Genomic DNA, 55,123 nt, shown 5'->3' with positions numbered 1-55,123 from the left:
TGTGCCATGGCCGAGACGATCTCCTTTTCCGCCGACACCCCTTCCGGGCCGCGCACGGTGGAGGTGGTGTACGAGCGGATCGGCGGCGGCGAGCCGCTGGTGCTGCTGCACGGCATCGGCCACCATCTGCAGGTGTGGGACCCGGTCGTCGGCATCCTCGCCGCCGAACGCGACGTGATCGCCGTCGACCTGCCGGGCTACGGCCTCTCCCCCGGCCTGCCCGACGGCATCTCCTACGACCTGCGGGGCGTCGTCCCCGTGCTGGGCGCGCTCTTCGACGCCCTGGGCCTGGACCGCCCGCACGTCGCGGGCAACTCCCTCGGCGGTCTGCTCGCCCTGCAGCTCGGCCACGAGAAGCGCGTGCGCAGCGTCACCGCCCTGTCCCCCGGCGGGTTCTGGAGCGAGGCCGAGCGCCGCTACGCCTTCGGGATGCTCCTGGCGATGCGGCACGGCGCGCTGCGGCTGCCGGACCACACGGTGACGCGACTGGCCCGCACCTCCGTGGGCAGGGCCGCCCTGACCGGCACCATCTACGCCCGGCCGGGCCGCCGTTCCCCGGACGCCGTCGTCGCCGAGACCCGGGCGCTGCGCGAGGCGACCGGCTTCGAGGCCACGCTCGCGGCCGGTCGCCGGCTCCGTTTCACCCACGACGTGCCGGACGTTCCGGTCACCATCGGCTGGGGCACCTCAGACCGGCTGCTGGTGCGCGGCCAGGGCGTCCGGGCCAAGAAGGTGATCCCTTCCGCCCGGCTCGTCCGGCTGCCCGGGTGCGGGCACGTTCCCATGAACGACGACCCGGCGCTGGTGGCCCGCGTCATCCTCGACGGCTCGCGCTGAGGGGAGTTCACGTCCCGTTCGGCTGCCGGGCACACGGGCCCGGTAGGAACGGTCCCGCAGACGACGAGAACGACGGTGACGGCCGGGGGCCGGGTACAGGAGGTCGGCCGATGGGCTACGGGACCGGACCGGTGGTCGGCCGGCGGGCGGTGCTGCGCGGCTCGGCGGCCGTCGCGGGAGCGGCGGCCCTGCCGCCCCTGGCCGCGGCGCCCGCCCAGGCGCTGTCGGGACGGCCGGGCGCCGGCTGGGGCGTACAGGCCGGGGACGTCACCTCGTCCTCGGGGCTGATCTGGGTGCGCTCGGACCGCAGGGCCCGGATGATCGTGGAGACCTCGGCGACCGGGTCGTTCCGCTCGGCCCGCCGGTGGCACGGGCCGCTGGTCGGGCCGGACACGGACTTCACCGGCCGGACGGCCCTGCACGGCCTGCCGCCCGGCGAACAGATCCACTACCGGGTGCTGCTCGCCGACCCGGACGACCCCCGGCGCACCGGCCGGCCGGTGCACGGCACGTTCCGCACGGCCCCGGCCGGGCGCCGGGACGTGCGCTTCGTCTGGTCGGGCGACCTCGCCGGCCAGGGCTGGGGCATCAACCCGGACCTCGGCGGCTACCGCATCTTCGAGCACATGCGCCGGCTGGACCCGGACTTCTTCCTCTGCAGCGGCGACACCGTCTACGCCGACGGCCCGATCCCCGCGAGCATCGCCCTGCCCGGCGGCGGCACCTGGCGGAACATCACCACCGAGGAGAAGTCGAAGGTCGCCGAGACGCTCGCGGAGTTCCGCGGGGCGTTCCGCTACAACCTGCTCGACGACCACCTGCGGCGCTTCAACGCCCAGGTGCCGACCGTCGTGCAGTGGGACGACCACGAGGTGCGCAACAACTGGTACCCCGGCCAGATCCTCGACGACCCGCGGTACACGGAGAAGAACGTCGACGTGCTGGCGGCGCGCTCGCGGCGGGCCTTCTCCGAGTACTTCCCGCTGTCCACGCAGCGCCCCGACGGGGACGGCCGCGTCTACCGGGTGCTGCACCACGGCCCCCTGCTCGACCTCTTCGTCCTGGACATGCGCACCTACCGCAACGCCAACTCCCCCGGCAGACGCCCCGACGACACCCAGGGCATCCTGGGCGAGGCCCAGCTCCGGTGGCTCAAGCGGGAGCTGGCGCGCTCGCGCGCGGTGTGGAAGGTGATCGCCTCCGACATGCCGCTGGGGCTGGTGGTCCCCGACGGGCCGGCGGACTTCGAGGCGGTCGCCCAGGGCGACCCGGGGGCTCCGCTCGGCCGCGAGCTGCAGATCGCCGAGCTGCTGCGGCACATCAAGCACCGGCGGATCACCGGCACGGTGTGGCTGACGGCCGACGTCCACTACACCTCGGCCCAGCATTACGACCCCGCGCGGGCCGCGTTCGGGGACTTCGCCCCGTTCTGGGAGTTCGTGACGGGCCCGCTGAACGCCGGCGGCTTCCCGGCGGCGAAGCTGGACGGCACGTTCGGGCCGGAGCAGCCCTTCGTCAAGGCGCCGGCCGTCGCGAACGTGCCGCCCGGGCAGGACAGCCAGTTCTTCGGCGAGGTCGCCATCGACGGCGAGGGCGGTGAGCTGACGGTGCGGCTGCGCGACGAACGGGGGGCGGTGCTGTTCACCAAGGTGCTGCAGCCGGGGCGCGTCGGACAGTGACGCCTCCCCGGCGCGGTGGGAAGGTGGTGGACACCCGAAGCCGGCGCGAGGAAGGTGCGGTGCTGTGGCCGAAGAGGTGGACGTCGTCGTCATCGGCATGGGTCCGGGCGGCGAGCACGTGGCCGGGGAGCTCGCCGGAGCCGGGCTCGCGGTGGTGGGCGTCGAGGCGGAGCTGGTGGGCGGCGAGTGCCCTTACTGGGGGTGCGTGCCCAGCAAGATGATGATCCGCGCCGGGAATCTGCTCGCGGAGGGGCGGCGGGTGCCCGGCATGGCCGGTTCCTCCCGCGTCGGTGCCGACTGGGCGCCGGTGGCCGACCGGATCCGCGACGAGGCGACCGACGACTGGAACGACCGGGCGGCCGCCGATCGCTTCACCGGCAAGGGCGGCCGCCTGGTGCGCGGCCACGGCAGGCTGGCCGGGCCGGGGCGCGTCGAGGTGAACGGCGAGGTGTTCCGGGCGCGGCACGGCATCGTCCTCGCGACGGGCAGCCGGCCGCAGATCCCGCCGGTGCCCGGGCTGGACGGGGTCCCCTACTGGACGAACCGGGACGCGATCGCCGCGAAGGAACCGCCGGGCACGCTGCTGGTGCTCGGCGGCGGTGCGATCGGCCTGGAACTGGCCCAGGTCTACGCCCGTTTCGGCACCGGCGTCACGGTCGTGGAGGCCCTCGACGGCCTGATCCCGGCCGAGGAGCCGGAGGCGGGCGAACTGCTGGCCGGGGTGCTGCGCGAGGAGGGGCTGACCGTGCGGACGGGCGCGCGGGCGGCCGAGGTGCGGCACAGCGGCGACGCGTTCACCCTGGTGCTGGCGGACGGCACGGAGCTGACGGGCGATCAGCTGCTGGTGGCCACGGGACGCCGCGTGGACCTCGCGGCCGTGGGCGTGGACAGCGTGGGCCTGGACCCGGCCGCGCGCGCCCTGCGGACGGACGGGCAGATGCTGGCGGCACCCGGCCTGTGGGGCGTCGGCGACGTGACCGGGCACGGCGCGTTCACGCATGTGGCGATGTACGAGGCGGACATCGTGATCCGGGCCGTGCTCGGCGAGCCGGGCCCGGACGCCGACTACCGCGCCCTGCCGCGCGTGACGTTCACCGACCCGGAGGTGGGGGCGGTGGGCCTGACCGAGAAGCAGGCCCGCGAGAAGGGCCTGCGGGTACGGACGGGGCTGGCGCGGGTGCCGTCCTCGACCCGCGGCTGGATCCACAAGGCGGGCAACGAGGGCCTGGTCAAGCTCGTCGAGGACGCCGACCGCGGCGTGCTGGTCGGCGCGACCACGGCGGGCCCGATGGGCGGCGAGGTGATGTACGGCCTGGCCGTGGCGGTCCAGGCCGGGGTACCGGTCGAGTCCCTGCGCCACATGATCTACGCCTACCCCACCTTCCACCGCGGCGTGGAGGAGGCCCTGCGGGACCTGCGGGCCTGAGGGCGGCCGCGCGCCGGCCGGGTGACCGGGCGGCGGCCCCTCCGGCGTGCCCGCGCCGCGTCCGCGGGTCCCGGGCGCGGCGGGGCGCAACGGCCCACCGAGCCGGGGCCGCAGGACCATGCGGACGTCAGGGACCGTGGGGGCATCCGGGGCGGCCCCTCCCCCGTTCCCCCGCTCGGCCGTACGGCGTGAATCGTTCGAGATGCGGGCACAAGGGTCCTTTACCCGCAGGACACAGGACGTTCGTGATCACGCAACACCGCTCGGCCAGGGTGGGGGCATGACCGACGAGACCTTCGCGAAGAGCTCCGCCCGGCACCGCCACCACTGGCGCCGGGACCTGGTGGAACTGGCCGCCCTGTTCACGGCGGTCGCCACGGCGGACGCCGTCGCCGACACGGTGGTGCACGGGCCCGACGGCCCCGTGCTGCTCATCTCCTCCGCCGGCGCGCTGCTCGCCACGGCCGCGTTCCACACCTGGTGGTCCCGGCGCCGCGGGCACGCCCCGCCCCCGGCCGCCGCGGACCCCGCACCCGGCGCCGCCGCACGGCCGGCACCGGCCGGGGGCGGCACGGCCCTGTGGCGGATGCGGACGACCGTGCGCGACGAGCCGGGCAGCCTCGCCGCCCTGTGCCTGTCCCTGGCCGACCGCCGCGTCGACATACTCGCCCTGCAGACCCACCCCCTGGCCGACGGCACCGTCGACGAGCTGCTGCTGCGCGCACCCGCCGCGCTGGCCCCGGCCGAGCTGGCCCTGGCCGCCGCGGGCGGCGGCGGCCGGGAGACCTGGCTGGAGCGGGCCGACGCCCACGACCTCGTGGACGCCCCCACCCGGATCCTGGGCCTGGCCACCCGCACCGCGCTCGACGCCGCCGAACTGCCGCTCGCCCTGCGCCAGCTGCTCGGCCGCTGCACCATCCGCTCCATACCGGCCCGCTCCCCCCTCACCGGCGCCCCGGCCGAGTCCGTGCCGGAGGACGGCGTGTGGGAGGAGACCGTGCTGCGGCTGCGCGACCCCAGCGGCGGGTCGATCACCATCGAGCGCCCCTACCTGCCCTTCACCCCCACCGAGTTCGCCCGCGCCCGGGCGCTGGTCGAGCTCGACGCACGGCTGGGCCCGCGCGTACCGCCGCGCAGCGACGTCCTCACGCTCCCCGAGGGCAACGCGATCACGGTCCGCCGGGCCGGCGCCGACGACGTCGACGCCGCACGGCAGATGCACGAGCGCTGCTCCCCGGCGACGCTCAACCGCCGCTACCACGGCCCGGTCGGCGACGCCGACCGCTACCTCCGCCACCTGCTCGGCCCCCGCTTCGGCCGCACCCTGGCGGCGCACACCGCCTCCGGCCGGCTCGTCGCCCTGGGCCACCTGCTGTGGGACGGCAACGAGACCGAGGTCGCGCTGCTCGTCGAGGACGAGTGGCAGCGGCGCGGCGTCGGCGGCGAGCTGCTCCGCCGGCTGATCGCCATGGCCGGTGAGGCCGGCTGCGAGAGCGTCTACGCCGTCACGACGGCTTCCAACACCGGCATGGTCGCCGCCATGCGCGCCCTGGACCTGCCGCTGGACTACCAGATAGAGGAGGGCACGCTCGTCATCACCGCCCGCCTCGCCCCCGTGGCCTCGCGCACCGCCCCGCAGGCGGCGTCCCGCAGGGCGGACGGCTGACGGGAAAAACCCGCTGACGCGGCCGTCTCCGGCATACGAGGATGGGCGGATGCCGAACACCACGAACACGCCGCTCCCCCGTCAGGTCGCCGACTCCTACGTCGAGGCGTTCACCCGGCTCGACCCCATCACCGGCACGTATCTGGGGATCCCCGAGTGCGGGCCGAAGCTGCCGGACTTCTCCCCCGCCGGGCAACGGGCCCTGGCCGACCTGGCCCGTACGACGCTGGAGGAGCTGGCCGAGGCCGAGGCCCGGCCCGGCGCGGACGGCGAGGCCGAGCGGCGCTGCGCCCGGCTGCTGCGCGAGCGGCTGACCGCCGAGCTCGCCGTCCACGACGCGGGCGAACACCTGCGCACCGTGAGCAACATCCACTCGCCGCTGCACTCGGTGCGCGAGGTGTTCGCCCTGATGCCCGTGGAGACCGGGGACGACTGGTCGGTGATCGCGCAGCGGCTGCGCGCGGTGCCCGCGGCCCTCGACGGCTACCGCGCCTCCCTCGCCGAGGGCATGGACCGCGGGCTGCCGGGCGGCCCGCGTCAGGTGGCCACCGTGCTCGGGCAGTTGGAGCAGTGGATCGGCACGGACGGGGGCTGGTTCGGCGAGTTCACGGCCGCCGGGCCGAAGGAGCTGCAGGAGGAGCTGACCGAGGCCGCCGCCGTGGCGACGGGCGCCCTCGCCGTGCTGCGCGACTGGCTGCGCGACGTCTACGCCCCGGCCGTCGAGGGCGCACCGGAGGTGGTGGGGCGGGAGCGGTACGCCCGCTGGTCGCGCTACTGGAACGGCACCGACCTCGACCTGGACGAGGCGTACGCGTACGGCTGGGCCGAATACCACCGCCTCCTCGGTGAGATGCGGAAGGAGGCGGAGAAGATCCTGCCCGGCGCGAGGACGCCCTGGGAGGCGCTGGCCCACCTCGATGTGCACGGTGCGCACATCGAGGGCGTCGAGGAGACGCGGGTCTGGCTGCAGGAGCTGATGGACGAGGCCATCGAAGCGCTGGACGGCACGCACTTCGAGCTGGCCGAGCGCGTCCGGCGCGTCGAGTCCCGCATCGCTCCGCCCGGCGGGGCGGCGGCCCCGTACTACAGCCAGCCCTCGGAGGACTTCTCCCGGCCCGGCCGCACCTGGCTGCCCACCATGGGCGAGACCCGCTTCCCCGTCTACGACCTGGTGTCGACCTGGTACCACGAGGGCGTCCCCGGCCACCACCTGCAGCTCGCGCAGTGGGTGCACGTGGCGGACCGGCTCTCGCGCTACCAGGCCACGATCGGCATCGTCAGCGCCAACTGCGAGGGCTGGGCGCTGTACGCGGAGCGCCTCATGGACGAGCTGGGCTTCCTCACCGACCCCGAGCGCCGGCTGGGCTATCTGGACGCCCAGATGATGCGCGCCACGCGCGTGATCATCGACATCGGCATGCACCTGGAGCTGGAGATCCCGGAGCACTCCCCGTTCCACCCGGGCGAGCGCTGGACGCCGGAGCTGGCGCAGGAGTTCTTCGGCCTGCACAGCGGCCGCCCGGCGGACTTCGTGGAGAGCGAGCTGGTCCGCTACCTCGGCATGCCGGCCCAGGCCATCGGCTACAAGCTCGGCGAACGTGCCTGGCTGAAGGGCCGCGAGGCCGCCCGCGCGGCGCACGGCGAGGCGTTCGACGCGAAGTCCTGGCACATGGCCGCCCTCTCCCAGGGCTCTCTGGGCCTGGACGACCTGGTGGCGGAGCTGTCGGCGCTGTGAGGTCCGCCGGGCCGGGGGCCTGAGCCCCCCGGTCCGGCGTCCCCGGCCCCCGGTCCCCTGCGCGGGGAGCGTGGCCGTCAGCAGCCGCAGTCGGAGCCGTCGACGGGTGCGGTCAGCGGGTCCGGGGGAAGCTGCCGGGTGCCTTCCCAGGTCTCGACCTCGTAGCCCTCGCGGATCCAGTACTCGATGCCGCCGAGCATCTCCTTGACGCGGTAGCCGAGACGGGCCAGGGCCAGGGCGGCACGGGTGGCACCGTCGCAGCCGGGCCCCCAGCAGTAGACGACCACGGGGACGGCCGGGTCCAGGAACTCGGCCGCCAGCTGCGGGATCTGCGCGGTCGGGAGGTGGACGGCGCCGGGGACGTGGCCCTGGTCCCAGGACTGGGTGGAACGGGAGTCGACCACCGCGAAGTCCGCGCGGCCGGCCGCCAGCGCGGCGTGGACGTCGGCCACGTCGGTGTGGAAGGCGAGCCGGGAGGCGAAGTAGGCCGCCGCCTCGGCGGGCGCGGCGGGCGGAACGGCGAGGACGGAGCTGGGGGCCTGCGGAGCGGCGGTTGCTGTCATGCCGGAAAATCTACGCCTCTTGATCATCCGCCAGAATGGGAGATCCCCGGGAAAACTATTGATCGACCGGGGATTCCCCTGCTAGACATCGCCCATGACCGGCTATTCCCCCGACGCCACCGACTGGCGCATACTCGACGCCCTGCAGAGCAACGGACGTCTCGGCTACGCCGAGCTGGCGCGCCTCGTGAACATGTCCTCCAGCGCCGTGACCGAGCGCGTCCGGCGGCTGGAGGAGGCCGGCGTCATCGGCGGGTACACCGCCGTGCTCGACCCCGAGCGCCTGGGCATGCCGGTGCTCGCCTTCGTGCGGCTGCGGTACCCGAACGGCAACTACAAGCCCTTCCACGACCTGCTGGCCGCGACGCCCGAGATCCTCGAAGCGCACCACGTCACGGGCGACGACTGCTTCGTCATCAAGGTCACCGCCCGTTCCATGCGCCACCTGGAGGAGGTCGCGGGCCGGATCGGGGCGCTCGGCTCGGTGACCACCAGCGTGGTCTACTCCTCCCCGCTGCCCCGTCGCGCCCTCAGCCCGCACTCCCCGCCGTCCGGTGCCGGACCGCGGACCCCGAGCGCTCCTTGACGACCTGCAGCTGAGCCGGGATGCGCTGCCGCAGGTCGGCGACGTGGCTGACGATGCCGACGGTGCGGTCGCGCTCGCGCAGCGAGTCCAGCACGTCGAGGACCTCGTCGAGGGTCTGCTCGTCGAGGCTGCCGAAGCCCTCGTCGATGAAGAGGGTGTCGAGCCGGGTGCCGCCCGCCTCCTCGGTGACCACGTCGGCCAGGCCGAGGGCCAGGGACAGCGAGGCGAAGAACGTCTCGCCGCCGGAGAGGGTCGCGGTGTCCCGCTCGCTGCCCGTCCAGGCGTCGACGACGTGCAGGCCCAGGCCCGAGCGGGCCCGCCCTCCGCTCCTGGCGTCGGAGTGGACGAGGGTGTAGCGCCCGGCCGACATGCGCTGCAGGCGGGCGGTGGCGGCGGCGGCCACCTGTTCGAGCCGGGCGGCCAGGACGTACGACTCCAGGCGCATCTTCCGCTCGTTGCGGGCCGAGGTCCCGGCCGCCAGCGAAGCGAGCTCCGCCACCCGGTGGTACTCCTCGCGCAGCGGCGCGAGCCGGCGGGCATCGGCCTGGGCCTCGGCGGAGAGCCGGGCGAGGTCCTCGCAGCGGGTGCGGGCCGTGGCCTCCCCGGTGGAGGCCCGGCGCAGTGCCGCCGTCGCGGCGTCGACGGCCGCCTGTGCGGCCTGCGGGTCGGCGGGCGGCCGCGCGGCGGCGTCCGCCACGGCCCGGTCGGCGAGCTCGGCGGCGACCGCCGCCGCCTCGCTGCGCCACCGGTCGAGCCGCTCCTGCAGCTCCCGCTGCGCGGCGGCGCTCAGCAGGGCCCCGGCGGCCAGCGCGGGGGTGTCGAACCCGGCGCGGTAGGCCGCGTCGTCGAGCTGCGCGTCGGCTTCCTTGAGCCGGTCCGCCGCCCGCCCGGCCTCCCGTGCGGCCTCGGCCGCGTCGGCGAGGAGCACGAGCTGTTCCTCCAGCAGGGCGGCCCTGCGGGCGACGCTCTCCTCTCCGCCGCGGGCCTGCTCCAGTTCCTCCTGCAGCGTGCGCAGTTCGCGGTCGAGCTGGTCCCGGCGGGAGGAGCGGGCCGCGATGCGCAGCCGGGCCTCCTCCTGTGCGGCCCGGCGGCGCTCGCACTCGCCCTCGGCGGCGGCGAGCGCCTGCCGGGCCCCGTGCAGACCGGCCGCGGCCTTCCGGGCCGCGGCCAGGGAGTGCTCCAGCTCGCGGGCGGCGCGGGCCAGTTCGTCCGCGGCCGCCGGTCCCGCCTCGGCCGTCGCCACGTCGAGGTCCTGCCCGAGGGACTGCAGGCGGCCTGCCGCCTTCTCGCGGAGGGCGTCGGCCTGCTGGTACGCCTGCAGGGCGGCTTCCTCGGCCGCCGGGTCGACGTGGCCGGCGCCGGGGCGGGCGGGGGCGGGGTGCTCGGCCGAACCGCAGACCGTGCACGGCTCGCCGGCCGTCAGCTCCGCCGCGAGCTCCGCGGCCATGCCGCGCAGCCGGCGTTCCTTGAGGTCGAGCCAGTGCTCACGGGCGTCGCCCGCCCCCTTGCCGGCGGCCAGCAGCCGGGCCTCGGCGCCGGCGATCTCCCGCGCGAGCCCGTCGCGGCGGCGGGCGGCCGCGAGGCGGCGCCGGGCCGGTTCGAGCTGCCCGGCGAGGCGCTCGGCGAGCCCCACCGCTTCCTGGGCGGCGTCGATGCGCTGCTCGTGGTCGCGGCGGGTGGTCTCCCAGGAGTCGAGCCACTCGCCGGCCTCGGCCAGCACCTCCTCGTCGGCGCCGGCCGCGCGGACGGTCTCCGTGAGCTCGCGGGCGATGCCGGCGGCGCGTGCCTCGGCCCGGCGTGCGGCGGAGAGCGCGCCGAGTTCCTCGCGCAGGCCGTGCTCGGCGGCGGCCAGGTGTCCGGCGCTGCCGTCGCGGTGCGCGCCGGGGAGCGCCGCGCGGGTCCGCCGCTCCGCGTCGGCGGCGGCCAGCCGTCCGGCCTCGGCCTTCTCGCGCAGGTCCAGCGCGGGGGCGACGGCCTCGGCGGCCCGGGCCCGCTCCAGGCGCCGCAGGACGTCGTCGTGCTCGGCGCGCCGCTCCTGCAGTGCCCGGGCGCGGGCGTCCGCCTCGGCGTGCCGGCGCTGCAGTGCGGCCAGTTCCCGCACCTCGGCGGCGTGGTCCTGTGCGGCGCGGTGGGCCCGCTCGGCGGCGACGACTGCGGCCTCGGCCACGGTCTGCCGCTCGCGTGCGTTCGTACGGGCCAGGGCGGCCCACTCCAGCACCGCTTCGGCCAGCCCGGCATCGCCCGGCGCGAGCGGCGGCTCGGCGGCGCGGGGTCCGGGCACGGCCGCCCGGCCGCGGGCGGTCCGCGGACCGCTCCCGGCCGTGGTGCCGCCCCCGTTGCCCGCCTCCGGCACGGTCGCGGTCGCCGGGGCCGGCACCCCGGCCTCCGGCAGCGAGGGGTCGGCGGCGGCCTGGCGCATGCGGTGGGCGAGGGCGAGGAGGCGTTCGTCGCCGGTGCGCACCTGGGCGTCGGCCGCGCGGCGCAGCTCCGCGAGGCGGTCCTCGACCGCGGCGAAGCGGCCGGTGTCGAAGAGCTTGCCGAGGAGCTTGCCGCGGGCGGCGTCCTCGGCGCGCAGGAAGCGGGCGAAGTCGCCCTGCGGCAGGAGGACGACCTGGCAGAACTGCTCGCGGCTCATGCCGAGCAGCTGGGTGACCTCCTCCCCTATCTCCTGGTGCGAGCGGCTGAGCGGCTGCCACGGGCCGCCGTCGGCGGGGCGCTCGCGCAGGGCGCTGAAGGTCTTCTCGCGGGTGAACCCGGTGCCGCGCTTCTTGGGGCGGAGCTGTTCGGGGCGCCGGGTGACCTCCAGGCGGCGGCCGGCGACGCTGAATTCGAGGACGACCTCGGTGGGCGTGCCGGGGTCGGCGTGGTCGCTGCGCAGGCTCAGGCCGCTGCCCTGGCGGCTGCCGGGGACACCGTTGTAGAGGGCGAAGCAGACCGCGTCGAGGACGGAGGTCTTGCCGGCGCCGGTGGGGCCGTGCAGCAGGAAGAGCCCGGCGGCGGACAGCTCGTCGAAGTCGATGTGCTGGGTGCCGCCGAAGGGCCCGAACGCGGTGATCGCAAGCCGGTGCAGCCTCATCGGGCCACCTCGCCGACGGTGTCGTCGAGCCGCACGGCGTCGAGGGCGGCGGTCAGGACGGCGCTCTCGGCGGCGTCGGGCCCGTGCCCGCCGCGTACGTGGGCCACGAAGTCCTCGGCGATCTGCCGGTCGGTGCGGCCCCTGAGCCGCTGGGCGTAGGAGGAGAGGGGGTCCTCGGGGGCCCGGTCGGGCTCGAAGACGAGGCTCAGGGTGTGCGGGAAGCGCCGGGCGAGGCGGGCCATGGGTTCCTCGGGGCGCACCGGGTCGGTGAGGGTGGCCTCGACCCACGCGTCCTCGTGGCGGTCGAGGCCGGGGTCGGCCAGGAGGTCGTCGAGGCGGCCGCGGATGCGGGCGAGCGGGCGCGGGACGGGGCAGTCGACGCGTTCGGCGCTCACCGTGCCCCGCTCGTCGAGGTCGACGAGCCACATGGTCTTGCGGTGGGTGGCCTCGGAGAAGGAGTAGGCGAGGGGCGAGCCGGAGTAGCGGATGCGGTCGGTGATGGTCTGGCTGCCGTGCAGGTGTCCGAGGGCGGTGTAGTCGACGCCGCGGAAGACGTCGGCGGGGACGGAGGCCACGCCGCCGACGGTGATGTCGCGCTCGCTGTCGCTGGTGGCGCCGCCGGTGACGAAGGCGTGGGCGAGGACGACGGACCGCGTCCCGGCGGGCCGGGCGGCGAGGTCGGCCCGCACCCGCTCCATGGCGGCCTCCAGTACGGCGGTGTGGCCGGCCCCGTCGGCGCCCAGCCGCTCGCGGACCAGGGCCGGCTCCAGGTAGGGCAGTCCGTAGAAGGCGACGTCGCCGTGGTCGTCGCTCAGGAGGACGGGCGTGCCGCAGCCGTCCGGGTCGGTGCGCAGGTGGATGCCGGCCCGGTCGATGAGGCCGGCGCCGACGCCCAGGCGGCGGGGCGAGTCGTGGTTGCCGGAGATCATGACGGTGGGCACGCCGAGGCCGGCGAGGCGGTGCAGGGCCTCGTCGAAGAGCTCGACGGCGGCGAGCGGCGGGACGGCGCGGTCGTAGACGTCACCGGCGACGAGCACGGCGTCGACGGCCTGCTCGCGCACGGTGTGCAGGAGGTGGTCGAGGACGTCGCGCTGGGCCGCGAGGAGGCTCACGCGGTGGAAGGAGCGTCCCAGGTGCCAGTCCGAGGTGTGCAGAAGTCTCACAGGACGGCTCCGACCCGCATGTTCTTTGTGCCTCCACTGTCGTTCCCGCCCGGTCCGGCGCGGGCCGCGGTCGTCCCGCCTGCCTCACCCGCTCCGGACGGCTCACCGTCCATCGGTCACCACAGTTTCGCACCCGGACCGGGGGCCGGGGGCACGGTTGGCATCATGCCGTGCGCCCCGGCCGGGTGCGCCGCGGGTCAGGCGCACCGCCTGCGCTCGTCCCGCCGGTCCTCGTCCCGGGGCAGGCTGCGGGGCGGGGCGAAGGTCAGGGCGGGTGGTGTGGCGTAGGACTCGGCGAGGCGGAGGAGGAAGGTCCGCTCGTCGTCCAGGCTGCCGTTGCCGAGGCCGGTCCCCAGCGGCTCGGGCGGGTGGGGGCCGGCCGGCGGGAGGCCGGCGAGCCGGGCCCGCCGGGCCTCGCGCAGGACGCAGGCGAGCAGCGTGGCCTCGGCGCGCTCGTCCGGGAGGGCCGCGGCGGCGACGGTGTCGCGGGCGGCCGCGGTGACGGCCGGGCCGGCGTGGCCGTGCAGGACGAGGATGGCGTCGCGGGTCTCGACGACCTTGCGGTAGGCGAGCAGTTTCCAGGGGGCCCGGGGCCAGAGGATCTCGTGCAGGCGGGGGCGGGGGCGGCCGAGGGCGACGTGCGGGACGGCGTCCACGAGCTCGCGCCACAGGGGCCAGAGCCGCCAGATGGTCCGGACGTCGGCGGCGGCCCGGCGGACGGCGACGGCCGTCGGGACGAGCACGGCCGCCGCCCGGAGGATGCCGTGCAGCGACATGAGGGTGGGCTGGTACCGCAGGAGGGCGTCGGAGGTGGTGAAGAGGCCGGCGAACAGGCGCAGCCAGTACAGCTCCGCCAGGACGGTGCCGATGCCGAAGAGCCGCAGGCCGAGGGCGAGCGGGGAGCGGCTGGGCCCCCTCCCGTACCGCCAGCACACCGCGATGCAGGCCGCGTTCACGGCCAGGTGGGTGCCGATCAGCAGCAGCCGGTAGGCGGTGGCGGTGGGCGGGATCTCGGCGATGGTGCCGTAGGAGAGGTGGGCCCGGGAGGTGACGCCGAGGACGGTCAGGGCGAGGGCCGTGGCGGCGACCGTGCCGCAGGCCCAGGTGTGCAGGCGCCGCCCGCCCATGATCGTGATGACGAAGCCGAGGACGGCGCCCGCGGAGACCATGCCGGTGAGGTTGCCGGCGAGCCCGAGCGCCGCTTCGGGGACGACGGAGCCGATGGAGGTGGTGAGGGTCATCGCCAGGGCCGCCGTGGCCACCGCCAGCCACAGTCCGCGCTGTGCGGGGTGGCGCACGGCGTAGGGACATCGCAGGACCACCGCGGTCCACAGGCACACCAGCCCGGTGGTCCCCAGGACGGAATCGAGGACGTCAGCGGCCATGGGACCCGACCACGCCCAGCGCCGCCTGCAGCCGGCCCAGCGCGCCCGGCGGCCGTTCCCCGGTGCCGGCGCGGACGCTGGTGCGGATCAGGCTGGCGAGCATCTCCGCCTCGCGTTCCTGGCGCGTGGAGTAGTTGGTGCGCGCGAGGAGACGGCGGATGAGCCGGGGGTCGAGGTCGGCCAGGAGGGCGCCCGCCGGGCCGCCGGCCGGGGCCAGCGAGTGGTGGTCGAAGAGCATGTGGCCGATCTCGTGGAGGACGATGTGCTCCTGGTGCGGGCGGACGGTGTGGCGCTCGTGGAAGATGTGGTCGTCGGTGGCGGTGGCGAGCCACAGGCCGCAGGCCCCGGCCAGGGCGGCCTGTTCCGGCAGCGGGTGCAGGTGGATGGGCCGGCCGCGCTGTTCGCCGAGGTGCCGGCACAGGACCTCGACGGAGAACGGCTCGGGCAGGCTGACGCGGGCCAGCAGGGCCCGGCAGCGTCGACGGAGGGCGGCGTCGCTCGTGTACGGCATCTCGGGTTCCCGTTGACCCTTTCTCAGGCAGCGGCGGTAGGCGACGTACGTACGGCGTGGCATCGGTCCTCCAGGCCCACGGGACCGGCGTCGGGTCGTTGACTACCCTGAAGAAGTAAGGGTGGTGGCGGTGTCGTCGTCATCGTCGATGGACGACAGGTTCTGGGTCTTGCGCGCCTCGTTCACCATGGCGATCAGCGCGTCCAGGCAGTCGGGCGAGAGCCCGTCCGCGCGCAGGGCGAGGTTGCGCACCTTGGCGTCGCGCAGGGCGATGGCCAGTCTTCGGCGGTCGTCGATGCGGCGGCCGGTCTCGTCGTCGAGGAAGTACTCCGGGGGCACACCGAAGAACTCCGCGAGGACGTCGAGCTGTTCGAGCGTGACGTTGCGCTTCTTCCCGGTGGCCAGCTCCCACAGGTAGGTGCCGGAGATGGTCCGGCCGGTGGTGTCGCGGATCTCCTTGGCCAGGCGCGCGTATCCGGGGCGCTTGTTCCCCTCGGCCCCGGCGGTGGTGGCGATCAGTTCACTGAGCCGCTGGTCGAACTGGCGCAGAAGTGGCCGGTCGTTGCGGTCCGGTGCCGGTCGACTGTCGCTCATGCCCCGTCCCTCCCCCGGGAGTTGTTGCCCGGTCGACTGTTTCTGTCCGCTTGAGCGTATGGATAACGCCAGACAACCCTGACATTCATACGCCATAGTTGACAACCAACTCTGTACGCACCGTACGCTTGCTGACCGCGACGTCCGCTTGAGTGGACAGCGGACACGGCAGTCCCCAGCCGTCTTCAGGGTGCGGCTCGATGAGCGAAGGGGAGAGTTCATGAACCGGGCAATATCCTTCCGAGTTCTCGGACCACTGAGCGTCACGGTGGGCAGGAAAAACGTTTCGCTACCCAGCGGCCGGCAACGGTCCCTCCTGGCGGCCCTGCTCGTGCACCCGGGCGAGATCGTCCCGGTCGAGAAACTCGTGGACCTGGTGTGGGGCGACGAGCTGCCGCACAGCCCGCGCCCCGCCCTGCACACCCTCCTCACCCGCTTACGACAGAGCCTGGACGCAGCCGGCGCGGGGCTCTCCGGACTGCTGCACACCTCGCCCAGCGGTTACCTGATCGAGGTCCCCACCGGCTGTCTGGATCTCACTCTTTTCCGTGAATCCGCCGCCCGCGCCCGGCTCGCCGCCGAGCTCGGCGACCGCGCACTGGAGCACTCCGCCCTCACCGAGGCACTGGCCCTCTGGCACGGCCAGCCGCTCGGCGGCGTGCGCTCGGACGCGCTCCACCGGGACGTGGTGCCGGGGCTGATGGAGGAGTGGATCCGGGCCATCGAGCGCTACCACGACGCCTGCCTCGCCCTCGGCCGCCACGACGAGATCGTCGGCGACCTGCGGACGCTGACCGCGAAGTACCCGCTGCGCGAGAGCCTGTGGCAGCGGCTGATGCTCGCCCTCTACCGCTGCGGCCGCAGGGGCGAGGCCCTGGCCGCGTACGCGGAGGTCAGCGGCGTCTTCCGCGACGAGCTCGGGGTGGACCCCGGGCGCGAGCTGCGTCATCTGCACGTCGCGATCCTGCGCACCGACGTCAGCCTGTCGCTGGCCCGCTCGGCCTGAGCCGCCCACCGCCCGGCGCGCGCGCCGGCGGTGCACGAGCAGCCCCGCCGCTGCCGCCAGCAGGACGCCGGCGGCGGCGCAGACCGTGGGCAGCCCGCCGCCCGGCGCGGTCAGCCGGTCGTAGGAGGCGCCCAGCACGTATCCCGCACCGGCTTCCCCGCCCGCCCAGACCAGGCCCGCCACCAGGCTGTACGGGGCCAGCCGCCGGTACGGCATGCCGGCGGCGCCCGCCAGGTGCGGCGCGAAGGTCCGCACGACCGGCACGAAGCGGCAGACCAGCAGCGCGGGGCCGCCGCGGCGCTGGAGCACCGACCAGGCGCGCTCCCAGGCCGCCTCGGGCAGCCGCCTCCCCAGCCGGGAGCGCCGCAGGCCGGGGCCGAGGCGGCGCCCGGTGCGCTGCGCGAGCAGGTCACCGGCCACCACCCCCGTCGTGGCGCACAGCACCACCAGGGGCAGCCGCAGCGTTCCCTCCTGTGCCAGGACCCCGGCGCACAGCATCAGGCTGAGCGTGGGCACGAACGAACCGAGCAGCAGCACCGATTCGAGGAGCACCAGGCCGAGCACGAGACCGTACGCGGCCGCGGGCGGCACTCCGTGCAACAGCTCGTCCGCGGTGGGCATCAGGCGGCGTCCGCCGCCCGGGTGGCGTGCTCGGGGGCGCGCACGTGCCACACCCGGGCGGGCGGGATGTTGCGCCACACGACACTCTGCCGGCTGGCGTAGCGGCGGGTGAAGTCGTGCAGCAGGTCGGTCACTTCGCGGTGGCGGGCGGCCTCCTTCCGGCTGCTGAGCAGCGAGCGGGTGGCGTGGGTGCCGAGGTAGCCGAAGAACGTCAGGTGTCCGCCCGGCACGAGCACCGACAGGTAGCGGTCCAGGATGGACCTGACCGTCTCCGGCGCGAAGTTGGTGAACGGCAGGCAGGAGACGACGACGTCGTAGCTGTGGTCGATGGGCATCTCGGTGATCGACTCGGGGATGATCCGGATGCGGTCCGAGGCCGCCGACATGGCGGGGTCCGTGCGCAGGGCGCCGTTGAGGATCTCGACGAAGCGGGGGTTGATCTCGACGACGTCGAGCCGGTCGGCGGGGCCCACGGCACCGGCCAGAACCCGGGTCACCGGCCCCGTGCCGGCGCCGACCTCCAGCACCGCGGTGGGCCGGCGCAGTCTGCTCGCAGGGGCGAGGGGCGCGGCCAGCCGCTCGGCGAGCTGCCGGCTGCTCGGCGCGATCGCGCCGGTGGTGCGGAAGGTGCGGGTCGCCTCGCGGAGGAAGGCCAGCCCGGTGGCCGAACGCGGCTGTACGGGCGTGGAGTTGGCTTGCGTCAGATCCATGACCATGAAACTAGGGGCCGCCGCGGGGCGCACCATCGGCCGTTGTGCGACGCTCGATCGGTACGAAAGTAGGGGGTAGCGTAGGCCGACTGGCGGAGGGATCAAAAACGGTGGGTGACTACGATTTACCCGTGCTGAGTGCGGACGACCGAAGGTGGCCGGGATGGGCGGAGGCGCTGCTGGTCGCCGCCGTGGGTGTGCTGGCCGTACAGAACGCCTACGTGGGGGCCGGCGCCACGCTGTGGGGCCCGGACACGGCCGTCGCCGCCGTCGGCAGCCTCTCCTTGGCGGTGCGCTACCGCGTCCCGTTGGTCACGGTGGTGGTGACCGTCTGCGCCGCGGTCGTGGTGGGCGCCCTGCTGCCCCTGCTGGTCATGCTCTTCTACCTCGCCTCGCGCGGGTGGCGCGCGCTGGGCTGTGCGTGTGCCGCGGTGGCGCTGGCCGGCAACTGGTTCGCGCAGCCGGAGCAGTTGCTGTGGAGCACCCGTGCGTACGGCCCCGTGCTGCCGTTCGCCCTCGTCATGGTGCTGGGGCTGTGGGCGGACAGCCGTAGGCGGCTGGAGGCGAGCCTGACGGCGCAGGTCGAGCACCTGCGCGTCGAGCGCGAGCTGCGCGCCAAGCAGGCGCGGCTGAGCGAACGGGCCCGCATCGCCGCCGAGATGCACGACGTGCTCGCCCACCGGCTGAGCCTGCTGGCCCTGCACGCCGGAGCCCTGCAGCGGCGGGCCGCCACCCTTCCCGAGCCCGTGGCGGACCGGCTCGCACTGCTGCGCACCACTTCCACCGAGGCCCTGGGCGACCTGCGGGACGTCCTGGGCGTCCTGCGCGATCCCGACCACCCGGAGCTGCAGGGGCAGCGCGTCCCGGGGCTGCGCGAGCTGCCCGCCCTCTTCGACGAGGCGCGCGCGGCCGGCCAGGAGATCGACGCGGTCGTCGAGGGCGCGGCCGGGCCGCTCCCGGCCAGTCACCGCCTCGCCGTCCACCGGCTGGTGCAGGAGGCGCTGACCAACGCCCGCAAGCACGCTCCCGGGGCCCCCGTGCGGGTCGTCGTGCGCTACGGTCCCCCGGCCTCCAGCGTCGAGGTGCACAACCGCGCCGGCGACCCGGCGTCCGCCGCCGGGGAGCCGCCGGTCAGCAGCGGCTACGGGCTGGTCGGACTGGCCGAGCGCGTCACGGCGCTGGGCGGCCGGCTGGACTACGGACCTTCGGGGGGCGGTGGCTGGAACATCGCCGCCGACATCCCCGTCAGCACTGTCGAAGAACACCTCGCGCCGGGAGCGGCATGATCCGTACATTGATCGTCGACGACGACAGCCTGGTCCGGCTGGCCCTCGCCGACATCCTCGACGACGTCCCCGGCATTGAGGTCGTGGCACAGGCGGGCGACGGCCTCGAAGCCGTCCAGCGGGCCGGTGCCCTGCGCGTGGACGTGGCCCTGATGGACGTCCGGATGCCGCGCATGGACGGGATAGCGGCCACCGAGCGGCTGCGCGCGCTGCCCAGCCCGCCGGAAGTCGTCATGCTGACCACGTTCGACCTCGACCAGTACGTGTACGACGCGCTGGCGGCCGGCGCCTCGGGCTTCCTCCTCAAGGACACCGATCCGGCCGAGATCATCCGGGCGATACAGGTCGTCGCGGCGGGCCAGGCCATGCTCCACCCCGCCGCGGCCCGCCGTCTGGTCGACCGCTACCACCGCACGGCGTCCCGCGATGTCCAAGCCGCCCAGCAGCGCCTGGCGCGGCTGACCCCCCGCGAGTCGGACGTCCTGGGGCTCCTGGCCGCCGGCGCCTCCAATGCGGAGATCGCCGACGGCCTGGGCATGCGGGAGAGCACGGTCAAGGCTCACGTCAGCCGCATCCTGGCCGCCCTGGAGGTCGGCAACAGGGTGCAGGCGGCGCTGTGCGCCCGCGACGCGGGACTGACGGTGTGACGGTGTGAGCCGTGACCGCTACGGGCCGGGTGTCAGCAGCTGACGAGGCCGGCGAACGTGTACCCGGAGGCGAAGATCACGTCCCGGCTGAACACCGCCTTCTGACCGGGCTGCAGGGCGTAGCACGGAACGTCCTTCAGCTCGTAGTTGAACGACGGCTTCACCCGCTGCTCGGTGGTGCACTTGTTCTCCATGTCGACGCGGACCATCGCGAAGAACGGCGTCGAGAAGGTAGACGTCACACAGCTCGGTACGGTGGTGGCGGCGGCCGGCGCCGCGTTCGCCGGGGTGCCGGCCATCAGCGTGAGGCCGGCAACCGCCGAAGCGGCCGCAACAGCAAGGGACTTGCGCATCTGTACTCCTTGACCAAAAGGACTGAGGAGCACATTCCAAGGGAATCCGGCATGGTCGCACAACCGTTCGCGGAGACCTTCGCAGGAAGATGTCAGACCGCCCGTCCCCGCGGCCGGCCGAGTTCGATCGCCGGGCAGCGGTCCATGACCATCAGCAGGCCCGCCCCGCGCGTGCGGTCGTACGCCTCCTCGTCGATCACCCCGAGCTGGAACCAGACGGCCTTGGCGCCGATCTCTACCGCCTCGTCCGCGACGGCACCCGCGAGCTCGGACCGGACGAAGACGTCCACGACGTCGACGTCGAAGGGGATGTCGGCGAGGGAGGCGTAGCCCAGCTCGCCGTGGACCGTCTCGGCCTTGGGGTGGACGGGAACGATGCGCTTGCCGTGGCGCTGGAGCACCTCGGCGACGCCGTACGCGGCGCGCTGCTCGTTGGCGGAGAGGCCGACCAGCGCCCAGGTGTCGCCGGTCCCCTCGATGATCTTCTGGATGATCCCCGGTTCTGCGAACATGCCGGCTCAACGATCTAGGTCGCCGGACCATTCCCGGGTCCGGGCGGCGCCGCGGAGACGTCTAGGCTGGCGGAATGCAGGACGAGTACCGCACGGTCGCGCTCGAAGGCGTGCACGAGATCGAGATCAGCAGGTCGCGCTTCATCTGCGCGCTCGCGCCCGCCGCCACCGAGGAGGAGGCGCAGGCGTTCCTCGCGCGCATCCGCAAGGAGCACCCGACCGCGCGGCACCACTGCTGGGCGTACGTCCTCGGCGCCGACGGCTCGGTCCAGAAGGCCAGCGACGACGGCGAGCCCGGGGGCACCGCGGGCGTGCCCATGCTGCAGATGCTCCTCCGGCGCGACATGCGCTACGTCGTGGCGGTCGTCACCCGCTACTTCGGCGGCGTCAAGCTCGGCGCGGGCGGTCTGATCCGGGCGTACGGCGGAGTGGTCGGCGAGGCCCTCGACGAGCTCGGCACGGTGACCCACAAGCGCTTCCGGCTGGCCACGGTCACGGTCGACCACCAGCGGGCCGGGAAGCTGCAGAACGACCTGCGGGCCACCGGGCGCGAGGTGCGCGAGGTGGCCTACGGCGAGGGCGTGCGCATCGGGATCGGGCTGCCCGAGGCCGACGTCGAGGGGTTCCGGGCCTGGCTGGCGGACACCACCGCCGGGACGGCCGTGCTGGAGCTCGGCGGCGAGGCGTACGGCGACGCCTGACCCGCGAGGACCGGTCCGGTGCGTGCCGGCCGGCCCGGCGCGGAGCACCGGGCCGGCGGGACGCGGGGCCGCGAGGGATCAGCGGCAGTCGCGCACGGGGTTGTCGTGCGTCAGGACGCAGGCGATGCGCTGGCCGCGCTCCTGGCCGTAGCGCTCGGTCAGCGCGGTCCGGAAGTCGGCCCACTGACGGCGGGTGTCGGCAATGGCACCCTTGACGGCGCGGTCGAAGTTGCCGGTGATCCTGCCGCGGTTCGTCGTCGGGTCACTGGTGGCGCCGCTGGCCGGGTCGATCAGGCCGGTGTCCTTGTTGAGGGTGCTGTGGGTCACCCGGCCCGAGCAGCCCCAGGGGTTGAGCGAGAAACAGCCCGTGGACAGCTGCGCCGGCACCGAGGAGGCCGCCGGAGGGCGGCCGCTCTTGAGCGAGAGCAGTGGGGCGGGGCCCGACATGTTGAGGCCGGGCGGGTTGTTGACGCCCACGGCCTGGTTGGGGTCCGCCTTGTCCGCCCAGTTGCTGTGCGAGTAGAAGTCCTGCACACCGTGCAGGGCCCGGCCGAAGCCCTCGATGGCGTTGCACTTGCCGCGCCCGGGGACGCCGCCGGTGAAGGTGCAGTCCTGGGACAGGTCGCTGTTGCCCGGGGAGACCGTGCCGTCCCCGTTCAGGGTGCCCGAGCCGGCGGCGACGCCCTGGCTGAAACGTCCCTGCAGCTTGGATATGCAGGCGACGAGCTGGTCGCTGGCCTGCTGACGGGTGCGCGGGTAGCCGGAGGCCGTGAGGTAGTCGGCGTCGTCGCAGTGCGCCTCGGGGGTGAAGATCTCGTCCGAGTCCGGCGACCCGACGGCCCCGAACGTCCCCGTGTGACCGGCCACTTGATCGATCGACCGGGCCTCGAAGCACGATCCGTCGGACGACGTGCCGGCGGCGCAGGCCAGCGCCGCCCGGGTGATGCGCTCGTGCTCGGCGCGCTGGCCCAGCGAGTTGATCGTGCCGAACGCCTGCGCCTCGCCGGCCTGGACCGTCAGCAGCGCCGGCGCCGCGAGGGAGGCGGCGCCCATCAGCAGGGCGGAACGGCGACGTAACGAAAGGCGTCTGGTGCTACGCATGGTGATGTCTCCTCAGATGTGAATCCGGGCGCTGGACGTGAGTGATGATCCACGGTTGGACGCGTGGGAACGACGGTGTTTTCAGTCGGTCCGCGAACGCCGTCAGTCGGTGCGGGAGAAGCGCCGGGAGGCCGCCGCCAGGGCCAGGGCCGAGAACACGGCCACCAGCACCACCGACAGGCCCGGCGGTACGTCCCAGCCGCCCCAGGAGACGGGGTCGAAGATGGGCGCACCCGATGCCCCGGCCGCGGGCGCGGGGTGGAAGGCCGTGATCGTCTGACGCATGGCGTCCACGGCGTAGGTCAGGGGGTTGACCAGGGTGAGCGCCGCCATCCAGGCCGGCATGGCGCTGACGGGGAACATCAGCCCCGACAGGAAGACCATCGGTGCCGTCAGGACGGTCAGCGCTGTGTGGAACGTCTGGATCCGCTGGATCCGCACGGCGATCACCGCGCCGAGGACCGTCATCGCCAGGGAGGCGAGCAGGAGTTCGGCCAGCAGGGCGGCGAAGAGGTCGACGCGGTAGGGCACGCCCACCAGGCCCGCGCTGGCCAGGACGACCGCGCCCTGGCAGGCGGCGACGGTGGCGCCGCCCAGGCACTTGCCGATCAGCAGGGTGCTGCGGCGGACGGGGGCCACCAGCATCTCGCGCAGGAAGCCGCTCTGCCGGTCCCAGACGATCGAGGCTCCCACCGAGATCGCCGGGGCCTGTGCCGCCATCACCAGCACACCGGGGAAGAGGAAGATCATGTAGTCGTCCGACGAGCCGGCGCCGCTGAACATCCGGGACAGGCCGATGCCCAGCACGTAGAGGAACAGCAGCGGCTGCAGCAGGGAGACGGCGATCCCGGCGCGCGAGCGCAGGAAGTGGATCATTTCGCGCCGCCACACCATGCTGCCCGCGCGCCATTCGGCGGCGAGCCGGCCGGGGGCGTGGCGGTCGGCCGCGGGCAGGGCGACCGTGGCGTGCGTCATGTGCTGTCTCCTGAGTCCGACGGTTCGGCTGTGCCTGCCGTGCCCGCCGCGCCGGGCAGGGCGTCGTCACGGATGCCGCGCCCCGTGTGGTGGAGGAAGACGTCGTCGAGGCTGGGGCGGGTGACCGTCACCTCGTAGACGGCCACGTCGAGGGCGGCGCACAGCGCCGGGACGAGCCGGGCGCCTTCCGCGACCTTGACGCTCAGGCCGTTCGGGCCCCGGACCGCCGCCAGGCCGAAGCGCTCGTGCAGCAGGGCGGCCGCGGCCATGTCGTCACCGGTGCGCAGGTCCACCCGGTCCGCGCCGATGACGGACTTCAGCTCGGCCGGGCTGCCCTGGGCGACGATCCGGCCGTCGTCGATGATGGCGATGCGGTCGCACTGCTCGGCCTCGTCGAGGTAGTGCGTGGTGAGGAAGATGGTCGTCGCCTCGCGCTCGCGGACCTCGGCCAGGTGCGCCCACACCTGGGCGCGGGTCTGCGGGTCGAGCCCGATGGTCGGCTCGTCGAGGAAGAGCAGGCGCGGCCGGTGCAGCAGGCCGCGGGCGATCTCCAGGCGGCGCTGCATGCCGCCGGAGAAGGTGCGCACGAGGCTGTCGCCGCGGGCGGAGAGCCCGACGAGCTCCAGCATCTCGGCGATGCGCCCGGCCAGGCCGGCCCGCGGCAGTGCGTAGAGGTCGGCGTGGAAGCGCAGGTTCTCCACGGCCGTCAGCTCCGGGTCGAGCGTGGTCTCCTGGAAGACCAGCCCGAGGTTGCGGCGCACCTGCTGGGGTGCGGTGCGGGTGTCGTGGCCCGCGATCTCGATCCGGCCCGTGGTGGGCGTGGCGAGGGTGGTCAGCATCGAGATCGTCGTGGTCTTGCCCGCCCCGTTGGGGCCGAGGAAGCCGAAGGTCTCGCCCTGGGCGACGGTCAGGTCGATGCCGCGCACGGCTTCCACTCCCGCGTACGACTTGCCCAGCCCCCGCGCCAGGACGGCCGGCGGACCGGACCCGGCCGTCGGGCCGCCAGCGGCCCCGGCGGCCGGTGCCGGCCGGCCGCTTCGGTGGGCGGCGTCGCCGTCCGTCCCCGCCGCGGGCCCCCGCGCCGTCCGCGGTCCTGCTCCGAACATCGCTCCTCCTTGGTGCCGCGCGGTGCGCGGACGACGGGTGCCGGGTCAGCCGTGGTGGCGGAGGGCGTCCATCCAGGTCTCCGGCACGACGTAGCCGAAGCTCCAGCGGTGCCGGTCCGTGGGGTTGGCGATGCAGTGCCAGAAGAGCTTCTCCGGGTCCTGCTCCACCTTGAAGAAGCGCACGATGCGCGGGCTCTCGGTGAGGGTGACGATCTCGCGGGTGCGCGGGTGGAGGTAGCGGAAGAAGGAGGTCTGGCCGGGGTCGGCGAAGGGCCGGTCCACGTCCACCAGGTACATGCGCCATCCCGGCTGGTCCGCGTTGGTGTGCCAGAGCCGGTAGCTCGACGGCGGATACCACATGGAGCCCGAGGCCCGCACCTCGCCGCCGAAGAGGTTCTCCAGGGCGGCCACGACCCGCGTCTTCGCGGCGAAGTAGTCCTCGTAGCCCGGGTAGTCGACGTGTTCGTCCAGGTTGACGAGGTGGAAGTCGCGGCGCGGGGCGCCGGGCGCGGCGCCCTCGTCCTGCCAGCCCCGCGCGGCGAGGTCGCGGTGCCATGCCTGGTAGGCGGGGTCGGCGGGCGAGGTGGAGACGGTCCGGGCGTCCTCCTCGCGGAAGTGCCCGGCGAACCGGTCCAGGCGGGCGGAGGGTGGCATGACCTTGAGCCGGGGCAGCTCGGCCACGACGGGCGCGAACTCCGGGAGGTCGTCCAGACGGTACTCGTAGTGGGCGAAGCTGGTGGCGGTGGCCGGTGCCGGCGCGCCGTTCGCAGGGGTCCCGGGGGGCGGGGTCTGCCGGGGGGCCTGTTGCCCGCCCGCCTCCGGGCCGCCCGCGGCCGTGCCGCCCGCCGCCGTGCCGTCGAAGGTCATGGCCTTCGTCAGGAACTCCTCCGCGGTGAAGCCGTAGCCGTGGCGGCGGCCGAGCTCGACGATCTCCGGTACCTCCGTGACCGCCTTCATCTCGCGCCCGAACCGGGCCGGGTCGAGGGCGTCGCGCAGGAATTCCTCGCAGGTCTTCAGGGCCATGGTGGAGCCACTCCTTACTGTTCGTGGTGCGACGGCGGGTCGAGGAGCAGCACGGACGGGACGCGGTCCGGGGCCGCCAGTCGCAGGAAGTGCATGCCGAACCCGGAGATGCCGATCATCAGTCCCGGGAAGAAGTCGGCGCTGCCCCCGCCGGCGCCGCCGCCGGCCTCGTCGAGGCTCCGCCACAGCGCCTGGACCTGGACGTTGGCCTCCAGCTGGAAGGCGGGTTCGTCGCTCAGCCGGGCGAAGCGCAGGAGGAGTTCGGCGTTGCCGGAGGTGCCGTGGCACAGGGTGTGGTTCTTCAGGCGGGGGAAGTTCCGGAGGGTCGCCGACAGGGCCTGCTGTGCGTCGCGCAGCAGTTGTTCGTCGCTGCGGTCGAGCGCGGCCCAGCTGCTGATGCGGGCGAGGCCGATGCCCGCCGCGCCGTTGCACCAGGCGTTGGAGAAGTGACGGGCGCCCTTGACCGCGGATCCGTTGTTGATCCGCAGGTCGTACCAGTCCTTCTCCTGCTCGTCGACGTGCCGGTCCTCGTAGGCGAACGCCTTGCGCCCGGCCTCGATGTAGTCGGACCGGCCGGTGTGCCGGCCGAGCTGGATGAGCGCCCAGCCGATGCCGCCGGAGCCGTGCGAGAAGCCGGTGAGGTTGCCGTACGTCTCGTCGGCCGCGGAGGGGGGCCAGCTGAGGGTGGTGCCGTCGTCCTCGGCGTGGCGCAGCAGGTGTTCGGCGCAGCGGTGGGCGTGCTCGATGCCGTGGCCGCCGGTCTCCTGGGCCAGGCCGAGCAGGACGGGGATGAGGCCGGCCGCGCCGTGCAGGATGTCGAAGTGCCGGTCCTCGTCGATGCGCGCGGGCAGCTCGTCGCTGAGCCGCACGGCCAGGTCGAGGAGCTCCTCGTCGCCCCACAGGCGGTGCAGGTGGGTGAGGAGGTAGACGACGCCGCCGAGTCCGGCGAAGGCGCCGAGCCGGTCGCGGTCCCAGTGGACGAGGACGTGGTCGAGGGCCTGCCGGGCGGCCTTGCGGTACGCGGGGCGGGGCACGAGCTGGTCGAGGTAGGCGAGGAAGAGGACGACGCCGGCGGAGCCCTGGTAGAGGTCGGCCTCGATGTCCACTTCGGCGAGGGACTCGCCGGACAGCTGGTAGGAGGTCCAGGGGGCGGGGGCGGCGGGGGCCCGCAGCTCGTCGCACAGGCGGTCGCCGATCCTGGCCGCGTAGTCCAGGGAGGTGGCGACGAAGGCGGGGCTGCTGATCTCGCCGGTCGAGAGGCTGGCGGCGATGTACTGGCTCTGCTGTTCACGGTTCCGCTGCGACAGCCGCCGGATGCGGGCGGCCGCGTGGTCGATCGGGGAGCTGTCCAGGCGCGCGGACAGCGGGTCGCCGTGCCCGTGGACGAGTTGCCTGGCGTGGGCGGCCGCGGTGAACAGCGGCACGTCCATCTGCCACATGGCGGCCACTTCCCGTCCGGCCAGGACGCCCTCGGCGTCCCAGGTGCGGGGGAAGGTGCGGACGGTGTTGGCGAGCAGGTCCACTTCGAGGGGTTCGGTGAGGCAGCGCGGGTGGCGGGCGGCGCTCAGCAGCTGGGCGTAGATCTGGGTGCCCCAGTTGATGAAGCGGGCGGTGACCCAGCTGAACGTCTCCATCAGGTAGTCGACGGACGCGTCGGGGTCCTCGGCGAACCAGTCGTAGACGCGGTTGAAGCCCTCCATGATCGACTCGACGTGGTCCTCGGGACGCACGAGCTCCTCGCCGAGGTAGACGCGGTTGGAGGCGCTGGTCTCGACGTGGACGCCGGTCTTGTGCACGACGGAGGCCGCGAAGGTGAGCCCCTCGCCGGTGCGGCGGGCCACCGGGACGGGGACGTCGTAGCCCTCGCCGCCCGCGTAGCCGCTGATGCGCATCTCGGCGGCGGCCTCCTCGCCCGGGCTCGCGGCGCGCGGCCATTCGAGGAGTCCGGTCTTGAAGACGGAGTCGAGGAGGGTGCCCTCCGACTGTGCCCGCCCCTGGGGGTGGACGCCGAGGACGGTCTCGGCGTCGCAGACGAAGGCGTGTCCGTCGGCGACGATGACGTTCTCGAAGTGGAGGTCGCTGCCGCCCAGGACGTAGAACAGCGCCAGGTAGCCGCCCAGTTCCCGGTAGATCCGGGTGACTTCTTCGGGGGTCTCGACGCGGTTGCGGCCGGCGGGGATCAGCGCCTCGTAGCCGTAGCCGTCCCGGGGCAGGACGGGCCGGGTCGCGAAGTCGACGACCCCGTCGTCCGCCAGCCTGGCGAGGACGTCCTGGAGCGCCGCCTCGGACCGGACGCTGCGCGGCTTGTAGAAGAATTCGCCGGTGCGTCCGTCGGCGAGCACGACGGCGACGCGGGCGACGGTGCGCGCGCCCGCGTGGGGGTCGGAGTCGCCGAGGCGCAGCGAGGTGAACGCGGTGACGGGCTGCCCGAAGAATTCGGTGCCGATGGCCTCCGCGTCGGCGGCCAGGCTGTCGAAGAGGTCGCGGCCGAACGCGGTGAGCAGGGCGGTGGTGTGGGCGAGCCAGCGGCCGAGCACGGGGAACTTCAGGTAGAAGCGGTGGTAGGCGGCGCTGTCGGAGAACGTGGTGTCGAGGTAGGCGAGGTAGTCCTCGCGGGTGGCCTCGGCCTTGTCGATCCCGGCCTGCGTGCAGTGCACGTTGGCGTCGGCCTCCACGGCCCAGGCCAGGCTCAGCTCGAAGCGGTCGAGCAGGTGGCGCTGGATGTCCTCGGCCAACTGCGGGGAGAGCGCGGCGCCTTCGCCCTGTGCGGCGTCGCGCGCGGCGCCCAGGCCGCGACCCAGTTCGCGCAGGAACGGCTCGCACGCCTTCGCCAGCCGGCCGTAGTACACGTCGAACCCGCGCCAGCCGGGCTCCTCGCCCGGCTGTGCGTCGGCCCGTTCGTCGTCGCGGGCGGCGTCGTGGGCGTCGAGGGCCGCACGGTAGGCGGGCAGCCAGGCGCTCTGCAGCTCGCCGAGAAGCGTCCGGACGTCGTCGTCCGCGGTGTCCAGGCCGAGTTCCAGACGACGGTAGGCGGACAGCACGCCGGCGAGTTCGTCCTTGGTGTGCTGGGGCGGCCGGCCGCGGTGGAGCGATTCCTGGTGGAACTTGTCGGCCAGTTTTCCGGCCAGCGTGTCGGCCTTCCAGCGGTCGAAGGCGTCGAGCTCGACCGTGTTGTCCCGCACGGCCGCCTCGCCGCCCGCCGCGGCCACGACCCGTAACCGTTCGGTCAGATTGGCCGCCCGTGCTGCGATGTCCAGCGGATACGCGTTACCCATACCCATATGCGAATTTCTCCTGCGGTCGAAGTCGAAGGAGCCTCGTGACCCTCGTGGCAGGGGCGCCGCCGCGCGGCGCAACGCGGTGGGCCGGCAGGTCACCGGCCCACCGCGTCATCGCACCGGGCGAGCATTACCGCCTAGAGGCAGCAGCCACTTACTTGGTGTTGCCGTCGCACACGAAGGTGAACGGGCCGAAGCTGCAGCTCTGGCGGCAGGCGAAGGCTTCCGTGGCGGCGATGTCCTTGGTCCAGAAGTCAAGGGACGCCTGGTCCTGGGCCTCGACGGGCGTGGGCAGGGCCGCGGCGGAAGCGCCGAAGGCGGCGGGGTTCTCGAGCAGCGCCGCGCGGAAGTCGGCGTCCACGACGGACTGCTGAAGAATCGAAGCGGTCATGGCTTACCTCCGATGTTGAGGTGAATCCCGGCACCCGGCGGGTGTCAGGACGTCAGCTGTGCGACCAGCCTGATGCCGGATTGCTGTTCGGCATTCTTGAGTTCACGAATGGCCGGTCCCATGTTGTCGCTGTTGTTCTGCCAGGCGACCAGCTCCTTCTCCTCGCTGGAAACGCCGTCGCCGAGCCACAGGGACTCCAGCCAGGCTTTCGTCGCGAAGGGATGGAGATTGGTGAGGGGAGTGATCCGGGCCAGTACCGGCTCCTCGTGGAGCGAGAGAGCGAACTCCAGCGCTTCACGCAGCTTGCCGTCGGGCGGCAGCAAGGAGCACAGAACCATGAGCTCCTGGATGCGGCGGATGATATCCACGTCCTGGTAGATCGTCGGTTCCTTGGCACTTTTCATGGCCCGTTTCCCCATCCAGTCGGTTCCCGGTGAGAACGACACTAGGAGCGTCCGCTTTCACTACGGTTTCACTCCGCTTTCAGGAGCACCGTCTTCGGGAGCACCGCCTTCCGGAACACCGCCTTCGGGAGCACCGCCTTCGGGAGCACCGTCTTCACCGGCGCACGGAGCCACCACGCACAGGGGCCCGCCGGGAGAGCGTCGCTCGACGTCTCCCGGCGGGCCCCGTGCGCTCGGGGGTCAGCCCGCGGGCGGGACGGCCACCACCATCGTCATCTCGACGGGCTCGGTGCCGTCGTTGCGGTAGGTGTGCGGGGCGTCGGCCTCGAAGGTGGCCGAGGTGCCGGCGGCGACCTCGTGCTCCTCGCCGTCGACGACGAGCGTGAGGCGGCCCGACCGTACGGTCAGCATCTCGACCGTGCCGGGCGGGTGGGGGTCCGAGACGCTGCTGTCGCCGGACACGAGGCGCCAGTCCCACAGCTCCAGTGGGCCGCGCACATCGGCGCCGACGAGCAGTGAGGTGTGGCTGCCCGCCTCGGTGGACCACATGCGCACCACCTGCTCCTCGGGCACGAGCCGCACGCGGGCGCCCTGCTCGTAGTCGAGCAGCGTGGTGATGCTGACGCCCAGGGCGTCGGCGAGCTTCACCGTGGTGCCGACGCTGGGGTTCGTCCGGGCCTGCTCGATCTGGATGATCATGCCGCGGCTGACGCCGGAGCGGGCCGCCAGGGCGTCGAGGGTGAAGTGGCGCTCACCGCGCCAGCGCTTGAGGTTGCGGGCGAGCGATTGCGTGAGCTGGTCGAGGTCCGTCACGTCGGTCGATCCATCCCGTCCAAAATATTATTCTCGTAAGTCGAGTATCGTGTACTACGGTGTCGTGGACGCCACCGTTCATCACACTGTACTGCGAGGTCTCCCCCATGACACCGGTCTTCGCCCTGGCCACCAGCCTCATGTGGGGGCTGGCCGACTTCGGCGGCGGGCTGCTCACCCGGCGCATGCCCGCCCTGACCGTGGTCCTGGTCTCCCAGCTGCTGGCCGTCCTCGCCCTGGGCGCGATCGTGATCGGCACCGGCGGCTGGTCCGAGGCCGGGCCCCAGCTCTGGTACGCGGTGGCGGCCGGCGTCGTCGGCCCGGCGGCGATGCTCGCCTTCTACAAGGCCCTGGCCCTGGGCCCCATGGGCGTGGTTTCCCCCCTCGGCGCGCTCGGCGGCGTCGCGGTCCCGCTGGGTGTGGGGCTCGTGCTGGGCGAACGGCCCGGGATCCTGCAGTTCGCGGGCATAGCCGTGGCCGTGGCGGGTGTCGTCCTCGCCAGCGGGCCGAGCCTGGGCGGCGCGCCCGTACAGCGGCAGACGCTGCTCCTCACGCTCGTCGCCGCGTTCGGCTTCGGCTCCGTGATGGCCCTGATCTCCGAGGCGTCGCACAACCTCACCGGGCTCTTCCTCGCCCTCTTCGTCCAGCGCCTGTGCAACGTCGTCGTCGGCGCGGGCGCCCTCTACGCCTCCGTGCGCCGCGGCAACCCCGCCCTGCCCGAGGAAGGCTGGAGCGCGATCCGCTCGGCGCTGCCCGCCCTCGCCTTCGTCGGCCTCGCCGACGTGGCCGCCAACGGCACCTACTCCATCGCCGCCAACAACGGCCCGGTCACCGTCGCCGCCGTCCTCGCCTCCCTCTACCCCGTCGTCACCGCCCTCGCCGCCCGCGGCGTGCTGCGCGAGCAGCTGCGCACGGTGCAGGCCGCGGGCGCCGGACTGGCACTGGTCGGAACGGTTCTGCTGGCCACGGGCTGACGGCGCCGCCCCGGCACCACGGCCGCTGGGGCGCGACGGTCGGGACGCCACGGGCCGCCCGTAAACGGGTGGCCCGCGCCATGAGCCGACGGCCATCATTGCGGCGTCGGGCCGCATCGCCCGGGGAGTCGTCCGAGTCGCGCTCAAGCCGTCCAGGAGGAAGCCGTGATGCCCGGTGCCGCGTCCCAGCCGTCCGCGTCCGAACCCGAGGTCCTTACGGCAGCCGGGGTGCTGCGCGGCCGGTGGGAGGCCGGCCTCGGGGTCTTCCGGGGCATCCCGTTCGCCGAGCCGCCGGTCCGTGCGCTCCGCTTCGCCGCGCCGCGGCCGGCACGGAGCTGGGACGGCGTGCGGGAGGCCGTGTCGTACGGCCCGCCGCCCCCGCAGGGCGGCGCACTCGGCATGGACGCCCTGGCCCGGGACGCGGCGGGCGACGACTGGCTGACGGTCAACGTCTGGTCACCCGCGCCGGAGCCGGCTGCGGGGCTCCCCGTCATGGTGTGGATCCACGGCGGCGCCTATGTGATCGGCATGTCCGGACTGCCCGAGTACGACGGCGGGCGCCTGGCGCGGGACGGCGGCGTCGTCGTCGTGACGTTCAACTACCGCGTGGGCATCGAGGGGTTCGCCCAGATCGAGGGGGCACCCGCCAACCGCGGCCTGCTCGACCAGGTCGCCGCTCTGGAGTGGGTGCGCGACAACATCCGTTCCTTCGGAGGCGACCCGGAGCGGGTCACGGTCTTCGGCCAGTCGGCGGGCGGCGGTTCGGTCGCCGCCCTGCTGGCGATGCCGCGTGCGGCCGGGCTCTTCCGCCGGGCCGTCGCGCAGAGCGCGCAGGGCACCTTCTTCTCGACAGCGCTGGCCGCCGACATCGCCGCCGCCTGCGCCGCCGAGCTGGGCCTGGGCCCCACGGTGGCCGACCTGTCGGCCGTGGACCCGGCACGGCTGTCCGCCGCCGGTGACGCGGTCGCCGCCAAGGCGTCCGCGTGGGCGGAGCGCTGGGGTCAGGTCGTGCACCGCCCGATCCTGGTGTCGCCCGTCGTCGACGGCGACGTCCTGCCGGTCACTCCCTGGCGCGCTCTGGCCGACGGCGCCGGGCGGGGCGTCGAACTCCTCGTCGGCCACACGCGTGACGAGGAGAGGCTGCTCGCCGCGGTGTCCGGGCTGCTCGGCCAGGTGACGGCGGAGCAGGCGGCCACCGCCCTGGACGCCCTCGCCCCGGGCGGGGACGGCTCACGCGCCTACCGCGACGCCTTCCCGTCCGCGGGCCCGGACGAGCTGTACGAGCTGGTCAACTCCGACTGGTTGTTCCGCATGCCGACCCTCCACCTCGCCGAGGCGCAGACCGCCGCCGGCGGACGCGCCCACGTCTACGAGCTGACCTGGCCCGCCCCGGGCATGGGCGGTGTCCTCGGCGCCTGCCACGGTCTCGACGTACCGCTCCTCTTCGGCAACCTGGACAGCGGACAGCCGGCCCTGCTGATCGGCGAAGATCCCTCACCGGAGGCGAAGACACTGTCCGCGCGCCTCCGCGCCGCCTGGACGGCCTTCGCCACCCACGGCGACCCCGGCTGGCCGGTGTACGAGCCCGGGCAGCGCCTCACCCGGCTCTTCGACACCCACCCGTCCGTCGCCCCCTACCCGGAGGAGACCTCCCGCGTGCTCTGGCAGCACCACGCCTTCCGGGAGCTGCCGCTGCTCACCCCGTAGCGTGCCGTGCCCGTTCAGGCGTCGTTGCCGGAAGGCGGCGCGGTGGGCGTGGAGGAACGTTCCGGTGTGGCGGCTGATCTCGGACCGTTCCGCGGGACGGTCCGCAGGGAGCGCTACGGGGCGGGGTCCTCCGACGCCTCGCGGTGCGCCTTCGCCAGCTCGACGTACATCGCGGCGTTGACCCGGATGTGCTCGCGCTCCTCCTCGGTCAGCTCCCGCCGGACCTTGGCCGGCACCCCGGCCACCAGGGAGCCGGGCGGCACCTGCATGCCCTGCGGCACGAGCGCCTGGGCGGCGACCAGGGACCCCGCGCCGATCGTGGCGCCGTTGAGGACGGTCGCGCCCATGCCGATCAGCACGTCGTCCTCGACGGTGCAGCCGTGCAGCACCGCGTTGTGCCCGACGGTCACCCGCTCGCCGACGCGGACGGGGAATCCCGGATCGACGTGCACGGTGCAGTTGTCCTGGATGTTGCTGCCGGCGCCGAGGGTGATCGGCCCGCAGTCGGCGCGCAGCACGGCGTGGTACCAAACGCTCGCCTCCGCGCCGAGGGTCACCTCGCCGATCACGACCGACGTCGGCGCGGCGAACGCGGCCGGGTCGACCTCCGGCTGCTTCCCGCCCACACCGCGGATCAGTGCCCGTTCCGTCACGGCCGTCACTCCGCGGCCGCGACGGGCGCGGGCTCGGCCTCGGCCGCCTGCTGCTCGGCGGTCTGCCCGGCCGCGGCCTTCTTGGCCTTGATCCGCATGACGACGAAGGAGCCCAGGCCGAAGAGCACGGCCGCGAGCAGGCCGAGCCAGGAGAACTTCTTCAGCCACTCCTCGGCGACCTTGCCGACGGAGTAGATGACGGCGACCGTGCCGCCCGCCCAGACGATGCCGCCGAGCACGTTGGCGATGAGGAACTTCCAGTACGGCATCTTCAGCACGCCCGCCAGCGGGCCGGCGAAGATGCGGAGCAGGGCGATGAAGCGGCCGACGAAGACGGCCCACATGCCCCACTTCTGGAAGGAACGCTCGGCGGTGGCGACGTGGTGGGGGCCGAAGTGCTTGGGGAACTTGCGGCCCAGCCAGGCGAGCAGCGGCTTGCCGCCCTTGCGGCCGATCAGATAGCCGATCGAGTCGCCGATGATCGCACCCGCGACGGCGCACGCGCCCAGGACGTAGGGGTTGATGTGGTCCTGGGTCGCGGCCAGCAGCGTGGCGCTGACGAGGACGATCTCACCGGGAAGCGGGATGCCCAGGCTCTCCAGTCCGATGACCCCGCCCACCAGGAGGTAGACGGCGATCGCCGGTACTGTTTCGAGCCACTCCTGGATGTGCAACGCCGGTTCCTCCCCGGTTGACGACCTGCTGTCCCGGCGTGCGCCGCGCGGCGCACGCCGGGGAAGCCTACTGGAGGAAAGGACTCGTAAAAGGGCTCGCCGGTTGACCCGGCGCGACTACTTGTTCGGACGCAGGGTCCACACGACGGTCATCTCGCCGGTCTCCGCGCCGTCCTCGCGCGTGATCGAGACGCGCACCGGGAACTCGGGGCGCTCCCCCGCGTCCAGCTCGGCGACGACGTCGGCGGCCGGGCGGCCGAGCTCGGCGGTCGCGGTGACGGGGCCCATGGCGAGCTTCTTGTAGCCGATCTCGGCGCGGACGGCCAGCGGCACGGCGCGCGAGAGCTGGTCGCCGAAGGCGGCGAGGACGATGGCGCCGCTCGCGGACTCGGCCAGGGTGAACATGGCGCCGGCGTGCGGGCCCCCGACGTGGTTGTGGTAGTCGGGCTGGTCGGGCAGGCGGACCACGGCGCGCTCAGCGGTGGTCTCCTCGAAGACGAGGTTGAGGGTACGGGCCATGGGCACGGTCGCGGCCATGGCCTCGCCGATCGAGGGCTGGGTCTGTGACATGCCCGAAAGTTACCAGCCGGTAGCACAACCGTGAAGGCCCACGGGCCACACGTGTCACCGTCGCCCTCTATGGTTATCGGCCATGTGGCCAGGACAGCAGCCTCCCGGGGGCGAGCAGAAACCGCAGGACCCGCAGCACAACCCGTACGGGCAGCCGGGGTACCCGCAGCAACCCAACCCGTACCAGCAGCAGCCGGGCTACCAGCAGCCCAACCCCTACGCGCAGCCCGCCGGCCCGCAGCCCGGGCAGCCGACGCCGCCGCCCGGCGCCCCGCAGTGGCCCGCCCAGGCCGCACCCGCCGGCCCGCAGCCGCCCGGCGGCGGCCGCAACAAGCGCACCGCGGTGATCGCCGTCACCGCGGCGGTGGCGGTGGTCGCCGCCGCGGTGGTCACGGGCGTGGTGGTGCTCAAGGACGACGACGGCGGGGGGCAGGAGCCAGCGGCGAAGGACGCCAAGCCGTCCGCCTCGGCACCGGTGTCGCCGTCCGCCGAGGCCCCCGAGGACAACCCGCGCGCCGGCGGCGAGGTCAAGCCGGTGATCGAGGGCTGGAAGACGGTCTCCAGCTCCAAGCGGCACAACGCCTTCGACGTGCCCCCGGACTGGGAGGTCGAGCCGCCCAACATGTCCCACGGCTTCGTGGACGACAAGGGCAAGGGCCTCGTCTCGATGACCTCCATCGCCACGTACAAGAAGGGCGAGTGCGCCAAGGACGACAAGCGGGGCGCGGCCGGGACCAAGGGCGCCCAGGGAGCCAAGAGCGAGGCGAGCGCCGCCGAGATCGAGGCGGTCAACTGGGCCTACGCGGCGTTCGACACGAAGAACACCGGCAAGTACAAGGAGAACAAGGCCCAGCCCTTCAAGAGCGACCACGGCATCACCGGCTACACGGCCTCGGCGACGGTCACCGGTGTGAACAAGACCGAGAAGTGCATGACGGACGGCAAGGTCTTCACGGTCACGTACAAGGACGTCAACGGCGACCTGGCGACGTGGGTGCTCTACGCCGCCACGGGCATCGACAGCGAGGTCCCGGACGACACCATCAAGAAGATCATGAGCACGCTCCGCCCGCTCAAGTCCTCCTGACGGCCCGCCGCTGCCCGGCCGGCCCGTCACCCCACGCTGAACGCGCCGCCCGGCGGCTCGGGCGAGGCCACCGCCCGCACGTCGCCGACCGGGACCGCCCCGGCCGCGAAGCGGTCCAGCGCCGCCCCGTGCTCGACCCGGGCCGGGAAGGCGTCGGCCGCGGCGCGGCGGGCGAGGGCGGCCAGCGGCAGCTCGGTGTGCGCGGCCACGAGCACGGCGTTGCCGAAGCGGCGCCCCCGGAGCATCGAGGGCTCGGCGATCAGGCACAGGTGCTCGAAGACGGCCGCGAACGTGGCCACCTGGGAGCGCAGGAAGTCGAACGGTGCGCCGTCGGCGAGGTTGGCGGCGTAATGGCCGTCCGCGCGCAGCACGCGCGCGGCGGTACGGGCGTACTCGACGGAGGTCAGGTGCGCGGGCACCCGTGAACCGCCGAAGACGTCCGCGACGATGACGTCGGCGCTGGCGTCGGGCGCCTCCTCCAGTGCCGCCCGGGCGTCGCCCGCCCGTACCTCGATGCCGGAGCCGTCCGGAACCGGCAGGTGCTCGCCGACGAGGGCGATGAGGCCGCGGTCCGCCTCCACGACCCGCTGCCGGGAACCGGGGCGGGTGGCCGCCGCGTAGCGGGGCAGGGTGAGGGCGCCGCCGCCCAGGTGCAGCAGGTCCAGCGGACGGCCGGGCTCGGCGATCGTGTCCAGGACGTGCGCGATGCGGCGCGCGTACTCGAATTCGAGGTCGGTGGGGTCGTCGAGGTCGACGTACGACTGGGGCGCGCCGTCGACGGTGAGCAGCCAGGCCCGCGCCCGGTCCACGTCGGGCATGAGCTTGGCGGTGCCCCAGTCGACGTCACGGGTCACGGGTATGGGTTCGTCCACCCCTCTATTGTGCCGATTTCCCGCGCCGCTCCGCCCGGGACGCCGCTCACCGTGCCGACGCCGACCGTGCGACGGCCTTCGCGGATCGCGAAGGGGAGGCCGGGCCGCAGCGGGAGCGGACGGTCCAGCGCGACCCTGAGGGCGACGGTGCGGCCCGGGCCGGCGGTGCCGTGCAGGCCGAGGTCGACCTCCCCGGTCGCGTCGGCGGTGCGCAGGTGGAACTGGGCCCGGAAGCCGGTACGGACGGGGGTGCGCCGGCCGCCCTCGGCCGCGGTCAGCAGGCGGGCCCGGGCGGTGAAGTGCCGCTGCGGCGTGACGCTGCCCGGCGCGGCGAGCGCGTCCCCGCGGCGCACCTGCTGGGCCTGCACGCCCCTGAGCAACAGCGCCACCCGGTCGCCGGCCTCCGCGACCTCCATGGTGCGGCCGAAGGTCTCCAGTCCGGTGACGTGGGTGAGCCCGAATCCCGCGGGCAGTTCGAGGAGGTCCCGCAGGCGGACGGTGCCGCGCTCGACGACGCCGGTGACGGCCGTGCCGCGGCGCGGGACGGTGAGGACGCGCTCGACGGGCAGGAGGAAGGGGGCCTCCGTGTAGCGCACGGGGGTGGGGATGTAGGTGTCCACGGCGTCCAGCAGCGCCTCGACCGATGCGGTCCAGCGGGGATCGCCCCGCAGGGCGCCCAGCGCGGAGACCCGCACGACGGGAGTGCGGTGCCCGTCGTAGCCGTGGGCCGTGAGCAGCCGGCGGACGTCCGTCTCGACGAGGCCGGTGATGTCGGGGTGGCCGGCGTCGGCCCGGGTGAGCGCGACGACGACGTGTCCGATGCCGGCGTGGCGGGCGAGCAGCAGGTGCTCGGCGGTCTGCGGCATGACCCCGTCGAGCGCGGAGACGACGAGGATCGCGCCGTCGAGCCCGGCGGCGCCCGTGAGCACGTTCCCGGTGAAGCGGGGGTGACCGGGCAGGTCGGCGTGCGCGTAGTGGCGGGTGTCCGTCTCGTAGGCGACGTGCGCGATGTGGACGGAGCCACCCAGGGCCGCTTCCTCCGGTGCCCGGTCGATGCGGTGGACGGGGACGCCGCGGGCGGTGCCGCGGCGGCCGAGGACGTCGGTGACGGCGGCGGTCAGGGTGGTCTTGCCGTGGCGGTGGTGGCCGAGCGTACCGACGTTGACGTGGGGTTTGGTGCGTACGTACGCCTGCTGGGGCATGACTCCCTCTACGACCTCTCCGAGTGGCTGCCCCGGCACATGCTTCGATGCTCGCCCACGCCCCCGGAAGCGTCGAATGGTTTTCCCGCTACGGACGTTCCGCCTCCGGCTGCGTCCGGCGGAGGGCGACGGAAAAGTGACCGTTCGCTTCTGGTTCCGTACCGTCTCCGTGACATCACATCGGCCCTACAGCGCTGTCGGTTACGCTCCTTCGATGCTCGATACCGCCGCGCCATCCCCCGGTCCCGCCGAGCGCTGCCTGCGCGCGTTGCTCTCGCCGTGGGCCCGGCTGGGGCTGCTCGTCGCGTTGCTCGGCGGTGCGGTGGCGGCCGTGGTGCTCTGCCGTCCGGAGCGGTTGCTCGCCGGGGGCTGGCCTCCGCAGCTGTCCGGGGGTACGGCGGTGGTGTTGTTCGCCGTCGCGTACGGCCTGTGCACGGCGGCCTTCGTCCCGCGGCCGGTGCTCAACGTCGCGGCGGGGGCGCTGTTCGGCGCCCCGCTCGGGACGGCGTCGGCCGTCGCGGGCACGGTGCTGGGCGCGGGCATAGCCTTCGGCCTGGGCCGGCTGCTGGGGCAGGACGCCCTGCGTCCGTTGCTGCGGGGGCGATGGCTGCAGGCCGCCGACCGGCAGCTGAGCCGGCACGGGTTCCGCTCGATGCTGGCACTGCGGCTCTTCCCCGCCGTGCCGTTCGCCGCCGCCAACTACTGCGCCGCGGTGTCGCGGATGGGGTGGGTGCCCTTCCTCCTGGCGACGGGGCTGGGCAGCGTGCCCAACACCGCGGCGTACGTGGTCGCGGGAAGTCACGCGGCGTCGCCCACCTCGCCCGTCTTCCTCGCCGCGACGGCCTTCATCGCGCTCACCGGCCTGGCGGCCGTAGTGGTGGCCTGGCGCCGCAGGCCGCAGCTGCGACGGCCGGGTGGCCGCGCCGACTCGTGAACCCTCCCCGACAGGGACGCACACGGTGAGTGAATAGTCGGCCAACGCCTCGTCGTCCTGTACTGACATGTACGGACACGCGAGGCCCGCACGGCCGCACACCGCGTCATGATCTGCCTGACCACACGCATGTCACCGCCCGGACGGGATGCCGGCCGGCCGACACCATGACTTGGATGGCGCAGACTTCATGAGCTGGTTCGAATCCTTCGTGCTGGGTCTCGTCCAGGGGCTGACGGAGTTCCTCCCGGTCTCCTCCAGCGCGCACCTGCGGCTGACCGCCGCCTTCGCCGACTGGCAGGACCCCGGCGCGGCGTTCACCGCGATCACGCAGATCGGCACCGAGGCCGCCGTCCTCATCTACTTCCGCAAGGACATCGCACGCATCGTCGGCGCATGGTTCAGGTCGCTGTGGGACCGGCGGATACGCGGGGACCACGACGCCACGATGGGCTGGCTGGTGATCGTCGGCTCGATCCCGATCGGCGTGCTCGGCCTGGCGCTCAAGGACGCGATCGAGGGCCCGTTCCGCGATCTGCGGCTGATCGCGACGACCTTGGTGGTCATGGGCGTCGTCCTCGGCATCGCCGACCGTCTGGCGGCGCGCGACGAGACGGGCGGCCGGCACCGCGCGGCCGCGCAGCGCAAGGACCTCACGCGCCTCGACACGAAGGACGGGCTGGTCTTCGGCATGTGCCAGGCCATGGCGCTGATCCCCGGCGTCTCGCGGTCGGGCGCGACCATCAGCGGGGGGCTGCTGATCGGCTACACCCGTGAGGCGGCGGCCCGTTACTCCTTCCTGCTGGCCGTCCCGGCCGTCCTCGCTTCCGGCCTCTTCGAGCTCAAGGACGCGGGAAAGGGGCACACGGCGTGGCCGCAGACGGCCTTCGCCACCGTCATCGCCTTCGTCGTCGGATACGCCGTCATCGCATGGTTCATGCGCTTCATTTCCAGCAAGAGCTTCATGCCGTTCGTGATCTACCGCATCCTGCTGGGCCTGCTGCTCCTCGCCCTGGTCGGGGCGGGCGTCCTCGCCCCGCACGCGGGTGAACTCGCGGGCTGAGCAGAGCGGTTCACGAAAAAGTCCGCCGATGTCGGACGGTCCCCCGCGCCGCCCGACATCGGCGGACATACCGGCACAGTGCCCCGCGCAGGGCAGGACAACCGGTCACCCCCTGAGTATATTGGCTCGCAGCCAGTCAACGCAGGAGATTAATCGCATGTCACCGCGCAGCGCGGCGGCCAACGAGGAGTTGCGCCGCCGTTCCCGCGAGCGGCTGTTGCAGGCGACCGTCGAGCTGGTGGACGAGCGCGGCTACGAGGCGACGACGCTGGCGGACATCGCGGACCGGGCCGGTGCGGCGCGCGGTCTGGTCTCGTACTACTTCCCCGGCAAGCGGCAGTTGCTGCAGGCCGCGGTGCACCGGCTGATGCACGTGGAGCTGGCGTCCCGGCTGGAGCGCGAGCCGCGCACGCGGGACGGACGGGAGCTGCTGGCCCGTGGGATCGACGCGATCCTGGGGCTCGCGCACCGACGGCCCCGGCTCATGCGCACCCACATGGCCGGAATCCTGACCGCGGAGGGGTTCATCCAGTGCCCTGAGCAGCAGCGTCTGGCAGCCCTGCTGCGCGGGACGGTGGCGTCCTACGGCTCCGCCGACCCCGAGGGCGACTACCGGCTGCTGCGGGCCCAGTTGATGGGCGCGGTCGTGGCGATCCTGCTGCCGGGGGCGCCGATGCCGGCCGAGCGGCTGCGGGCGGAGCTGTTCCAGCGCTACGGGCTCGCATGGGAGCTCGGCTTCCCGCCCGGCGACGAGCCCCCGCCGCCCGGCCTGTAGGCCGTCCGCCCCGACGGGAGGCCGCCGCCCGGTCTTCGGGCCGCCCTCCGCCCTCCGTCCTCCGTCCGCCATCCGCCATCCGCCGTTTGCGCGCAATCGGACGCCGCACCTCCCGGAACCCGCTTCCCGGTGGGATCCTGGACGCACTCGCGGAAGGAGCCCCCCGTGCTTCGAGTCGCAGTCGTCGGATCCGGGCCCAGCGGCGTCTACACCGCACAGGCCCTGGTGCAGCAGCAGGCCGTCCCCGGTATGCGGGTGGACGTGCTGGACCGGCTGCCGTGCCCGTACGGGCTGGTGCGCTACGGGGTGGCGCCGGACCACGAGAAGATCAAGTCGCTGCAGAACAACCTCCGCGAGGCCCTGGAGCACCCGGACGTGACCTTCCTCGGCAACGTCCGGGTGGGCGAAGGGCTTCACCCGAAGCGGTTGCTGGACCTCTACCACGCCGTCGTCTACTGCGTGGGCGCGGCGGCCGACCGGCGCCTGGGCGTCCCGGGCGAGGACCTTCCGGGCAGCTTCTCGGCCACCGAGTTCGTCTCCTGGTACAGCGCTCACCCGGATGCGGCGCCGGGCGGCTTCGTCCTGGGGGCGCGGTCCGCCGTCGTCATCGGGGTGGGCAACGTGGCGGTCGACGTGGCCCGGGTCCTGGCGCGCGGCGCGGAGGAGCTGCGGCCCACCGACGTGCCCGACGCGGCGCTGGCGGCCCTGGCGGCCAGCCGGGTGACGGACATCCACATGGTGGGCCGGCGCGGTCCGGCGCAGGCCAAGTTCACCACGAAGGAGCTGCGCGAGCTGGGGGCGCTGCCGGACGCCCGGGCGCTCGTACGGCGGGAGGAGGCGGCCCTGGACCCGGCGTGGGCGGACCCCTCGGGCCTGCCCGGGGCCGTCCGGCGCAATGTGGAGGTGCTGCAGGGCTGGGCCGCGCAGCCCCCGCGCGCGGGCGGGCGGCGGATCCGGCTGCGGTTCTTCCTGCGGCCCGTCGCGCTGCTCGGCGACGACGCCGTACGGGCGGTGCGGTTCGAACGGACCGTGCCGGACGGGCACGGCGGCGTGCGGGGCACGGGGCAGTTCGAGGAGATCGAGGCACAGCTGGTGCTACGGTCGGTGGGGTACCGGGGCGTGCCGATCGCGGGGCTTCCGTTCGACGCGGAGCGCGGGACGGTCCCCAACGATCGGGGACGGGTGCTGCGCGAGGGCGTTCCCTCCCCGGGCGAGTACGTCGCGGGCTGGATCAAGCGCGGGCCGACCGGGGTGATCGGCACCAATCGTTCGTGCGCCAAGGAGACGGTGGCCTCCCTGCTCGCCGACGCCGACGCCCTGGCGGCACGGCGGCTGCCGCCGGACCCGCTGGCGGCACTGCGCAGCGCGGGGCAGGAGCCGGTGCAGTGGCCGGGCTGGCTGGGGATCGAGGCGGCGGAGGCCGCGCTCGGGCGGCGGCTGGGCCGGGGGACGGTGAAGATCCCCGACTGGAACGGGCTGCTCACGGCGGCCCGCCGCACCGGCTGACGCCCGCCGCGACGGCCGCCGCCCCTCGGTCCTCGCGGGGCCGGCCCCTGCCGCTCAGCCTTCGGCGGCCTGGTCCCTGCCGTCGCCGATGCGGGCGCTCTGGGAGGCGTAGGCGGTGAGGACGCTGTCGAGCAGGCCGGGGAAGAGCGCGTCGAGGTCGTCGCGGCGCAGCGAGTTCATCTTGGCCGTCCCCCGGTAGATCTGGTTGATCACGCCGTTCTCGCGGAGCACCCGGAAGTGGTGCGTGAGGGTGGATTTACTGACGGGGAGGTCGAAGACCGAGCAGGACTGCGCCGCTTCCGCCTCGGCGGCCAGGGCGCGCACGATCAACAGCCGCATGGGGTCGGAGAAGGCGTGCAGCACGCCTTCGAGGCGGATCTCCTCGCGCGCGGGGTGATCGAGGGCGCGGCTCGTCCGCGTCGTCATGACGGCTCCTTCGTCGGCTTCGTCGTCGGCTCGGGCTTCGTCGAAAGCCGGGGAGTGCTTCGGGGCACCCATGGTACGAGGATCCTCGTAGTTCGACACCCTTCATAGTTTGACACCTTTCATAGTTCGATGCCCTTCGTAGTTTGACAGGTGTCGTAGTACGAGGGTTATCGTATGAGCAGGACGAAGCCGAGCGCGCCCGATCCCGAAACGGAGCCTGTCGTGAGCCACCTGTTCCAGCCGTACACCCTGCGGTCACTCACCCTGCCCAACCGCGTCTGGATGGCGCCGATGTGCCAGTACTCGGCCGAGGTGTTCGGGCCGAACGCGGGGGTGGCCAACGACTGGCACTTCGCGCACTACACCGCCCGGGCCGCCGGCGGCACCGGCCTGATCCTGGTCGAGGCGAGCGCCGTCAGCCCCGAGGGCCGGATCAGCCCGGCCGACCTGGGCATCTGGAACGACACCCAGGCCGAGGCGCTGCGCGGCATCACCACGTTCCTCAAGGAGCAGGGCACGGTGCCCGGCATCCAGATCGCGCACGCCGGCCGCAAGGCGGCCACCGACCGGCCCTGGCGCGGCGGCGAGCCGGTCGGTCCGGAGGAGGGCTGGCAGCCGGTCGGCCCGAGCCCGCTGCCCTTCAAGGACGGCCACCCCGTCCCCCGCGAGCTGACGGCCGAACAGATCAAGGAGACAGTCGCCCAGTTCGGCGCCGCCGCGCGCCGCGCACGCCAGGCCGGCTTCGAGGTCGTCGAGGTCCACGGCGCCCACGGCTACCTCATCCACGAGTTCCTCTCGCCCCACAGCAACCACCGCACCGACGAGTACGGCGGCTCGTTCGAGAACCGCATCCGCCTCGCACTGGAGGTCGTGGACGCCGTCCGCGCCCAGTGGCCCGAGGAGCTGCCGGTGCTCTTCCGCGTCTCGGCCACCGACTGGCTGACGGAGAACACCGAGGACGACCGCGAGGGCTGGACCGGCGACGACACCGTACGTCTCGCGCGGGAGCTGAAGGCCCACGGCGTCGACCTCCTCGACGTCTCCAGCGGCGGCATGGCACCCGGGGCCCGCATCCCCGTGGGGCCGGGCTACCAGGTCCCGTTCGCCCAGCGGGTCAAGGACGAGGCCGGCCTGCCGGTGGCCGCGGTGGGCCTGATCACCGAGCCCGGGCAGGCCGAGAAGATCGTGGCGAACGGCGAGGCGGACGCGGTCCTGCTCGGCCGCGAGCTGCTGCGCGACCCCTACTGGGCCCGCCGCGCCGCGCACGCGCTCGGCGCCGAGGCGCGCACCCCGGACCAGTACGGCTGGGCCGTCTGACACGGCGGGACCGCAAGGGGCGGTGGGGCCCGGGCCGGCCACGGGCCCTGCCCGTCCGGGGCCTCACCGGCGCGTTCGTACGGGCACGGGCTGAGCCAGTAGAGTGACGCTCCGTGGCTAGACCCTTGAACGAGATCGTCGAACCGGGCTGGGCCAAGGCGCTGGAGCCGGTGGCCGGGCGGATCGCCGCGATGGGCGACTTCCTGCGCGCCGAGATCGCCGCGGGCCGTACGTACCTGCCCTCGGGCGCGAACGTCCTGCGGGCGTTCCAGCAACCGTTCGACGACGTAAGAGTGCTGATCGTCGGTCAGGACCCCTACCCCACCCCCGGGCACGCGGTGGGCCTGAGCTTCTCCGTGGCGCCCGAGGTGCGCCCGCTGCCGGGGAGCCTGGAGAACATATACCGGGAGCTGCACACCGACCTCGGGCTGCCCCGGCCCTCCAACGGCGACCTGACGCCGTGGACCCGGCAGGGCGTGCTCCTGCTCAACAGGGCGCTGACCACGGCCCCCCGCAAGCCCGCCGCACACCGCGGCAAGGGGTGGGAGGAGGTCACCGAGCAGGCGATCCGTGCGCTGGTCGAACGCGGCAAGCCGATGGTCGCCGTGCTGTGGGGGCGGGACGCCCGGAATGTGCGCCCGCTGCTGGGCGGCATCCCGTGCGTGGAGTCCGCCCACCCCTCGCCCATGTCGGCGGACCGCGGCTTCTTCGGCTCGCGGCCGTTCAGCCGGGCCAACGACCTGCTGGCGCGGCAGGGTTCGGCGCCGGTGGACTGGCAGCTCCCCTGACGCGGGGCACGGGCCGGCGGTAAGGTCGCGCCATGTCGCTTCGCATGAGCACGGCCGCGGCCCCCGCCGGCCGGTGCGCCTGCCGCGTCGGCCCGGTCGATGCCCGCGGGGCCGGGTGACGGACGCCGTGGGCTCCCTGTCCGGACGGATACTGGCGGTCGACTCGGGCGGCTCGGGCCTGAGGATCGCCCTGGGCCGCGCCGACGGAGTGGGCGAGGCCCTGGCGTGGTCCTCGCCCGTGCCGGTCGGTACCGGCGGCAGGGGCATCGACGCGCACGGTCTCCTCGACCGCGTACTGCCCGCCGCCCACGAGCTGCTGCGCAAGAGCGGGTCGCAACGGTGCGAGGCCGTCTGCGTGGGCGCCTCCGGCATGGCCACCCTCGGCGACGACCTGCGCGCCGTCCTGCCCGACGCACTCCGCGAGGAACTCGGGGCACGCCGGCTCGCGCTGGCCTCCGACGCGGTGACGGCCTACGCGGGCGCCCTCGGGCAGCGGCCGGGCGTGGTCGTCGCCGCCGGCACGGGCCTGGTCGCGCTCGGCACGGACCTGACGCCGGAGGGCGGCTGGCGGCGCGCGGACGGCTGGGGGCACCTGCTGGGCGACTGCGGCAGCGGCGCCTGGATCGGACGGGCGGGGCTCGACGCGGCGTTGCGCGCGTACGACGGGCGCTCCGGCGGCTCCCTTGCGCTGCTGGCCCGTCTGGAAGCCGTGTTCGGCCCGGCGCCGCAGCTGCCGGGCAAGCTCTACCCGCGCCCCGACCGGCCCGCCGTCCTGGCCTCCTTCGCCCCCGAGGTCGGCCGGTGCGCCGACGACGACCCGGTCGCGGCGGGCATCCTGCGGACGGCGGCCCGGCACATCGCCGAGGCCGCTGCGGCGGCATGCCCGCCGCCGCAGGCACACCGGGCCCGCGAGGCGGCACTGACCGGCGGGGTGCTCCGGATGGGCAAGCCCCTGCTCGAACCGTTGCACAAGGAATTGCAGAAGCAACTTCCCGGGGTGCGGGCCGTCCCCGCGGCGGGTGATCCGCTGGCAGGAGCGCTGCACGTCGCAGCCGCTCTGGCGACCGACAGCCTGACACTTCCGGCCGACGAGACACTGCTCCGCGTCGTTTGCTGATCACTTCCGTCCTCCCCGGAGGAACCCCTGAATAAATCCGGACAGACCTTGATCAGATACCCCCACCCGAACGTACGAGTCCTATGAACGGCTAACATGCGGCGCCATGAGCTCCCCCACTGGGCCCGCACACGGCCTGCCTGTACGAATGCCGCGTCCCCGCCAGCCCGGACGACACCGGCGGCCGGAGCCGGCGGCCGCTCCGGCGGGTGCGCCCCCGCTGGTGCTCGCCGTACCCGGGACGCCCGGCGTCGCCGCGCGGCGCCTCGCCGAGGAGTCCCTGAGCATCGCCCGCTCCGAGCTCCCCGGCCTGGACGCCCACGTCGGCTACGTGGACGCCGACGGGGACACCGAGGACTTCCCCGCCCTGGACGCCGTCCTCGCCCGCATCGCCTCCCGGCGCGCCGCGCGCGCGAGCGAAGCGCGTGACCCGGAGAGCGGCGAGACCGCGACCGACGCCTGGGCCCAGGCGCCCGACGCCGTCGTGGTGCCGCTGCTGGCCGGTCCCGACAGCGCCGTGCTCCGGCGGATACGCCAGTCCCTCATGAACAGCGGCTCCGCCAGCGAGCTCACCGACACGCTCGGCCCGCACCCGCTGCTCGCCGAGGCGCTGCACGTCCGGCTCTCCGAGGCCGGCCTGGCCCGCGCCGACCGCGCCCGACTGTTCACGGTTGCAACGGCCGCCGACGGCATCGTCCTGGCGACGGTGGGCGGCGAGGAGGCCGTGCAGGCCGCCGGCATCACCGGCATGCTGCTCTCCGCCCGCCTCGCGGTGCCCGTGCTGGCCGCCGCGCTGGACGAGGAGGGCGCCGTCGCCCGTGCCGCCGACCAGCTGCGCGGCTCCGGCTCCCGGAGCCTGGCGCTCGCCCCGTGCCTCATCGGCCCCGAGGTCGACGAGACGCTGACCGCCATGGCCGCGAAGGAGGCCGGCTGCGCGGCCGCCGAGCCGCTGGGCGACTACCCCGCAATCGGCAAGCTCGCCCTGGCCAAGTACGCCGCCGCACTCGGCATCGCCGTCCAGCCGGCACCGCAGGGCGCGTCGGTCCGCTGACGCGCCGTCGCACACCGCACGAGAGGGGCTTCCGCCACCGGAGGCCCCTCCGGCGTTTCCCGGGGCGCACGGCCGTTTCCGGGGCCGGACGACCGGCCGGAAGGACCCCGCAGGGCGTGCGCCGGCTGCACGTGGGAGGTGGGCTGCCACCGGTCGCAGCCTCGCGCCGGCCTCAGGCGAAGACCACGCAGGACGCCGCCGGCACGGCGACAGAGCCGCTGCGTGCCGGTATGCCCGTGCCGGGGTCGACGGTGAACCAGGTGACGTCTCCCGACCGCTCGTTGGCGGCGTAGAGCAGACGGCCGTCCGGGTGGGCGGACAGGTCCCGGGGCCAGTGGCCGCCGCAGCCGACGGTGCCGCGCAGGTCGAGGCCGTCGCCCGTGGCGTCGAGGGCCAGTGTGGCGATGCCGTCGTGGCCGCGGACGGCCGCCCACAGGAAGCGGCCGTCGGCGGAGACGACGGGCGCCGACGGATACGTCACGCCTTCCACTCCGACGGGCAGGACACGGGTCGTGCCGACCGGCTCCAGGAGCCCCTGCGCCGCGTCCCACCGGCACGCGGTGACGGTCGGCTCCAGCTCGTTGAGGACGTAGACCCGGTCACCGCTCGGATGGAACACGAGGTGCCGGGGGCCGCTGCCGGGTCGTAGCCGCGTCTCGCGGTGCGGTCGGGGGACGCCGGTGAGCGGGTCGAGCGCGGAGCTCCACACCGAGTCGGTGCCCAGGTCGGCGGCGAGCACCCAGCGCCCGGACGGGTCGGGCACGACGGAATGGGCGTGCGGCCCGGCCTGGCGCTCCGTCACCGGCCCGCTGCCGCGGTGCGCAAGCACCGTCGTCGGCGCGCCCAGCCCTCCCCCGGTGCGCACCGGGAGCGCGCTGACGCTGCCGGAGCCGTAGTTGGCGGTGAGCAGCCAGGAGCCGACGGCGGCCAGGTGCGTGGGGCCGTCACCGCGCACGGCGACCGGCACGCCGAGCGGCTCCGGACGCGCGGGGTCGGCCAGCGAGAAGGCGGCGGCCGCGCCCTCGTCGCTCTCGCTCACCGCGTAGAGCACGTCACCGCCCGGCGACAGGGTGAGGTACGAGGGGTTCGCGACGACGTCCGTGACGTACACGGGTGTCAGCGCGCCCGTATCGCCGTCGACCCGTGCGACCGTGATCCCCCGGCCGCCCGCCTCGGTGAACGATCCGATGTAGGCGTGCCGCCCCCGCTGCCCGCCCCGTCCCCTGTGCGCCATGACCGCCACCCCTCCCCCACCGGAACACTATGTGCGGATGACGCTACAGGGAGGCACTGACAACGGTGCGTGAGGCCCTGGCCCCGGACAGCCATGCCCGGCGCCCGTGGCGGACACCAGGACGATGGGCGCGGTCCCTGGCCCGCCCTTCGGCGGTCTCAGACCTTCGCGAAGACGCCGCGCGGCTCGTCCTGCAGGGGCCTGGCCAGCGAGGCGAGCGCCGCCTCCAGGTCGTGCAGGTGGGCGAGGGCGCGCTCCGCGCCCGGGTGGTGGTGCGGGCCGGCTGCGAGGTCGCCGGCGACCGGGGGCTCCTCCGAGGCCGCAAGGGCCAGCAGCGCGCTCTCGACCCGCCGGCAGGCGGCGGTCAGCCGCGCATCGTGCGAGGCGTCGGGGTCGGCCGCCACCTCGGCCAGGCCGCGGGCCTGCCGGGCGCAGTCGTCGAGGTGTGCCATGACCTGCCGCGCCCGCTCCTTGCGGGCCCGCAGCGGGCTGAGCGGGTGGAGCAGGGGCGCCACCGACACGCGGACCTTGCCGAGGAGCAGTTCGAGCTCGGCGACGTGCGGGGCGGGGTCGGCGCCGTCGTCGCCCGCCAGCCGCCGGGCGGACTCGGCCGTGCAGCGCCGCACGCACAGCAGGGCGCGCTGGATCCAGGCGTCGGTGGCGGCGTGCGTGGTGACGGGCAGGACGAGGGCGACGGCCAGGGCCGCACCGGCGGCGCCCACCAGGGTCTGCTCGAAGCGCAGTGCCAGCAGGCCGGGGTGGAGCACCCCGAGGAGCCCGTAGAGGAAGCCGGCCATGACGGTCACGAAGAACATCATCCAGCTGTACGAGGGCGCGGCCGTGTAGAAGATGCCGAAGACGCAGACGGCGACGAGGGCGGCGGTGGGGGCGGGCGCGCCGTGCAGGGGCACGGCGACGAGCAGCCCGACGGCGATGCCGGCCATCGTGCCGATGACGCGCCGGAAGCCACGGACCAGGGTCTCGCCGCGCGAGGCGGTGTTGACGAAGATCCACCAGGCGGTGCCGACGGCCCAGTACCAGCGTTCGTCGGAGACGATCTGGCCGACGCCGAGGGCGACGGCACAGGCGAAGGTGGCCTGGAATGCCTGCCGGGTGGTGGGACGGGCCAGGCCGCGCGCGGCCGCCGGGGCCGGCCCGGCGGGCGGCGGGGTGCGGCGTTCGATGCACCACAGCCCGAAGCGGACGAGGCCGGAGGCGACGAGGGCCATGGCGACGGCCGCGTACAGCCCGGGCAGCTGGGCGGGGACGGCGTGCAGGAACTGCGCCGCGAAGAACTGCATGAAGCCGAAGATGCCCAGCGCCTGCCCGCGCGCGCCCCAGCGGCGCGCGTACACGCCGCAGAAGACCACGGCGAGGAACGCCGCGTCGCGCACCAGCGGCGTACTGTGCAGCGCCGTGGCCAGCGCCAGGACGGGGAAGCCGACGACCGGGAGCAGGGCGGTGGTGACCGCCTGACGCCGTACGGTCGGGTCACCGACGGTGAAGAGGGCCAGGAGCGCCGCCAGACCGCCCAGGATGACGGCGGGCAGCGGCAGGCCGGCCAGCTCGGCGACCGTGACCGCCGCACCCACGCCGAGCACGGCGCGCGCGCCGGTACGGAGCCGGTACCGGCCCGGATCCGGAGCCACGAACATCCTCTTCAGAGCGGCCGCCCCTTTCTTGCCCGCGCGCGCATCCCCGCACGCCGGAGGCGCGCAGGGATGCGCATGCAGAGGAAAGGCGCTGCGGGGGTCCGGATGCGGCTTCCTTGCCGTCCGGCGCAGCCCAGCGCAACGCCATTGATGCAAAGAGGAAAACATCTGGAGCTCAATGGCTCAAGACCGCTCTGTTCGGGTGAGCCATTGGTACAGTGCCAGGCCCGGAACACCGACCAGAAGGGAGCCGATGGCCCATGGCTGTGGACGCGCTGGACGCCAGGATCCTGCGGTTGCTGTTGGAGCAGCCGCGGACGAGCGTGCGGGAGTACGCACGGCTGCTGGGCATCGCCCGTGGCACCCTCCAGGCCCGTCTCGACCGGCTGGAGCGGGACGGCGTGATCACCGGCACGGGGCCGCGGCTGTCCGCCGCCGCGCTGGGCCATCCGGTGCTGGCCTTCGTTCACATAGAGGTCACCCAGGGCCGGCTGGACACGGTCGCCAACGCCCTGGCCGACGTGCCGGAGATCATCGAGGCGTTCTCGATCACCGGGGGCGGCGATCTGATGACGCGCGTCGTCGCCCGGGACGCGGCGCACCTGGAGGACGTGATCCAGCTGCTCGTCCAGCTGCCGGGCGTGGTGCGCACCCGCACGGAGATGGTGCTGCGCGAGCGGGTGCCGTACCGGATGATGCCGCTGGTGGAGGAAGTGGGGCGGGCGGCGCAGCGGGGCACCTGAGGAAGTGGGCGGGCCCGGTGACCGGACCCAGCCCGTGCGCCGCCGGCCGCCGCCCCTCCGGCTCTCACCCGAGGAAGGACAACCGCACCTTCCGGTCGGGGTTGTCCACGTTGGTGTCGACGAGAACGACGGACTGCCACGTTCCCAGTTCCAGCCGGCCGCCGATGACCGGCAGGGTGGCGTGCGGCGGGATCAGGGCGGGGAGCACGTGGTCGCGGCCGTGGCCGGGGCTGCCGTGGCGGTGCCGCCAGCGGTCGTCGGCCGGCAGCAGGTCGTGCAGGGCGGCGAGGAGGTCGTCGTCGCTCCCCGAGCCGGTCTCGATCACCGCCAGGCCGGCTGTGGCGTGGGGGGTGAAAACATTGAGCAGTCCGTCGCGCCCGTGGGCGGCGCCGCGCAGGAACTCCGCGCAGGCGTCGGTGAGGTCGTGCACGGTCTCGCGGGAACCGGTCCTCACGTCGATGACGCGCGTGGTGAAAGTGTCAGCCATGCTCCACCGCATACCCGTCGGACGAGGGCGGCGGCAAGGCGACGGGCCGGGAAGTGGCCCAAGGAGTTCCCCGGCCCGCATCCTCAGGGCCCGCAGGGGACCGGCCCTCGCGCGTGGTCCTCGAACTCTCGTGGTCTTCCAACTCGTGGTCTTCGAACTCTAGGGAATTGCGCGTTCCCTGTGCGATGCACTGGTGTCCCCAGAACGTGCCCCCTCGTGCTGAAAGGACCGAAGCTCATGACCATCACGGGCCATTCCACCGACAACTCCGCGGCCCTGTGGCTCCGGCGCTACCACCCGGCCACCGACAGCGGCGTACGGCTCGTCTGCTTCCCCCACGCCGGAGGGTCGGCCAGCTTCTTCCACCCCGTGTCGGCCACGTTCTCCGCCCGCGCCGACGTGATCGCCCTGCAGTACCCGGGACGGCAGGACCGTCGCCGCGAGCCGTGTGTCACCGACCTCGGCACGCTGGCCGACCACGTCACGGAGCAGCTGCTGGCGCTGGACGACAAGCCCACGGTGTTCTTCGGGCACAGCATGGGCGCGGTGCTGGCCTTCGAAACGGCCTGGCGGCTGGAGCAGAAGGGCGTCAACGCGCCCCGTGCCGTCATCGCCTCGGGCCGCCGGGCCCCGTCCTCGACCCGTCCCGAGACGGTGCACCAGCGCGACGACGACGGCATCATCGCCGAGCTTCGGCTGCTCAACGGCACGGACCCGGGCGTACTCGGCGACGACGAGATCCTCAGGATGGCGCTGCCCGCCATCCGCGGCGACTACCGGGCCGTCGAGACCTACCGCTGCGAGCCGGAGGACCGCGCGCTGCAGTGCCCCGTCACCGTCCTGACCGGCGCCGCCGACCCGCGCACGACGCTCGACGAAGCGGCGGCCTGGGAGCGGCACACCCACGGCGCGTTCCGGCTGGAGGTGTTCCCCGGCGGACACTTCTTCCTCGCCGGCCAGCAGGCGGCGGTCAACGCCGAGATCTCGCGGGAACTCGAAAAGGCCAGGACCAGCTGAGGCATACGCCGCTGGTCGCCGTCCGCCCTGGCGGCTGGACTCCACGAAGATCGTTGGGGCTGGAATCGTGGGGCTGGACATGTCCGTGTCCTTCACAGTCGCCTCCCGGTGCGGCAGGATGAAGCGGCAGATGATCATCGGCCGCGAGGGGATGTCAGACGTCATGCGCGTAGGGCTGTTCGTGACGTGCGTCAACGACACGCTCTATCCCCGCACCGGCCGAGCGGTCGTCTCGCTGCTGGAACGGCTGGGTGTGGAGGTCGACTTCCCGGCGGCACAGAGCTGCTGCGGCCAGCCCCTGTCCAACACCGGCTACCGGCACCGCGCCGAGGCACTGATGCTCCGGTACGCCGCTGCCTTCCAGGGCCACGAGTACGTCGTCACTCCGTCGGCTTCGTGTGCCGCCATGGTCCGCGAGGGCTACCCCAGGATCGCTGCCCGCGCGGCCGTCGAAGGCCGGTCGCGCGCGGAAGTGGAGCGCCTGTCCAAGGCGGCGGCGAGGGTCGTGACCCGGACGTACGAGCTGACCGAGTTCCTGGTGGACGTCCTGGGAGTGACCGACGTCGGCGCGTACTTCCCGCACACCGTGACCTACCACCCCACGTGTCACGGGCTGCGCATGCTGGGGCTCGGTGACCGCCCACGGCGCCTGTTGGAGCACGTCAGGGGTCTGGAGTTGCGGGAACTGGCAGGGGCGGAGGAATGCTGCGGCTTCGGGGGCACCTTCGCCGTCAAGAACCCCGCCGTCTCCGCCGCGATGGGCGCCGACAAGACGCGGGCCATCAGGAAGACCGGTGCGCGAGCGGTCTGCGCGGTCGACAACTCCTGTCTGATGCACATCGGCGGCACCCTCAGCCGCGAAGGATCCGGTGTGCGTCCGGTACACATCGCGGAGATCCTGGCCGGCACCGAGGGAAGGGTCCTGTGAGCCGAACGTACGTGGGCATGCCCGCCTTTCCCCGTGCCGCCGCCGTCTCGGCCGGCGACACCACGCTGCGCGCCAATCTGCGGACCGCGACGCACACCATCCGTGCCAAGCGGGCCGAGGCCGTCGCCGAGCTGGACGACTGGGACCGGCTGCGGGCCGCCGGAGCCGCGGTCAAGGACCGGACGCTGCGGCACCTCGACCACTACCTGCTGCAGTTGGAGGAGAACGTCACCCGCGCCGGCGGCACGGTCCACTGGGCGGCGGACGCGGCGGAGGCGAACCGCATCGTCACCGGGCTCGTCCAGGCCACCGGGGAGAGCGAGGTCGTCAAGGTCAAGTCCATGGTGACCCAGGAGATCGGGCTCAACGACGCGCTGGAGCGTGCGGGCATCCGTGCGTACGAGACCGACCTCGCCGAACTGATCGTGCAGCTGGGCGACGACCTCCCGTCCCACATCCTGGTCCCGGCCATCCACCGCGGCCGCAGCGAGATCCGCGACATCTTCCGCGAGCACATGGCCGACTGGGGCCGCCCCGCCCCGGAGGGACTCACCGACCGCCCGGCCGATCTCGCCGAGGCGGCACGACTCCACCTCCGCGAGAAGTTCCTGCGGGCCAAGGTCGCCGTCTCCGGCGCCAACTTCATGGTCGCCGAGACGGGCACACTGGTGGTCGTCGAGTCCGAGGGCAACGGCCGGATGTGCCTCACCTTGCCGGACACGTTGATTTCCGTGGTCGGCATCGAGAAGACCGTGCCGACCTGGCGTGATCTGGAAATCTACCTTCAACTGCTTCCCCGTTCCTCGACTGCCGAACGCATGAACCCGTACACATCGACGTGGACCGGGACCACCGCCGACGACGGCCCCCGCGCCTTCCATCTGGTGCTGCTGGACAACGGCCGCACCGACACGCTCGCCGATCAGGTCGGCCGCCAGGCACTGCGCTGCATCCGCTGCTCGGCCTGTCTCAACGTCTGTCCCGTCTACGAGCGCGCCGGCGGCCACGCCTACGGCTCCCCCTATCCGGGACCCATCGGCGCGATCCTCACCCCCCAACTACGGGGCCTCACCTCTCCCCTCGAAGAATCCCTGCCGTTCGCCTCCTCCTTGTGCGGTGCCTGCTACGAGGTGTGTCCCGTCGCCATCGACATCCCGGACGTACTGGTCCACCTGCGCGAGCGGGTGGTGCAGGGCGGCGAAACGACGATCCGCGGCACCCGTACCGTCATCAAGCCGGCGAAGGGCCACACCATGGAGCGCGCCATGATGCGCACCACCGGTTGGGTACTCGACCATCCCGCCGCCCTGCGCCGCGGACAGCGGCTGGCCGCCCGCGCCCGTCGCGCACTGCCCCGGCGGCTGCCGGGCCCCGGCCGTGCCTGGTCGGACACCCGTGACCTGCCCGAGGTCCCACCGGAGTCGTTCCGGGACTGGTGGGAGCGGACCCGCGGCGGTGACGCATGACCGCCGCCCACGGCGCCGGCCCCGGCCCCGGCAGCCGGACGTCGCATCCCTCCAGGGAGCGGATCCTGGGCCGGATCCGGCGGGCGCTGGCCGACGTGCCGTCGTACGAGCGCCCGGCCGACCACCCCGTTCCGCGCGACTACCTGCGCACGCACGGCAGCCGGACCCCTGCCGAGTCCGTCGACCTGCTCGCCGACAACCTGAGCGACTACCGGGCCACCGTCCACCGGACGGACACGGCGGGGTTGCCCGCTCTGCTCGCCGAGCTGCTCGCCCGGCGCGGTACTCGCAGCGTCGCCGTCCCACCGGGCCTGCCGGGCGGCTGGCTGACGGATGCCGCGGTCGAGCCGGTCGTCGACTCCCCGTCTCTGTCGGCTGGTGCGCTGGATGCCGTGGACAGTGTGGTCACCGGTTGTGCGCTGGCGATCGCCGAGACGGGCACGGTCATTCTGGACGGCGGTCCGGACCAGGGCCGCCGCCGCATCACGCTCGTACCCGACCACCATGTGTGCGTGGTGCGGGTCGCGGACCAGGTGGTGGACTCCGTACCGCAGGCCCTGGAGCGGCTGTCGCCGGCCCGGCCCCTGACCTGGATCTCTGGTCCGTCGGCCACCAGCGACATCGAGCTGGACCGGGTCGAGGGAGTACACGGGCCACGCACCCTGGAAGTCGTCCTCCTCGTCGAGGACGACCGCTAGCAGGATCCGCCGCCGCCCCGGCCGGAACGCGCTA

The 55,123-nt window shown here is 73.7% G+C and carries 53 protein-coding genes and 1 pseudogene (1 of these 54 cut by a window edge); 26 read left to right on the top strand and 28 right to left on the bottom strand.

Going from position 1 to position 55,123, the window contains the following annotated elements; all coding sequences use genetic code 11:
• The first annotated feature begins 6 nt into the window (after positions 1 to 6).
• The 5 genes from IE182_RS01425 to IE182_RS01405 all read left to right on the top strand — a co-directional run bounded on the left by IE182_RS01425 (position 7) and on the right by IE182_RS01405 (position 7,343).
• A complete protein-coding gene (locus IE182_RS01425; RefSeq protein ID WP_190107729.1) occupies positions 7 to 837 on the top strand; it encodes an alpha/beta fold hydrolase in 831 nt (276 codons plus the stop codon).
• A gap of 110 nt (positions 838 to 947) precedes the next feature.
• Positions 948 to 2,516: an alkaline phosphatase D family protein gene (locus IE182_RS01420; RefSeq protein ID WP_190107728.1), complete on the top strand. Its 1,569-nt coding sequence runs from the start codon at positions 948 to 950 to the stop codon at positions 2,514 to 2,516.
• A 64-nt stretch (positions 2,517 to 2,580) separates the two neighbouring features.
• A complete protein-coding gene (locus tag IE182_RS01415; RefSeq protein ID WP_190107727.1) occupies positions 2,581 to 3,942 on the top strand; it encodes a dihydrolipoyl dehydrogenase family protein in 1,362 nt (453 codons plus the stop codon).
• A gap of 280 nt (positions 3,943 to 4,222) precedes the next feature.
• A complete protein-coding gene (locus tag IE182_RS01410) occupies positions 4,223 to 5,608 on the top strand; it encodes a GNAT family N-acetyltransferase (RefSeq protein ID WP_190107726.1) in 1,386 nt (461 codons plus the stop codon).
• Positions 5,609 to 5,657: 49 nt separating this feature from the next.
• The gene (locus IE182_RS01405; protein WP_190107725.1) at positions 5,658 to 7,343 is read left to right on the top strand and encodes a DUF885 domain-containing protein; all 1,686 of its coding nucleotides are present in this window, start codon (positions 5,658 to 5,660) and stop codon (positions 7,341 to 7,343) included.
• A gap of 77 nt (positions 7,344 to 7,420) precedes the next feature.
• On the opposite strand, the gene IE182_RS01400 is transcribed toward IE182_RS01405, so the two are convergent.
• A complete protein-coding gene (locus IE182_RS01400; RefSeq protein ID WP_190107724.1) occupies positions 7,421 to 7,906 on the bottom strand; it encodes a rhodanese-like domain-containing protein in 486 nt (161 codons plus the stop codon).
• 94 nt (positions 7,907 to 8,000) lie between these two features.
• Here IE182_RS01400 and IE182_RS01395 point away from each other — a divergent pair, with 94 nt between their 5' ends.
• Entirely contained in the window at positions 8,001 to 8,492 is a 492-nt protein-coding gene (locus IE182_RS01395; RefSeq protein ID WP_190107723.1) for an Lrp/AsnC family transcriptional regulator, read from the top strand.
• On the opposite strand, the gene IE182_RS01390 is transcribed toward IE182_RS01395, so the two are convergent.
• The 5 genes from IE182_RS01390 to IE182_RS01370 all read right to left on the bottom strand — a co-directional run bounded on the left by IE182_RS01390 (position 8,437) and on the right by IE182_RS01370 (position 15,221).
• The gene (locus tag IE182_RS01390) at positions 8,437 to 11,568 is read right to left on the bottom strand and encodes an AAA family ATPase (RefSeq protein WP_190107722.1); all 3,132 of its coding nucleotides are present in this window, start codon (positions 11,566 to 11,568) and stop codon (positions 8,437 to 8,439) included. The two genes, IE182_RS01395 and IE182_RS01390, sit on opposite strands and share 56 nt — an antisense overlap.
• On the bottom strand, positions 11,565 to 12,731 hold the full coding sequence (locus IE182_RS01385) for an exonuclease SbcCD subunit D (RefSeq protein WP_190107721.1): 1,167 nt from the start codon (positions 12,729 to 12,731) through the stop codon (positions 11,565 to 11,567). Before IE182_RS01385 ends, IE182_RS01390 begins: the two co-directional genes overlap by 4 nt.
• 197 nt (positions 12,732 to 12,928) lie before the next feature.
• Positions 12,929 to 14,116, bottom strand: coding sequence for an MAB_1171c family putative transporter (locus tag IE182_RS01380; protein WP_190107720.1), 1,188 nt, complete (start codon positions 14,114 to 14,116; stop codon positions 12,929 to 12,931).
• Complete coding sequence (locus IE182_RS01375) at positions 14,106 to 14,627, bottom strand: hypothetical protein (RefSeq protein ID WP_190107719.1); 522 nt, start codon at positions 14,625 to 14,627, stop codon at positions 14,106 to 14,108. Before IE182_RS01375 ends, IE182_RS01380 begins: the two co-directional genes overlap by 11 nt.
• A 102-nt stretch (positions 14,628 to 14,729) precedes the next feature.
• Positions 14,730 to 15,221: a hypothetical protein gene (locus tag IE182_RS01370; protein ID WP_190107718.1), complete on the bottom strand. Its 492-nt coding sequence runs from the start codon at positions 15,219 to 15,221 to the stop codon at positions 14,730 to 14,732.
• Positions 15,222 to 15,441: 220 nt separating this feature from the next.
• Between IE182_RS01370 and IE182_RS01365 the strand changes: the two genes are divergently transcribed.
• A complete protein-coding gene (locus IE182_RS01365; protein WP_190107717.1) occupies positions 15,442 to 16,227 on the top strand; it encodes an AfsR/SARP family transcriptional regulator in 786 nt (261 codons plus the stop codon).
• A 150-nt stretch (positions 16,228 to 16,377) separates the two neighbouring features.
• Here IE182_RS01365 and IE182_RS32380 read toward each other — a convergent pair.
• A pseudogene (locus tag IE182_RS32380) lies at positions 16,378 to 16,848 on the bottom strand (DedA family protein); the annotation flags it as partial.
• The gene (locus tag IE182_RS01355) at positions 16,848 to 17,558 is read right to left on the bottom strand and encodes a class I SAM-dependent methyltransferase (protein WP_190107716.1); all 711 of its coding nucleotides are present in this window, start codon (positions 17,556 to 17,558) and stop codon (positions 16,848 to 16,850) included. The gene IE182_RS01355 and the pseudogene IE182_RS32380, both read right to left, overlap by 1 nt.
• A gap of 131 nt (positions 17,559 to 17,689) precedes the next feature.
• Between IE182_RS01355 and IE182_RS01350 the strand changes: the two genes are divergently transcribed.
• The gene (locus IE182_RS01350) at positions 17,690 to 18,844 is read left to right on the top strand and encodes a sensor histidine kinase (protein ID WP_190107715.1); all 1,155 of its coding nucleotides are present in this window, start codon (positions 17,690 to 17,692) and stop codon (positions 18,842 to 18,844) included.
• Positions 18,841 to 19,491: a response regulator transcription factor gene (locus tag IE182_RS01345; protein ID WP_190107714.1), complete on the top strand. Its 651-nt coding sequence runs from the start codon at positions 18,841 to 18,843 to the stop codon at positions 19,489 to 19,491. Before IE182_RS01350 ends, IE182_RS01345 begins: the two co-directional genes overlap by 4 nt.
• A 32-nt stretch (positions 19,492 to 19,523) precedes the next feature.
• On the opposite strand, the gene IE182_RS01340 is transcribed toward IE182_RS01345, so the two are convergent.
• A complete protein-coding gene (locus IE182_RS01340; protein WP_190107713.1) occupies positions 19,524 to 19,844 on the bottom strand; it encodes an alpha-amylase inhibitor in 321 nt (106 codons plus the stop codon).
• Positions 19,845 to 19,936: 92 nt separating this feature from the next.
• Entirely contained in the window at positions 19,937 to 20,356 is a 420-nt protein-coding gene (locus IE182_RS01335; protein WP_190107712.1) for a CoA-binding protein, read from the bottom strand.
• Between the two features lie 74 nt (positions 20,357 to 20,430).
• Between IE182_RS01335 and IE182_RS01330 the strand changes: the two genes are divergently transcribed.
• Positions 20,431 to 21,057, top strand: a complete 627-nt coding sequence (locus IE182_RS01330; RefSeq protein WP_190107711.1) for a YigZ family protein — start codon at positions 20,431 to 20,433, stop codon at positions 21,055 to 21,057.
• 78 nt (positions 21,058 to 21,135) lie between these two features.
• Here IE182_RS01330 and IE182_RS01325 read toward each other — a convergent pair whose 3' ends face one another.
• From IE182_RS01325 to IE182_RS01290, 8 genes are all read right to left on the bottom strand, one after another.
• Positions 21,136 to 22,158, bottom strand: coding sequence for a CinY protein (locus IE182_RS01325; protein WP_190107710.1), 1,023 nt, complete (start codon positions 22,156 to 22,158; stop codon positions 21,136 to 21,138).
• A 102-nt stretch (positions 22,159 to 22,260) separates the two neighbouring features.
• Complete coding sequence (locus tag IE182_RS01320; RefSeq protein WP_190107709.1) at positions 22,261 to 23,133, bottom strand: ABC transporter permease; 873 nt, start codon at positions 23,131 to 23,133, stop codon at positions 22,261 to 22,263.
• Positions 23,130 to 24,239 carry an ABC transporter ATP-binding protein gene (locus IE182_RS01315; protein WP_190107708.1) on the bottom strand — a complete coding sequence of 370 codons (1,110 nt, stop codon included), beginning with the start codon at positions 24,237 to 24,239 and terminating at the stop codon, positions 23,130 to 23,132. Before IE182_RS01315 ends, IE182_RS01320 begins: the two co-directional genes overlap by 4 nt.
• Before the next feature lie 45 nt (positions 24,240 to 24,284).
• Positions 24,285 to 25,262, bottom strand: a complete 978-nt coding sequence (locus IE182_RS01310; protein WP_190107707.1) for a Nif11-like leader peptide family natural product precursor — start codon at positions 25,260 to 25,262, stop codon at positions 24,285 to 24,287.
• A gap of 14 nt (positions 25,263 to 25,276) precedes the next feature.
• Positions 25,277 to 28,543: a type 2 lanthipeptide synthetase LanM family protein gene (locus tag IE182_RS01305; protein ID WP_190107706.1), complete on the bottom strand. Its 3,267-nt coding sequence runs from the start codon at positions 28,541 to 28,543 to the stop codon at positions 25,277 to 25,279.
• Positions 28,544 to 28,694: 151 nt separating this feature from the next.
• On the bottom strand, positions 28,695 to 28,931 hold the full coding sequence (locus IE182_RS01300) for a cinnamycin family lantibiotic (RefSeq protein ID WP_190107705.1): 237 nt from the start codon (positions 28,929 to 28,931) through the stop codon (positions 28,695 to 28,697).
• 44 nt (positions 28,932 to 28,975) lie between these two features.
• Positions 28,976 to 29,335, bottom strand: coding sequence for a DurN family substrate-assisted peptide maturase (locus IE182_RS01295; RefSeq protein ID WP_190107704.1), 360 nt, complete (start codon positions 29,333 to 29,335; stop codon positions 28,976 to 28,978).
• Positions 29,336 to 29,575: 240 nt separating this feature from the next.
• Complete coding sequence (locus IE182_RS01290; protein ID WP_190107703.1) at positions 29,576 to 30,148, bottom strand: helix-turn-helix domain-containing protein; 573 nt, start codon at positions 30,146 to 30,148, stop codon at positions 29,576 to 29,578.
• Between the two features lie 107 nt (positions 30,149 to 30,255).
• Here IE182_RS01290 and IE182_RS01285 point away from each other — a divergent pair, with 107 nt between their 5' ends.
• On the top strand, positions 30,256 to 31,122 hold the full coding sequence (locus IE182_RS01285) for an EamA family transporter (RefSeq protein ID WP_190107702.1): 867 nt from the start codon (positions 30,256 to 30,258) through the stop codon (positions 31,120 to 31,122).
• 168 nt (positions 31,123 to 31,290) lie between these two features.
• Positions 31,291 to 32,829, top strand: coding sequence for a carboxylesterase/lipase family protein (locus IE182_RS01280; RefSeq protein WP_190107701.1), 1,539 nt, complete (start codon positions 31,291 to 31,293; stop codon positions 32,827 to 32,829).
• A gap of 113 nt (positions 32,830 to 32,942) precedes the next feature.
• Here the strand turns inward: IE182_RS01280 and IE182_RS01275 are convergent, their stop codons facing one another.
• From IE182_RS01275 to IE182_RS01265, 3 genes are all read right to left on the bottom strand, one after another.
• On the bottom strand, positions 32,943 to 33,482 hold the full coding sequence (locus tag IE182_RS01275; RefSeq protein WP_190107700.1) for a gamma carbonic anhydrase family protein: 540 nt from the start codon (positions 33,480 to 33,482) through the stop codon (positions 32,943 to 32,945).
• Positions 33,483 to 33,487: 5 nt separating this feature from the next.
• On the bottom strand, positions 33,488 to 34,156 hold the full coding sequence (locus IE182_RS01270) for a DedA family protein (protein WP_190107699.1): 669 nt from the start codon (positions 34,154 to 34,156) through the stop codon (positions 33,488 to 33,490).
• Between the two features lie 117 nt (positions 34,157 to 34,273).
• Positions 34,274 to 34,726 carry a DUF4442 domain-containing protein gene (locus tag IE182_RS01265; protein WP_190107698.1) on the bottom strand — a complete coding sequence of 151 codons (453 nt, stop codon included), beginning with the start codon at positions 34,724 to 34,726 and terminating at the stop codon, positions 34,274 to 34,276.
• Between the two features lie 82 nt (positions 34,727 to 34,808).
• On the opposite strand from IE182_RS01265, the gene IE182_RS01260 reads away from it, so the two are divergent.
• Positions 34,809 to 35,813: a DUF8017 domain-containing protein gene (locus tag IE182_RS01260; RefSeq protein WP_190107697.1), complete on the top strand. Its 1,005-nt coding sequence runs from the start codon at positions 34,809 to 34,811 to the stop codon at positions 35,811 to 35,813.
• Positions 35,814 to 35,839: 26 nt separating this feature from the next.
• Here IE182_RS01260 and IE182_RS01255 read toward each other — a convergent pair whose 3' ends face one another.
• Positions 35,840 to 36,685, bottom strand: a complete 846-nt coding sequence (locus IE182_RS01255) for a spermidine synthase (RefSeq protein WP_190107696.1) — start codon at positions 36,683 to 36,685, stop codon at positions 35,840 to 35,842.
• Positions 36,664 to 37,887 (bottom strand): elongation factor Tu, encoded by a 1,224-nt coding sequence (locus IE182_RS01250; protein ID WP_190107695.1) that lies wholly within the window; start codon positions 37,885 to 37,887, stop codon positions 36,664 to 36,666. Before IE182_RS01250 ends, IE182_RS01255 begins: the two co-directional genes overlap by 22 nt.
• A 214-nt stretch (positions 37,888 to 38,101) precedes the next feature.
• On the opposite strand from IE182_RS01250, the gene IE182_RS01245 reads away from it, so the two are divergent.
• The 4 genes from IE182_RS01245 (at position 38,102) to IE182_RS01230 (ending at position 42,165) form a co-directional block, all read left to right on the top strand.
• On the top strand, positions 38,102 to 38,821 hold the full coding sequence (locus tag IE182_RS01245; protein ID WP_190107694.1) for a TVP38/TMEM64 family protein: 720 nt from the start codon (positions 38,102 to 38,104) through the stop codon (positions 38,819 to 38,821).
• Positions 38,822 to 39,011: 190 nt separating this feature from the next.
• Positions 39,012 to 39,884, top strand: a complete 873-nt coding sequence (locus tag IE182_RS01240) for an undecaprenyl-diphosphate phosphatase (protein ID WP_190107693.1) — start codon at positions 39,012 to 39,014, stop codon at positions 39,882 to 39,884.
• A gap of 157 nt (positions 39,885 to 40,041) precedes the next feature.
• Complete coding sequence (locus tag IE182_RS01235; RefSeq protein WP_190107692.1) at positions 40,042 to 40,659, top strand: TetR/AcrR family transcriptional regulator; 618 nt, start codon at positions 40,042 to 40,044, stop codon at positions 40,657 to 40,659.
• Positions 40,660 to 40,824: 165 nt separating this feature from the next.
• A complete protein-coding gene (locus IE182_RS01230; protein ID WP_190107691.1) occupies positions 40,825 to 42,165 on the top strand; it encodes an FAD-dependent oxidoreductase in 1,341 nt (446 codons plus the stop codon).
• A gap of 54 nt (positions 42,166 to 42,219) precedes the next feature.
• Here the strand turns inward: IE182_RS01230 and IE182_RS01225 are convergent, their stop codons facing one another.
• On the bottom strand, positions 42,220 to 42,591 hold the full coding sequence (locus IE182_RS01225) for an ArsR/SmtB family transcription factor (RefSeq protein WP_190107690.1): 372 nt from the start codon (positions 42,589 to 42,591) through the stop codon (positions 42,220 to 42,222).
• Between the two features lie 222 nt (positions 42,592 to 42,813).
• Here IE182_RS01225 and IE182_RS01220 point away from each other — a divergent pair, with 222 nt between their 5' ends.
• The 4 genes from IE182_RS01220 (at position 42,814) to IE182_RS01205 (ending at position 46,864) form a co-directional block, all read left to right on the top strand.
• Entirely contained in the window at positions 42,814 to 43,908 is a 1,095-nt protein-coding gene (locus IE182_RS01220) for an NADH:flavin oxidoreductase/NADH oxidase (RefSeq protein WP_190107689.1), read from the top strand.
• Between the two features lie 113 nt (positions 43,909 to 44,021).
• A complete protein-coding gene (locus tag IE182_RS01215; RefSeq protein WP_373303490.1) occupies positions 44,022 to 44,696 on the top strand; it encodes a uracil-DNA glycosylase in 675 nt (224 codons plus the stop codon).
• Positions 44,697 to 44,811: 115 nt separating this feature from the next.
• Entirely contained in the window at positions 44,812 to 45,813 is a 1,002-nt protein-coding gene (locus tag IE182_RS01210; protein ID WP_229844494.1) for an N-acetylglucosamine kinase, read from the top strand.
• 106 nt (positions 45,814 to 45,919) lie between these two features.
• Entirely contained in the window at positions 45,920 to 46,864 is a 945-nt protein-coding gene (locus tag IE182_RS01205; RefSeq protein ID WP_190107688.1) for a sirohydrochlorin chelatase family protein, read from the top strand.
• 172 nt (positions 46,865 to 47,036) lie between these two features.
• Here IE182_RS01205 and IE182_RS01200 read toward each other — a convergent pair whose 3' ends face one another.
• Both IE182_RS01200 and IE182_RS01195 read right to left on the bottom strand, forming a co-directional pair.
• Complete coding sequence (locus IE182_RS01200) at positions 47,037 to 48,098, bottom strand: lactonase family protein (protein ID WP_190107687.1); 1,062 nt, start codon at positions 48,096 to 48,098, stop codon at positions 47,037 to 47,039.
• A 158-nt stretch (positions 48,099 to 48,256) separates the two neighbouring features.
• A complete protein-coding gene (locus IE182_RS01195; protein ID WP_190107686.1) occupies positions 48,257 to 49,753 on the bottom strand; it encodes an FUSC family protein in 1,497 nt (498 codons plus the stop codon).
• 257 nt (positions 49,754 to 50,010) lie between these two features.
• Between IE182_RS01195 and IE182_RS01190 the strand changes: the two genes are divergently transcribed.
• Positions 50,011 to 50,493, top strand: coding sequence for an Lrp/AsnC family transcriptional regulator (locus IE182_RS01190; RefSeq protein ID WP_190107685.1), 483 nt, complete (start codon positions 50,011 to 50,013; stop codon positions 50,491 to 50,493).
• A 64-nt stretch (positions 50,494 to 50,557) separates the two neighbouring features.
• Here IE182_RS01190 and IE182_RS01185 read toward each other — a convergent pair whose 3' ends face one another.
• Entirely contained in the window at positions 50,558 to 50,980 is a 423-nt protein-coding gene (locus IE182_RS01185; protein WP_190107684.1) for a secondary thiamine-phosphate synthase enzyme YjbQ, read from the bottom strand.
• 237 nt (positions 50,981 to 51,217) lie between these two features.
• Between IE182_RS01185 and IE182_RS01180 the strand changes: the two genes are divergently transcribed.
• The 4 genes from IE182_RS01180 (at position 51,218) to IE182_RS01165 (ending at position 55,089) form a co-directional block, all read left to right on the top strand.
• Positions 51,218 to 51,997, top strand: a complete 780-nt coding sequence (locus IE182_RS01180) for a thioesterase II family protein (RefSeq protein ID WP_190107683.1) — start codon at positions 51,218 to 51,220, stop codon at positions 51,995 to 51,997.
• Positions 51,998 to 52,160: 163 nt separating this feature from the next.
• The gene (locus IE182_RS01175; protein ID WP_190107936.1) at positions 52,161 to 52,925 is read left to right on the top strand and encodes a (Fe-S)-binding protein; all 765 of its coding nucleotides are present in this window, start codon (positions 52,161 to 52,163) and stop codon (positions 52,923 to 52,925) included.
• Complete coding sequence (locus IE182_RS01170; RefSeq protein WP_190107682.1) at positions 52,922 to 54,391, top strand: lactate utilization protein B; 1,470 nt, start codon at positions 52,922 to 52,924, stop codon at positions 54,389 to 54,391. Before IE182_RS01175 ends, IE182_RS01170 begins: the two co-directional genes overlap by 4 nt.
• A complete protein-coding gene (locus IE182_RS01165; RefSeq protein ID WP_190107681.1) occupies positions 54,388 to 55,089 on the top strand; it encodes a LutC/YkgG family protein in 702 nt (233 codons plus the stop codon). The genes IE182_RS01170 and IE182_RS01165 overlap by 4 nt, the downstream gene beginning before the upstream one ends.
• Here the strand turns inward: IE182_RS01165 and IE182_RS01160 are convergent.
• A protein-coding gene (locus IE182_RS01160) for an amidase (protein ID WP_190107680.1) crosses the window boundary here: on the bottom strand, positions 55,086 to 55,123 show its end. The gene runs 1,240 nt beyond the window's last position; the window shows 38 of its 1,278 coding nt (coding positions 1,241-1,278); the start codon falls outside the window, past its right edge; its stop codon occupies positions 55,086 to 55,088. The two genes, IE182_RS01165 and IE182_RS01160, sit on opposite strands and share 4 nt — an antisense overlap.

The organism is Streptomyces cinnamoneus, assembly GCF_014650495.1.
In the GTDB taxonomy this organism is placed as follows: Bacteria; Actinomycetota; Actinomycetes; order Streptomycetales; family Streptomycetaceae; genus Streptomyces; species Streptomyces cinnamoneus.
The sequence above is the reverse complement of the archived record's forward strand: the minus strand, read 5'-3'. Positions and strand labels throughout refer to the sequence as shown.

What these genes read in the sequence shown, in the direction of transcription:
- IE182_RS01390 (WP_190107722.1), bottom strand. Translation starts at nt 11,568, where the DNA reads ATGAGGCTGCACCGGCTTGCGATCACCGCGTTCGGGCCCTTCGGCGGC.
- IE182_RS01400 (WP_190107724.1), bottom strand. Translation starts at nt 7,906, where the DNA reads ATGACAGCAACCGCCGCTCCGCAGGCCCCCAGCTCCGTCCTCGCCGTT.
- IE182_RS01370 (WP_190107718.1), bottom strand. Translation starts at nt 15,221, where the DNA reads ATGAGCGACAGTCGACCGGCACCGGACCGCAACGACCGGCCACTTCTG.
- IE182_RS01375 (WP_190107719.1), bottom strand. Translation starts at nt 14,627, where the DNA reads ATGCCGTACACGAGCGACGCCGCCCTCCGTCGACGCTGCCGGGCCCTG.
- IE182_RS01300 (WP_190107705.1), bottom strand. Translation starts at nt 28,931, where the DNA reads ATGACCGCTTCGATTCTTCAGCAGTCCGTCGTGGACGCCGACTTCCGC.
- IE182_RS01310 (WP_190107707.1), bottom strand. Translation starts at nt 25,262, where the DNA reads ATGGCCCTGAAGACCTGCGAGGAATTCCTGCGCGACGCCCTCGACCCG.
- IE182_RS01205 (WP_190107688.1), top strand. Translation starts at nt 45,920, where the DNA reads ATGAGCTCCCCCACTGGGCCCGCACACGGCCTGCCTGTACGAATGCCG.
- IE182_RS01355 (WP_190107716.1), bottom strand. Translation starts at nt 17,558, where the DNA reads ATGGATCTGACGCAAGCCAACTCCACGCCCGTACAGCCGCGTTCGGCC.
- IE182_RS01190 (WP_190107685.1), top strand. Translation starts at nt 50,011, where the DNA reads ATGGCTGTGGACGCGCTGGACGCCAGGATCCTGCGGTTGCTGTTGGAG.
- IE182_RS01315 (WP_190107708.1), bottom strand. Translation starts at nt 24,239, where the DNA reads ATGTTCGGAGCAGGACCGCGGACGGCGCGGGGGCCCGCGGCGGGGACG.
- IE182_RS01340 (WP_190107713.1), bottom strand. Translation starts at nt 19,844, where the DNA reads ATGCGCAAGTCCCTTGCTGTTGCGGCCGCTTCGGCGGTTGCCGGCCTC.
- IE182_RS01405 (WP_190107725.1), top strand. Translation starts at nt 5,658, where the DNA reads ATGCCGAACACCACGAACACGCCGCTCCCCCGTCAGGTCGCCGACTCC.
- IE182_RS01420 (WP_190107728.1), top strand. Translation starts at nt 948, where the DNA reads ATGGGCTACGGGACCGGACCGGTGGTCGGCCGGCGGGCGGTGCTGCGC.
- IE182_RS01195 (WP_190107686.1), bottom strand. Translation starts at nt 49,753, where the DNA reads ATGTTCGTGGCTCCGGATCCGGGCCGGTACCGGCTCCGTACCGGCGCG.
- IE182_RS01395 (WP_190107723.1), top strand. Translation starts at nt 8,001, where the DNA reads ATGACCGGCTATTCCCCCGACGCCACCGACTGGCGCATACTCGACGCC.
- IE182_RS01285 (WP_190107702.1), top strand. Translation starts at nt 30,256, where the DNA reads ATGACACCGGTCTTCGCCCTGGCCACCAGCCTCATGTGGGGGCTGGCC.
- IE182_RS01185 (WP_190107684.1), bottom strand. Translation starts at nt 50,980, where the DNA reads ATGGCTGACACTTTCACCACGCGCGTCATCGACGTGAGGACCGGTTCC.
- IE182_RS01235 (WP_190107692.1), top strand. Translation starts at nt 40,042, where the DNA reads ATGTCACCGCGCAGCGCGGCGGCCAACGAGGAGTTGCGCCGCCGTTCC.
- IE182_RS01305 (WP_190107706.1), bottom strand. Translation starts at nt 28,543, where the DNA reads ATGGGTATGGGTAACGCGTATCCGCTGGACATCGCAGCACGGGCGGCC.
- IE182_RS01245 (WP_190107694.1), top strand. Translation starts at nt 38,102, where the DNA reads ATGCTCGATACCGCCGCGCCATCCCCCGGTCCCGCCGAGCGCTGCCTG.
- IE182_RS01365 (WP_190107717.1), top strand. Translation starts at nt 15,442, where the DNA reads ATGAACCGGGCAATATCCTTCCGAGTTCTCGGACCACTGAGCGTCACG.
- IE182_RS01425 (WP_190107729.1), top strand. Translation starts at nt 7, where the DNA reads ATGGCCGAGACGATCTCCTTTTCCGCCGACACCCCTTCCGGGCCGCGC.
- IE182_RS01265 (WP_190107698.1), bottom strand. Translation starts at nt 34,726, where the DNA reads ATGTCACAGACCCAGCCCTCGATCGGCGAGGCCATGGCCGCGACCGTG.
- IE182_RS01165 (WP_190107681.1), top strand. Translation starts at nt 54,388, where the DNA reads ATGACCGCCGCCCACGGCGCCGGCCCCGGCCCCGGCAGCCGGACGTCG.
- IE182_RS01240 (WP_190107693.1), top strand. Translation starts at nt 39,012, where the DNA reads ATGAGCTGGTTCGAATCCTTCGTGCTGGGTCTCGTCCAGGGGCTGACG.
- IE182_RS01320 (WP_190107709.1), bottom strand. Translation starts at nt 23,133, where the DNA reads ATGACGCACGCCACGGTCGCCCTGCCCGCGGCCGACCGCCACGCCCCC.
- IE182_RS01225 (WP_190107690.1), bottom strand. Translation starts at nt 42,591, where the DNA reads ATGACGACGCGGACGAGCCGCGCCCTCGATCACCCCGCGCGCGAGGAG.
- IE182_RS01200 (WP_190107687.1), bottom strand. Translation starts at nt 48,098, where the DNA reads ATGGCGCACAGGGGACGGGGCGGGCAGCGGGGGCGGCACGCCTACATC.
- IE182_RS01250 (WP_190107695.1), bottom strand. Translation starts at nt 37,887, where the DNA reads ATGCCCCAGCAGGCGTACGTACGCACCAAACCCCACGTCAACGTCGGT.
- IE182_RS01325 (WP_190107710.1), bottom strand. Translation starts at nt 22,158, where the DNA reads ATGCGTAGCACCAGACGCCTTTCGTTACGTCGCCGTTCCGCCCTGCTG.
- IE182_RS01330 (WP_190107711.1), top strand. Translation starts at nt 20,431, where the DNA reads ATGCAGGACGAGTACCGCACGGTCGCGCTCGAAGGCGTGCACGAGATC.
- IE182_RS01180 (WP_190107683.1), top strand. Translation starts at nt 51,218, where the DNA reads ATGACCATCACGGGCCATTCCACCGACAACTCCGCGGCCCTGTGGCTC.
- IE182_RS01280 (WP_190107701.1), top strand. Translation starts at nt 31,291, where the DNA reads ATGCCCGGTGCCGCGTCCCAGCCGTCCGCGTCCGAACCCGAGGTCCTT.
- IE182_RS01345 (WP_190107714.1), top strand. Translation starts at nt 18,841, where the DNA reads ATGATCCGTACATTGATCGTCGACGACGACAGCCTGGTCCGGCTGGCC.
- IE182_RS01335 (WP_190107712.1), bottom strand. Translation starts at nt 20,356, where the DNA reads ATGTTCGCAGAACCGGGGATCATCCAGAAGATCATCGAGGGGACCGGC.
- IE182_RS01380 (WP_190107720.1), bottom strand. Translation starts at nt 14,116, where the DNA reads ATGGCCGCTGACGTCCTCGATTCCGTCCTGGGGACCACCGGGCTGGTG.
- IE182_RS01410 (WP_190107726.1), top strand. Translation starts at nt 4,223, where the DNA reads ATGACCGACGAGACCTTCGCGAAGAGCTCCGCCCGGCACCGCCACCAC.
- IE182_RS01175 (WP_190107936.1), top strand. Translation starts at nt 52,161, where the DNA reads ATGCGCGTAGGGCTGTTCGTGACGTGCGTCAACGACACGCTCTATCCC.
- IE182_RS01260 (WP_190107697.1), top strand. Translation starts at nt 34,809, where the DNA reads ATGTGGCCAGGACAGCAGCCTCCCGGGGGCGAGCAGAAACCGCAGGAC.
- IE182_RS01295 (WP_190107704.1), bottom strand. Translation starts at nt 29,335, where the DNA reads ATGAAAAGTGCCAAGGAACCGACGATCTACCAGGACGTGGATATCATC.